We start from the raw sequence: 57005 nt of genomic DNA, 5'->3' as shown, positions 1-57005 counted from the left end.
GAAAGAGCAGCACCGACGTCTGCCTGGGTCATGCCCAGTGCGGCGATTTTTTCCCGGTCAACCACCAGCCTGGCTTGTGGCTTGTCCAGTTTCAAATCCATGTCGGAGAACCAGAACAGCTGTTGTTTCTGCGCCTCGGCCATTACCGCTTGAGCGACTTCGTTGAGGTTTTCCACCGAATCGGTGGTAGTGATCACAAATTGCACCGGCAAACCCTGAGCGCCCGGCAGTGATGGCAGCGGGAAGGCCGCGATGGTTGCGCCCGGCACCTGATTCCACTTCTGCTGCAGATCTTTCACCACATCGGCTTGTGAACGCGTGCGCTGGCTCCAGGGCTTGAGCAGCACCCCACCCAGCCCCTGGTTGAGTGCGGGCAGCCCGGTCAACTGGAACATCTGGGCATATTCGGGTTCTTTGTTGGCTATCTGGAAAGCCTGGTCGGCAATGCGCTCCATCTGTTGGGGCGATGCCGTCGGCGGGCCTTTGATTTGCATGAATACCAGGCCTTGGTCCTCGGTCGGGGACAGCTCGCTTTTAGCGGTCATGCCGCTGGCGGCGACCAGCAGGAACAACACGAAGCCGAATGTCACCAGCACCGGCCAGACATCCAGACCGGCTGACAGCACGCGACGGTAGCGCCCCCGCAGCCAATCAAAGTACTGATCGAGCCGGCGGGCGAAGCGACCTTCTTCCTGCCCGGACTTGAACAGGCGTGAGGTCATCATCGGCGAGAGGGTCAACGCCACCACGGCCGATACGGTCACGGCACCGGCCAGGGAGAAACAGAACTCCTTGAACAGAGCTCCCGTGAGACCGCTGCGCAACCCGATGGGCACGTACGCGGCAATCAGCACCACAGTCATCGCAACAATCGGACCACCCAGTTCCCGCGCCGCGATCAGCGCGGCTTCCATCACACCTTTTCCTTCCTCCTTGATATGGCGGTCGACGTTTTCAACCACAATAATCGCGTCGTCCACCACCAAGCCTATTGCGAGCACCAGGGCGAGCAAGGTCAGCAGGTTGATGGAGTAACCCAGCAGGTACATGACGAAGAATGTCCCGACCAGGGACAGCGGTATCGCCACCAAGGGCACAATCACCGCCCGGAACGAGCCGAGGAACAGGTAGATGACCACCGACACAATGATCATCGCTTCTGCCAGGGTCTTCACCACCTCAACAATCGAGGTGTTGATGAACTCCGTGGAGTCATAAACGATTTCACCGCGCACCCCTGCGGGTAACTGCGATTGCAGCTCGGGGAATGCGTTGCGCACACTGGTGGCGACGGTCAGGATGTTCGCATTGGGTGCCGCTTTGATACCGATAAACACCGAGCGCTTGCCGGAAAACGCCACGCTGCTGTCGTAGCTTTCTGCGCCCAGGGTGACGTTCGCCACATCCTCCAGGTAGACCAGTGCATCGCCTTTTTGCTTGATCACCAGTCGCTTGAATTCATCCACCGTGTGCAAGTCGGTCCCGGCCGTCAGATCAATCGTGACCATTTGACCTCGGGTCGAGCCCACGGCAGACAAGTAGTTATTGTTTGCCAGAGCTGTGGACACGTCCTGCGCCGTCACGTTATGCGCTGCCAGTTTGTCCGGGTCCAGCCAGGCGCGCAGGGCAAACTGACGCCCGCCAAGAATTTCTGCGGTCTGCACGCCCTGGATCGAGTCCAGCTTGGGCTTGACCACCCGCACCAGGTAATCGGTGATGTTATTGGTGGGCAGTGTGTCGCTGTAGAAACCCAGGTACATGGCGTCCGTGGTCTGTCCGACTGCGACCGACAGCACTGGTTCCTGGGCCTGTGCCGGTAGCTGGTTCTTCACCGAGTTGACCTGGGTATTGATTTCGGTGAGTGCCTTGCTGGCGTCGTAGTTGAGCCGCAGCGTTGCGGTAATGGTCGATACGCCGGTGATACTCGACGAGGACAGGTAGTCGATGCCCTGGGCTTGTGCGATGGCCGATTCAAGCGGCTGGGTAATAAAGCCCGCAACCGTGGCAGCGTCAGCACCGTAGTAAGCGGTAGTGATGGTGACGACGGTATTTTCAGTCCGTGGCCATTGGTTTACCGGCAATTCAAAGATCGAGCGCAGCCCCAGGATCAAGATGAACAGCGAGACGACCACGGCCCAGACCGGTCGCTGAATAAAGGTATCGGTAAATTTCATGGGACACCTTTAGTGTTCTTGTGGGGTCGGTGCGGGGTCGTTCAGCGGGGCGGCGTTGTTATTGATCTGCACCGGCGAGCCGTTTTTGAGCTTCATCTGGCCGCTGGTGATCAACAGGTCGCCTTCCTTCACGCCGGACAGGATGGCGACCTGGTCGCCACGGGTAGGCCCGGTCTTGATGAAGGCTTGTTGCGCCGTCAGCTCTTCTTCACCCTTGTCGTTGGTGTGCGGTGTGGCGATAAAAACCGTGGTGCCGTAAGGGTTGTAGGTGACCGACGTCTGCGGAGCGGTGAGGTAGCGCTGTGGCGTGCCGGACTCGACGATGGCCCGGGCAAACATTCCGGGCACCAGGCTTTGTTTGGGATTCTCGACGGTCGCTTCTACGGTGACGTTGCGCGTGGTTGAGTCGAACTGAGTGTCGATGGTGCTGATTCGCCCCGTGAAGGTTTGATTGGAGAGGCCATCAGCGGTCACCGCGACATTTTGGCCAATGGCAATTTCCTCCAGCTGGGTCTGTGGCACGGTGAAGTCGATGTAGATCGGATCAAAGGTTTGCAGCGTGGCTATTTTGTCGCCGGGGTTAAGGTATTGACCGGGGTTGACGCTGGTAATCCCGATACGTCCGGCAAACGGTGCGCGAATGGTTTTTTTCGCTACTAACGCCCGTTGTTGTTCCGCAGCGGCGAGCTTGGCCTTCAGGTCGGCGCTGTCAGTGTCAACTAGGGCTTGCGACACGGCGTTCACCGCGAGTTGGGCCTTGTCGCGCTTGAGGACGATGACTGCCAGGTCGGCAGTGGCCTCAAGCGAGTGCAGTAGCGCGATGTCCGAGTCGGCGTTCAACTGCACGAGCAGCGTCTGTGCCGCAACCTCTTGTCCGGGCTTGAAGCCGATGGTGCGCACAATGCCGCCCACTTCGGTGGTTACATCAACCCCTCTTACTGCCTTCATCGATCCCACGGCAGAGACACTGGGTTGCCAGTCGTCGAACGGCACGTGCATGGCCGTCACCACGGAGGCGGGCAAGGGCACCTTCGACTGTGCGATCAGCGCTGAAATCTGGGTGAATTTGACCCCGGCAATGATCGCCACAATCACCAGTACCACTCCGACCATGATCAGCATCGGCCGCCACAACCGACGTTTACGTGGCCCGCCCGGTGCACTGGGCTCGGGTGGCAGGGGAGAGGCAGTCTTGACGTCAGCCATGGGGGGTTCTCACTGTTTCAATCGTTCAATTCAGTCCAGCCGCGCCGCATTGGCAGGTGCAGCCTTTTTGTTGGCAGGCGGCATGATCTCTTGCCAAGACGGCAGGCCGAAGCGATCGGGACTGCCAGCCGTGGCAGGGTCCACGTCAGCGCGATTCCACCAGCCGCCACCCAGTGCCTGGAACAGGGCGGTGGTATCGCTGTATCGAGCAGCCTGGGCCTTGACGCGCGCAAGCACGGTGTTCTGGTAGGTTTGTTGGGCCGTGAGCAGGTTGATGTAAGCCACTGCCCCGAGTCGGAACTGTGCTTGTACCAGGCCGAGGTTAGCTTGCGCTGAACGTTCAGCCACCACCTGCTGGTTGAGCGCATCAGCGTCGGCTTCCAGCGCTCGCAGTGCATTGGCCACATCCTGGAATGCGGCAATCACCGTGCCGCGGTACTGGGCCGCCGACTCGTCATAGGCGGCCACGGCTGCGCGTTTACGATGCTCGAGTGCACCGGCATCAAATATTGGCTGGGCAATCGACCCGGCGAGGCTCCAGACGCCACTGCCTGCCGAGAACAACCTGGTTCCGCTGGCCACGGTAGAGCCCAATGATCCGGTGATACTGAACTGTGGCAGCTGGTTGGCGATAGCCACGCCAATATTGGCGCTGGCCTGATGCAGTTGAGCTTGCGCAGAACGCACATCCGGCCGCTGGCCGACGATTGCCGAGGGGAGACTGAGTGGCAGTTGTTCCGGCAAGTGCAAAGAAGCCAGGTTGAAACGCTCGTCCTGATCCTGATTGGGAAACCGCCCAAGGTAGGCCATCAACTGATTGCGGGTCTGCGCCAATTGCTTTTGCAGGGGCGGCAAGGTGGCGCGTGTTTGTGCCAGCGCGGTCTCCTGCGTGAGGACGTCAGTATCGCCAATCGCGCCCAGTCGCCGCTGCGCGTGCAGAAGGTCGAGCTGGTCGCTCTGCAGCCGGATGATTTCTTCGGTGGCTGCCACCTGATCGCGTACAGACGCCAGGCTGACCGCGGTATTGACCACATTGGAGGTCAATGTGAGGTACGTCGCCTCCAGTTGGAAACGCTCGTACTCGGCTTGCGCCGTAGAAGATTCGATTTGCCGTCGGGTGCCGCCAAACACGTCCGGGGCATAGGAAATGCTCAGCGACGCAGAGTTCAGCGTGAGAATGGATGACGACGGTGCCCCTGTCGTGACCCCCGATATTTTCTCGCGGGTTTTCGACACATTGCCGGTTATGGAAGGGAACAGCGACGCTTGGTCGGCATAAACCAGTTCGTTAGCCTGGCGCAATGCCGCTTGTGCGGCGCTGACATTCGGGTTGGCGTGCATCGCTTCTGCCACCAGGGCATTGAGTGCCGGTGAGCGGAACAACGTCCACCACTGTCCGGGGATATCCATCCCGGCAATCAGCTGTTGTGCCGCGCCGCCAGCGTCGACATCAGCCTGGGCGGTGGTGGTGAGCTGCTTTCGGGAATAGTCGGCATTTGCGGCCACATCAGGGCGAACAAAGTCGGGCCCCACGGTACAACCCGCTAGGGCAATGCACAGCAGACTCAACGGCGCCAGAAAATGTGACTGTCGAAAAATCGCGCAGATGTGCATCACCTGTCGCGAACCCGATGCACACTGGCGAGGCAGCTCTTTCATAATCACTCTGATAATCAGTGGGTTAACTACTTTGATGAGCGATGCGCGCGCGTGCACCAAGCCGCCCCCTGAAACAGCAGCGGATGACTGGATCCAAGTCACGATGAACAGATGGGATAAACGTTAATTCAAGAGTGGCGCAACCGCCAATAGAGGAAATCTTTATCGAACGATATTGAACGAGGTTTCTTGCTATGTTGCAGAGGAACAACTCAGTGTCGAAACAGCGCCCAGGTTATCGATGTGGCGGCCTGTGCAGCAGGCATGGGGCCTATCATGATAATCACGTTTTTCGGCGTTGCACGTATTCAAAAACCGGTGGTCGTACATAGTCAGTGCAATGCAGTACATCCAGCATAAGCCCAAGGCAGATCGCGTTGCCAAAGGCCAAACCGCAGCAATGAGGGCTATGACATGAAAGTTCTGATGGTTCTAACGTCCCACGATCAACTGGGGGACACGGGCTTGAAAACAGGATTCTGGCTTGAAGAGTTCGCAGCGCCTTACTACGTCTTCAAGGATGCCGGGGCCGAGGTGGTGTTGGCGTCGCCAGCAGGTGGTCAGCCACCGCTGGACCCAAAGAGTGAACTGCCGGATTTCCAGACTGACATGACCCATCGATTTAACGCTGATCCTGCCGCACAGCAGGCCTTGGCGACCACCGTCAAGCTGGATACGGTGAGCGCTAAAGACTTTGACGCCGTGTTCTACCCGGGTGGGCATGGCCCTCTGTGGGATCTGGCCGAGTCGAAGACGTCTATCCACCTGATCGAATCCTTCGAACGCTCTGGCAAGCCCATTGGTTTTGTCTGCCACGCACCGGGAGCGCTACGTCATGTGAAGGCCGCGGACGGCGCACCGCTGGTTAAAGGGCGCCGGGTCACCGGTTTCACCAATGGTGAGGAAGCGGCAGTAGAACTGACCGATGTCGTGCCATTTTTGATCGAGGATGAGTTCCAGAGCCTGGGTGGGCATTATGAAAAAGGGCCGGATTGGGCCCCCTTCGTGATTGAAGATGGCAAGCTGATCACCGGTCAGAACCCGGCGAGTTCTGAAGGTGTTGCCAAAGCACTGGTCGCCCAACTGAAGTAACCACTGACAGCGTCCGGGCTTGTAGAGCAGTCCGGGCGCCGCGGGTGTCCCCCTCATTAAAGAGAGCCGTCATGATCACACTTCACCACCTCAACGCGTCCCGATCGCTGCGTATACTTTGGTTGCTTGAAGAAATTGGCGAGCCTTACACCCTGATCCGCTATCAGCGCGATCCGGTCACTCGTCTCGCGCCTGCCTCGCTGAAGAATATTCATCCGCTGGGCAAGTCACCGGTGATTGAATTTGACGGGCAGGTGCTCGTTGAATCAGGCGCCATTGTCGAATACCTGATCCGCCGGTTCGCGCCCCAGCTGGAGCCCGCGTTCAATTCACCGGATTATATTCAGTACCTGCAATGGATTCACTTTGCGGAAAGTTCGGCGATGGTGCCGGTGCTACTCAAGCTATTTACCCAGTTTGAGATCAACGCCGGGACTCAATTGAAATTCCTCGACGGCTACACCCAGACCGAGTTTGAGAAGGTCCTGGGGTTTCTGGACAGTACGCTTGCGAACAGAACCTTTATCGTGGGGGATACATTGTCAGGGGCTGATTTCATGCTGGCTTTTGTCGCCATCACGGTGATCGAGCAGATGAGGGCAGGGGTGCAATATCCTCATGTGCAGGCTTACCTGCAACGTCTGGCTGGACTGGACAGCTGGAAGCGAGCATTAAAGCTGGAGAACTCGCCGCAAGCATAGTTGAGCCATACGCACCCCGGTGAGATGAGCTCCATAGCCTGGGTAGAATTGCCGCTAACAACGCGGCAATTTCCCGGTCAACTTATCTGTAGCGTTCAAGCCAGTGAGCGTAGGGCGCAGGGAGCGTCCAGGAAGCCTTTTCAACCCCCAACTCTTTGGCTGCAAAGTACGGCCAGTGCGGATCAGCCAAGTGAGCCCGGCCCACTGACACCAGGTCCAGCTGGCGAGATTCGATAGCGGCTTGTGCCAGTTGCGGAGTACCAAAGCCCCATGCAGAAGTCACCGGCAGGCCCGACTCGCGACGCACGCGCTCGGCGATAGGGCCCAGAAAGGCGGGACCCCAAGGAATATTGGTCTGCGCGATAGTGAAGCCTACACTGACGCTCAACAGGTCAAGCCCGCCGTCCTTGAAGCGCCGCGCCAATTCAATCGATTCAACCAGCGTTTGCTCATCACGCCCGTCATACTCGATCACCCCGAAACGAGCCGTCAGTGGCAGGTTCTCTGGCCAAACTTCACGCACGGCTGCCAACGTCTCAAGCAGGAACCGACTACGGTTTTCAAAGCTGCCGCCATACTCGTCGGTGCGCTGATTGGAGTGTTCCGAGAAGAAGCTTTGACCCAGATACCCGTGTGCGAAGTGCAGCTCGATCCATTCAAAACCGGCGTCACGGGCCCGGCGTGCAGCATCGACGAAGTCCTGGCGCACCCGGGCAATGTCTTCCAGGGTCATTTCCTGGGGGACTTTCGGCAGATTGCCGCCGAACGCGATGGGAGAGGGGGCGATGGTCTTCCAGCCATTTGGATTGCCATCCGCGAAGTGATCATCGCCTTCCCAAGGACGGTTAGCGCTGGCCTTGCGTCCGGCATGGGCTATCTGAATGCCAGGCACAGAACCGGCAGCCTTGATCGCTTTTACCATGGGCACGAACGCCTGGGCATGGGCATCGCTCCAGATGCCGGCGCAGCCTGGCGTGATACGCCCTTCGGGAGATACGGCTGTTGCCTCGACTACAACCAGACCGGCGCCGCCCCTTGCCAAACTGGCCAGGTGGACCAAGTGCCAATCGTTGACCATGCCGTCATCGGCCATGTACTGACACATCGGCGGAATGGCGATACGGTTTCTTAAGGTGACGTCCTTCAACGTGTACGGTTCGAATAGTGCAGACATGTCATGGCTCCTGGAAAGTTTGTTTCGCTTGTTCGATAGTATTCGAAATATGGCATTCATTGAAAGCGTTCGTTATCATCGCCACATGCGCACCTTCAAACATCCAGTTCCATCCGATTTCATCCTCGAGCGTTTGCTTTACGCCCTGAGCGACCCTGTTCGTTTCGAGATTGTCCGGTATCTTGCGGGCGTCGCTGAAGCATCGTGCGGCGAGCTGGACGGCGGTCGCCCCAAGTCCAGCATGTCCCATCACTTTCGAGTCTTGCGCGACGCCGGGCTTGTTCACACGCGAAATATCGGTACTACGCACATGAACTCGCTGCGGTCGGAGGAGCTCAATCTGCGTTTCCCGGGCTTGCTGGATTGCATTCTTTCCCAGGCCTGAGTTACTGACGACGCATCATCAGCAGTGCAACGATGACAGCGAGTGCGGCGATCAGGGTGGCGATAATGCCGATCGAGCCCAGACCATAGTGACCGATGCCGACCCCACCAAGGATTGCGCCCAGGCCGATGCCGGCGTTGGCTGCCGATATATTCAGGGTCGCAGCCAAGGCCTGAGATTGCTCACCGGCCTGCATCACTCGCACCTGACACACCACGAATAGCGCGGTGTAACCGATACCCCACGCCACCAACGCAACGGTCAACCAAAGGTGATGAGGTGCAAGCGGTACGGCCGCCAGCATCCCGGCACCGGCCAGCACCAGAAACACCACCATGGCAGCCAGCGGTTTGCGGTCTACCATACTGCCGCCCAAGTGGTTACCAACCATGCCGATCGCGCCGAAGCCCATCAGCCACCAGCCCACCTGGCCAGCAGGAATGCCGCCGAGTCGTTCAAGGATGTCTGCAAGGTAGGTATAGGCGGTGAACAGAGCGGTAAAGCTCAGGACCGACAGCAGCAAGTGAGCCAGAAAACGTGGTTGGCGCAAGATTGCCGTCTGTTTCTGGTCAGGGTGCGATTTTTCGGTGACCGGCAGCTTTGGCATCACCAGATGCATCAGGATGCCAATCAGCAGGGAGACGGCTGCCAGGATCCAGAAGCTGCCGCGCCAGCCCACCGTGTCAGCTGCCAAGGTACCCAGCGGCACACCAAACACCAGTGCGGCGGTAATGCCCAAGTAAACGCGGCCTACAGCTTTACCCGACTGCCCAGGCCCTGCGAGTTGGCCTGCAGTCTCGCTGGCCGTGCCCCAGAAAACCGGTAACGCCAGGGCAGGGATAAATCGAGCCACAGCCAGCACCCAGATATTGCTGGACACCGCTGCCAGAACGTTGGATGCCGCGAACACCATGAGAATGATGGTGAACAGCTTTTTGCGCTCGACATGCGCCAGCCTGGCCGTGAGTACGGGCCCGAATAACATTACGGTAAAGGCAAACAGCGTAACGACCTGACCAGCCAGGGCGATAGAGATATTCAGGTCTCGTGACAGGGCTGGTAGCAGGCCGACGATCAGGAACTCGGTGGTCACGATAATAAAGGCTGCGACCGCCATAATCAGAATCTGAAGTCCTGAACGTGATGTTTCGGCAGGGGCCAATGTGGCACTTGCCGCAGATGAGGACTGCATGTCGCTTAACTCCAGAATAGGTTTTGATATAGCCTATTGGAGAAACTGAGCTTGATCTTTGCTGAATTCTACTGAGTGAGTGGAATTTAATTCATCAATTGGAGTGGTGATGTTTTCGTCTGAACGCCTTAAGGGTATTGATGTTTTTGTTATCGTTGCCGATCTGGGCAGCTTTACGGCGGCCGCTGGCCGCCTGAACCTGACCAACTCTGCCGTCAGCAAGAGCATTGCCCGACTCGAAGGGCGGCTCGGCACCCGTTTGTTTCAGCGCACCACGCGTCGCTTGTCACTGACCGACGCGGGAGAAACCTTCTACCGTACGTGTACGGCGGTGCTTTCGGATCTGGAAGAGGTTGAAATAGCGCTGACCTCGACCCAGACCGAACCTCAGGGCAAGGTGCGTATTGACCTGCCAGCTTCTTATGGAAGGCTTCATGTCCTGCCGCTAATTCTGGATTTCATGAAGCTGCACCCACGGCTGTCACCGCATGTGTCGTTCTCGGATCGTTACGTCGACCCGGTCCACGAAGGTATTGATATTGTTGTCAGGATCGGCGGCTCGGATGCGTGGCCTGCCTCTATAGGGCACCGTTTTTTCGGCACGCCGAAGCTGGTTTTTTGCGCATCACCCGATTATCTGCTCCGCTACGGGCAACCCCAGTCGGAGTCGGACCTGGATGCACACCTTTGCGTGGGTTATGGGCAGAACGACGGGATGGCGATCCCCTGGTATTTCAAAGGCCGTCAGCAGGGTGATAAGGAGCGCAGGATCATGCACCCCCATATTGCCGTGGGGGACGGTGAAGGAGAGGTGATGGCAGTATTGGCCGGGCTTGGCATCGCCCAACTGCCTACCTGGCTGGTGCAAGCGCATTTGAACACGGGAGCGCTGGTGGAGGTTTTGCCTCATCTGGCCACGGAAGGTCTTCCGATGAATTTGGTATGGCTAAAGAGCCGCGAAGCGCTGCCAAAAGTCAGTGCTTTAATCGAATATCTGGGGGCTAATCTTACTCCAGCAGGGCGTCGCTGAGAGAAAGAGCGGGTTTAAGGTTAAAGTGCTCGCCGATGTCTGTTCATAAGGACCTTGCACTCGATTCGCGTAGTCGCACCAAGCGGTTCCAGCAAACGAACAGGGCAAAAAAACGCAAAACAATCGATATTTGAAGAATGAATCGTCCGCTGTTTGTTTCTCTAGATGGGCCCAAAGGAACCGGCAAAACCACACTGTTGGAGGCCGTTACGAAAGCACTGAGGGCCGATAACAAAAAAGTGATCCGGCTTTGCGAGAAAAAAAGCGACCCCGGCAGGGCTGAAACGATGACCCTCGTTAACGCATTCGCCAGAAATCCCACCCGGGATTTAGAGTTAAGGGTGTGTGAACGCTTTGCTGATAGCCGTGCCTGGATTTCCCGGCACGTGCTGACTAAACAACCCCCCGATAGCATCATCCTGATCGATCGCTGGTATCCGTCTGATGCCGCTTTTCGCCGGATACTCCCGTTCGCAGAAATTCTGCAATTGAACATTGAACGAAATGTGCGAGTGCCCGACCTGCATGTCGGGGTTGTCACCGCACCTGAACTTTCATGGGCGAGGGCGGCAGCGCGGCGACGGGGGCTAAGCAGTACGGTGATCCATAAGCTGGAAGAACATGTCGCCTGTACCCAGGCGTTCGAGCAAGCGAGTGCAGATCACGGCTGGGTTGTATGCCGTAATGAAGGGACCATCGAAGACGCGACGATGCAGGTTGTTTCCGAGATTTACAGGGCCCTGCGTTGAGCCCCGGGAGTTGGCTTCCACGCGAGGTGTTTATCACGAGATTGGTCACGCGACACTAGCCTGGTTGCCTCAGCTGTTCTGTCTTCGCCCCCTCGCGGCACTTATATAAAGCTCTCCCGGAGTGACAATTTCAGGCTGTATCCGGATGGTTGAGCGTGCCCCGCTAAACTTTAAATAAACAGTTGTTTGATTTTCTAACCCCTCTGGCACGGTCCTCTCAGGATAGTCCTGAGGGTTTATTCTAGCTTGCATAGAGATCATACCATCATCACAGTATACAATTGGAAAGGGTCGTGTTAGAAATTTGCCTAAGCCATCGCTTGATCACGAGCCAGGCCTAAGGTCGGATCGCTGCTTTATAGCGACCATAATAAGAAATCACCTCATCACACCAGTCGTGACGCACTTCATGACCGTAGATGAGTCGGAGAAACGACATGTCCATTGTCTGCGCATCACTTAGCGCCGAAAAATCGGCCATCCGCAAAATATCGCTGCGCCTGGTGCCTTTTGTGGGCCTCATGTTCTTCATCAACTTTCTTGATCGCACGGCGATTTCTTTCGCCGGTCCTAATGGCATGACACAGGACTTGGGCCTGACCATTGCGCAGTTCGGGCTGGCATCCGGGATTTTCTTTATCGGTTATATCCTGCTGGAAATTCCGAGCAATCTCGCTTTGCACCGCTTCGGAGCCCGCAAGTGGCTGGCGCGGATCATGGTGTCCTGGGGAGTGGTGTCCTTGCTCTTCACCTGGGTTAGCAGTGTCGAAGGGTTGTACGGGCTGCGCTTGTTGCTCGGGATCGCCGAAGCTGGCTTCTTTCCCGGCGCCATCCTGTTCCTCAGCCTGTGGGTCCCTTCGCGCTACCGCAGCAAGATCCTCGCGCTGTTTTATCTGGCTCAGCCGTTGACAGTGGTCATTGGTGCGCCGCTGGCAGCCTGGTTGATCGGACATGACGGCCTGTTCGGACTGGCTGGCTGGCGCGTGATGTTTCTCGGCGTGTCACTGCCGGCGATTCTTGTCGGATTCATTGCCTGGTATTACCTGGTCGATCGTCCATCGGAAGCCAAATGGCTGAACGCCGAAGAGAAAGCCTGGTTGGTCGGTGAGCTTGAACGCGAGCATGGCGAGACTCAATCTAGTGCGGGCCATCCGGGTGTCGGACGCGCCATGCTTAATGGCCGGGTGTGGATGCTGTGCCTGATCTACTTCGGCTTCATCTACGGCCTCTACGCTTTGTCATTCTTCCTGCCGACTATCATTGGCGGCTTCCAGGCCCAGTTCGGCACCACTTTCACGGTGTTCGAAAAAGGCCTGATCACCGCGATTCCTTATTTGCCTGCCGCGGTCGCGCTGTATCTATGGTCGCGAGATGCCACCCGCAGAGGCTGTCGCACTTGGCACATTGCGCTACCGGCGCTGACCGGTGCCGTGAGTATCCCGCTCGCCCTGGCTATGGCTTCGCCGGCGGCCACGGTGGCGGTGGTAACGATTACCGCTTGTTCGATCTTCGCTGCACTGCCGAACTTCTGGACCTTGCCAACTCGATTCCTCACCGGTGCTTCAGCGGCTGCCGCGGTGGCGTTGATCAATACAGTGGGCAACGTGGCAGGTTTTTCTGCTGGCTTCGTCACCGGAATGCTCAAGGAAAGTACTGGCGATTACACCGTGCCGATGTTCGTTGTCGGCGGGCTGATGCTGATGTCGGCCGTGCTTATGGTTGCTTTGGGCAGCGAGCGCCGGGCAGTTTCCGTGACGCCGCCCACCCCCACCCGTCAAGCGCTACAGGGAGAGTAAGTAATGACTCGTTTGTTTAATAAACCTTCGGCGTTTGCCAGCGAGCTGGTGCAAGGTTTCGTCGCGGTGCATGGCGATAAAGTTCGTCAGGTTCCCGGTGGCGTCGTACGTAGTACCCGCAGTGAGCCGGGCTCCGTGGCGGTGGTAATCGGCGGCGGTTCCGGTCATTACCCGGCCTTCGCCGGCTTGGTCGGCCAAGGCCTGGCCCATGCGGCGGTCATGGGCAATTTGTTTGCTTCACCGTCCGCGCAGCAGATCTACAACGTTGCGCGTGTCGCCCATAAGGGCGGCGGCGTGTTGCTGGGCTACGGCAACTACGCAGGTGACGTGCTGCACTTCGGTCTGGCCAGGGACCGTCTGCTGGCCGAGGGCATTCAGTGTGAAGTGATAGCCGTGACGGATGACATTTCCAGCGCCGGCAGCGACGAACTGCACAAGCGACGCGGTATCGCTGGCGATCTGGTGGTGTTCAAGGCCGCCTCGGCCGCGGCCGAAAGCGGATATGAGTTTTCTGAGGTGGTGCGCGTAGCGCGGCATGCGAATGCCCGAACCCGCTCACTGGGCGTGGCATTTGCGGGCTGTACGTTGCCGGGGGCGCAACACCCTTTGTTCGATGTGCCACCGGGAAAGATGGCTCTGGGCATGGGCATCCATGGCGAGCCGGGCATTGATGAACGTCCGGTTCCCAGCGCTGATGAGCTGGCCGAATTGATGGTGGCGGCGTTGCTCAAGGACTTGCCCGAGGATATTTTTTTGGTAAATGGCCAGCGCGTGGCGGTGATCCTCAACGGTTTGGGCAGTGTGAAATACGAAGAGCTGTTCGTGGTGTACCGGTGCGTCTCTCAATTGTTGAGTGAGGCCGGCCTGCGTGTGGTCGAGCCAGAAGTCGGTGAGCTGGTGACCAGCTTTGACATGGCCGGTGTCTCACTGACGCTGTGCTGGCTGGACGAGGAACTCGAGCGATTCTGGTGCGCTCCGGTATCGACCCCGGCGTATCGAAAAGGCGCAGTGGTGTTGGCTGAAACCTTGGGCGAGTTGGCGTTTCAAGTAATCGAACAGGTGGTCATTCCGGCAGCCAGCGTCAAGTCCAGACGGTCCGCGCAGTGCGTGTTGCAGGCGCTGGAAATGGCCGAGCGCACCGTGCTGCAGCATGCCGATGAACTGGGACGGATCGATGCCATTGCGGGTGACGGTGACCACGGGATTGGCATGCAGCGCGGGGTGATGGCCGCCGTTGCCAGGGCGCGCGAGGTACAGGCACTCAAGTGTGGAGCAGGCACCTTGCTGCGTTTAGCCGCCGATGCCTGGGCTGACCAGGCGGGGGGCACATCCGGTGCCCTCTGGGGGGTGGCATTGACGGCATTGGGCACCACTCTTGGGGATCACCTGGATCCCGATACCGCGCTGGTTGCCGAAGGGGTTCGTCGGGCTAGCCAGGGGATAATGCATTTTGGCAAGGCACAGGTGGGCGACAAGACCATGGTCGATGTGCTGGTTCCATTCAGCCAGTCGCTGTGCGAATCAGCGCAGTCTGCACTGGAGCTCGGAGAGGCCTGGGGCATCGCCGCCAAAGTCGCGCAAAGAGCCGCTGCCGACACCGCTCAATTACGGCCGCGCATTGGCCGTGCACGGCCGCTCGCCGAGAAAAGCCTCGGCACACCCGACGCAGGTGCGGTTTCCCTTTCCCTGATTATCAATGCGATCGAGCCGTTGCTACGCGTCGGCCTTCGAGCGCCAAACCTTGCCGAGGAGACAGTCCATGGGTGAAAAATTACGCATTGTAATTGGTTGCGATGACGCCGGTTACGAATACAAGGAAGCCCTCAAGCGCGATCTGATGGCGAACCCGGCCGTAGCGTCGGTCGACGATATTGGCGTAGACAGCCAGAGCCATACGGCTTATCCCCTGATAGCAATAGCGGCAGCCGAAAAAGTCGCGGCAGGGCAGGCCGACCGAGCATTGCTGATTTGTGGTACTGGTCTGGGGGTGGCGATCGCCGCCAACAAAGTCCCAGGCATTCGTGCGGTAACCGCTCACGACAGTTTCTCGGTGGAGCGCGCGATCCTCAGCAACAACGCTCAGGTCCTGACATTCGGTCAACGGGTGATAGGCCTGGAACTGGCACGTCGCCTGCTTAAGGAGTGGCTGACCTATCGCTTTGACGAAAGCTCGGCATCCGCGCTCAAGGTCCAGACCCTGAATGACTATGAACGGGTCAGTGCGCGATGAATCGCCCGGCGGTAACACTCGGGGTCAGCCTGAAGATGTATTTCGGCTACCAGCGAACGCTGCAATGGTGTGCGGCGGTGGCCGAGCAGATCAAACAGCATCCTCAGGTGCGCAGTGGCGCGATTGAAGTGTTGGTGATCCCCAGTTTTCCGATGCTGGCGCCGGCGCTGGAGATTTTCCACGGCATCGCCAAGGTCGGCGCACAAGACGTATTTTGGGAGGACGAGGGGGCCTATACCGGCGAAGTCAGCCCGGCAGTGCTCAAGGAAATGGGTTGTAGCCTGGTGGAAATCGGGCATGCCGAGCGCCGGCGCTATTTCGCTGAAACACCCCGGAGCATTGCCGACAAGACGGCCGCAGCCTGGCGTAACGGTTTGACTCCGATGTTGTGTCTTGGGGAGGAGCACCACGGACGCGTCGAAGAGGCCGTTGAAGTGTGCCTGGAGCAGCTCGAGGCTTCATTGGCCAGTGCGGTGGATGCCGGGCTGCAAGGGGATTTGATTCTGGCGTATGAACCACAGTGGGCCATCGGTGCCAGCCAGCCAGCTTCTTTGGCCTACATCGGCGAGGTTTGCGCAGCTCTCGGCAAGCGGGTCGCCGAGAACGGGCTTGCCGGAACCCGGGTTATCTATGGCGGCAGCGCCGGGCCCGGCTTGCTGACCGCACTTGGCGGTAAGGTTGATGGGTTGTTCCTTGGCCGCTTTGCCCATGACCCGCTGAACTTCGCATCGATTCTCGAAGAAGCGGCGCGACAGTGCGCTGACACAGTCATCGCCAAGGAGGAGGGCAACGTATGGCAATCGGCTTGAGTACCTACTCGTTTTTCTGGCGTGCATCCGAGCGTGTGCCACGCCCCCTGGATCTGCCGATGATGCTGCAGCAGACCGCAGAGCTGGGCGCGGGGGTGTTCCAGATCTGTGATTACAAAGGTCTCGAAGCGCTCTCGCCGCGGGCCTTGCTTGAGCTCAAACACCAAGCAGATGACCTGGGCCTTATTCTCGAACTGGGTACGCGCGGGCTGGAAACCGCGCACTTACGGAAATATCTGGATATCGCCCGAACTCTTGATGTGCGCCTCCTGCGAAGCATGTTCAACAGCAACACGCACCAACCCACCCTTGACGAGGCCGTCTGGCTGTTGGAAACGGTGATGCCGAGCTTTGTCGAGCAGGACGTCAAGCTGGCATTGGAGACTTATGAGCAGGTGCCGACCAGCAGGATTATGCAGGCGATCGAACGTATCGACAGCCCTTGGTTAGGCATCTGTCTGGACCCTGGCAACTGTGTTGCAGCGCTCGAGCATCCCAAGGATGTGATCGACATGACCGCCAGCCGTGTGCTGAACCTGCACGTCAAGGACTTCAGCTTTTCCCGACGCGACGGTTGGGTGGGGTTCACCTTTGCTGGCTGCCCGATGGGCGAAGGCCTGCTGGATTACGACTACATGCGCGGCAAGGTCCAGCCCGACCACAAGCACATCAACCAGATCATCGAACACTGGCTTCCCTGGCAACTCGACGCGGCGTCTACCTGCGCCATGGAAGACCAATGGACGCGACACAACCTGAACTACCTGAATGCCAAGCAAAGCGAGGAATAACCCATGACATACGAACTGAAAAAAATTGCCATTGTGGGCGCCGGCGGGAAGATGGGCATGCGCATTTCCAACAACCTGCAGCACAGCCGTTACAACGTGGCGTACTGCGAAAACTCGCCCCGGGCGCGTGAACAAATCATCGCCGCCGGTCGTGAGCTGGCGGTCACCGATGAGGTGGTGGCTCACGCCGATGTGGTGATTCTTGCGGTGCCCGACGTGGCACTGGAAACTGTCTCCGGGCTTGTAGTGCCGCAGATGAAAAACGGTGCGATTCTGCTGACCCTCGATCCTGCTGCCTCTTACGCCGGGCTGCTGGCGCAGCGTGACGGCATTCACCAGGCAGTCGCTCACCCCTGTCACCCGTCTGTGTTTCTTGAGCGAACCACCAAGGAAGAGTACGCCGATGCTTTCGGTGGCAACGCAGCTATTCAAGATGTTTGCGCCGCTTTTGAGAGCGGTAACGACAAGCAGCGTTCAGAACTGGCCGAGATCATTGGCGTGATGTACGGCCCGGTGGGGGAGGTGCACTGGGTCACTGTCAAACAACTGGCCTATCTGGAACCGACGTTGGTGGAAACCGTGGCCTGCATGGTCGGCAGCTTCATGAAAGAAGCGCTGGATGAAACCATCAACCGCATCGGTGTGCCTGAAGCGGCAGCCAAGGCGATGCTTTACGGTCATATCCAGATTGCCCTGGCAGTGGCATTCCGCAGTACCAACCCGTTCTCCGATGCTTGCCTGATTGCTATCGACTATGGTCGTGAGCAAATCATAAAACCGGATTGGAAGAAAATTTTCGATGAGAAGGAGCTGGACCTGATCATTGCCCGCATGCTCAAGATCGATGCGGTGCGTAAAGCCGACGCTGCCTGATTCAAGCGCATACTCAGCGACGTTCAGCGCTCGGCGGTTAATACCCCGGGCGTTTTTTTTGACCGGTCCGATATCAACAGAGGTATCTATGCAGGACTGCACACCATTGCGCGGGGCTTTGATTGGCTGTGGTTTTTTTGCCCTCAATCAACTGCGTGCTTGGCAGGCGCAGCAGGGCGTTGCGATCGTCGCGCTGTGTGACAGCGATCCCCGGCGGCTGACCGCTTTTGCCGAGTATCAGCCAGATGCAGCGCTGTTCACTGACGCGCAAATAATGCTCGATGAACTGCAACTTGATTTCGTTGACATTGCCACGCCCACTGTAGCCCATAAACCGCTGGTGTTGATGGCGGCGCAGGCCGGGCTTCAGGTGATCTGTCAGAAGCCCTTTGCGGCGACTCTGGAGGACGCCCGACTAATGATTGATGCCTGTGCAGAGCGTGGGGTGAGTTTGACCGTGCATGAAAATTTTCGCTGGCAAGCCGCCATCCGGGCGACCATCGAACAGCTGCGCACGGGCAGCATCGGCACGCCCTTTTTCGGACGTGTCAGTTTTCGCAGCGGCTTCGATGTGTATCGTTTACAGCCCTACCTGGCCAAGACCCCGCGTTTTATCATCGATGACTTGGGCGTGCACGTGCTCGATGTGGCCCGGGCATTATTTGGCGATGTCAGTCGCTTGACGTGTGAAACCCGGCGGGTGAACCCGGCAATCCTTGGCGAAGATGTCGCCACGGTGATGCTGGCCCATGATTCGGGGGTTACCAGCGTGGTGGATTTCAGCTACGCCACCCGGTTGCACAAGGACCCGTTTCCACAAACCTTGCTGGAGATCGATGGGGATGCTGGATCGTTACGGTTGCTGGCCGATTTTCGATTGCAGGTGCATGACATGCAGGGGGGGCTGAGGGAGGTTGACGTGTCCCCGCAGGTACCGGCCTGGAGCGAGGCGCCATGGTCGGCTATTCAGCAGAGTGTATTGAGTCTGCAGAACCAATGGCTGGACCATCAACGCGCAGGCACGGCATGCGAGACCAGCGGTACGGACAATTACAATACTCAGGCGCTGGTCGAGGCGGCTTACCAATCAGCTGAAACCGGCACCACCGTCAAACCCCGACGCTGGAAATGACGCCGTGAGCGCCGTGGGCGGGTAAACCTCACGGCGTATTCACATCGGCGACAGACGTTACTGCATACCGAAACCACCCTCGCGTACCTGATGGCTGTTGTCCTTGGACACCAGCACACAATCTACGGATTGTTTTTCCGGTTTGTCGGTTTTCCCGGTCCGTAGATATTGGTCGGCCTGCTCCATGGCCATTGCTGCCATTTTTGTTGCTTGCTGCAAGCCGGTGGCGGCGATCGGACCTGCGCCTGCAATCTGCCGCACCACGTCGGGGTTGCCGTCGATACCGACCACAATCACCTTGTTGTTGCCCGCGTTTTTCAAGGCTGCGGCTGCGCCAAGGGCCATGGTGTCGTTGCCAGCAAGTACTCCCACAATGTTCGGGTTGGCCTGAATGATCGACTGCATCACGTTATAGCCCTGGGTCTGGTCCCAGTTGGCCGATTGTTGCGCGACCATCTTCATATCGGGAATCTGGTCCAGCACCCGATGAAAACCTTCGGAGCGCACGTGGGCGTTGACGTCGGAGGTGCGCCCGGTCAATTCGACGTACTCGCCTTTAAAACCGACCTGCTCGGCGAAAAACTCAGCCACGGAGGTTGCACACTGAGAGTTGTTGGAGACGATTTGTGCCGTTGCGATGCCATTGGCGTTGACTTCGCGGTCGATCAGAAAGGTAGGTATTCCTGCTTCTTTAGCCCGTTTCACCGCAGCGATGGACGAATCCGAGCCGGCATTGTCGAGGATGATGGCGCTGGCGTTATCACCGATCGCGGTCTGTACCAGGCGTAATTGAATGTCAGGGTCGTCCTGATGCACCAGTGCGTTGGTGCGGTAACCGAGCTTCTTGGCTGCGGCTTGTGCGGTGTCGGACTCGGCCTTGTAAAAGGCGTTGCTGTGCGACGGCGTGATAATCACGATCAAATGATCGGAAGGTTTGAATTCAACCGCCATGGCACTGGTTGCATAGAGGGCCGCCGACAGTGCGGCCAGCGAGAACAGATGCTCAGAGAAGCTCTTTTTCATTGTTGTTGCCATCCCTTGAAAATCAAGCATTAGAGACTGTTGAACCCTGTGTTTCCTGGGCCTTGGCCTCGCGTTCGGCGCTGGATTTCTCGACGCGCCGCTGCAATTGGTCAACCACTACCGCCAGCACGATGACCGCACCGGTGATCACCGTTTGCCAGAAATCGGAAATACCCACCAGCACCATGCCGTTGCTCAGAACCCCAAGCACAAAGGCGCCAATAATGGTGCCGCCGATGGTGCCCACACCACCGAACAACGACGCTCCGCCAAGCACCACCACGGCGATAGCATTCAGTTCGTAAGACGTCGCAATTGCCGGGTTGGCGGCCCCCAAGCGTGAGGCGATGATCAGCCCGGCCAAGGCAGCACAGAATCCGGAAATAGCGTAGGTCCCCAGCTTCACCCGATTGACACGAACGCCCGACAGCTCGGCTGCGCGCTCATTGCCGCCAATGGCGTACACCTGACGGCCGAACACTGTCTTGCGGCAGATATAGACTGCCACCAGCGTCAGGATGATCATCAGCCAGATGGACACCGGGACCGAGAGTATGCGTGCGGTTCCCAGCAGCAGAAAACCTGTGTTGTTGAGTTCGGCTTGCCCGCCCAGATCACCATAAGTTGCGCCTCCGGATACCAGTTGAGCTGCGCCGCGAGCCATGTACAGCATGCCCAGCGTCATGATGAACGGGGTAACCTTGAGGCGCGTGATAAACCAGCCGTTAATGGCTCCGACCAAAGTCCCCACGGCCAATGTCACCATGCAGATTACCGGGATGCTGCCAAACACCGAGACTCCCAGCCAGGGCAACTGCAGGCCTTCGGCAATCAGGTAGCCGGCAATCATGGCGGCTAGGCCTGCGATGGCACCCACTGACAGGTCTATCCCCGCAGCCAGAATCACGAAGGTCATGCCGATTCCGAGAATCGCGAACACCGCGACTTGTTCCGCGACAATGACGAGGTTGCGTGCCGAGAGAAATGAAGGCGCGATGCTGGAAAAGAGAATGACCAGCAGCATCAGGGCGAGATAGGCCCGCATTTTCAACAGCAATAGCGGCAAGCTGCGTGCGTTTATGGACGGGGTCTTGCGGGCGGGCAATGACATTGATTCAGCCATCATGCGTGTTCCTTGTGAAGGTGCGTGGCCCCGTGCGGGTCTTTGCGAATGACTTGCGAGCAAGCCACCAGGCTGGCCTCGGACAGTTGCTGGCGCGGCAGATTGGCGGTAATCCGGCCCTGACACATCACCAGCACCCGATCGGCACCGCCGAGAATTTCCTTGAGATCACTGGAGGCGTACAAAATGGTCAGTCCATTGCGGGCGAGGCGATCGAGCACCTCGAATAATTCGCGTCGGGCCTTGATGTCGATGCCGCGAGTCGGCTCATCCAGGAGCAATATGTGCGGATCCGTCAGCAGGTTTTTGCCCACCACGACTTTTTGCTGGTTACCACCGGACAGTGACGAGATGGCGACGCCTGCATGTTCAGTCTTGATATGCAGCTCGCGGATGATTCGTGATACGTCGGCGTCCATGGCGGGTGTCGCGAGGCCATACAGACGCTGGTAACGGTTGAGGTTAGGCAGCAGCAAGTTGTCGCGAACCGATGCCCCGGTAACTAGCCCAAGCTTTTGCCGGTCTTCGGGCACCAGGGCGATCCCGGCCTGGATACGTGCGGCGATGTCCTGACGCAAGGGTACTTGCTGTCCGTTGATGTGTATTTCGCCGCCAATGGCTTTACGTAGGCCAATGAGTGTCTCGAACAACTCGGTTCGGCCGGCACCCATCAGCCCATAGAAAGCCACTATTTCTCCGCGCTTGACGCTAAAAGAGACTTTGTTCAGCAACAGCGAACCGCGCTCGCTGGCCACGTCGAGGTCGACGACCCTGAGCGCCTGCGGTGCGTTTTCGTGCACAGAGGGTTCGGCACCGGCGCGCAGCTCAGTGGTCATCTGCTGGCCAATCATCTGTTCCACCAGCCAGCCCACTGTCACGGTGCCTTTAAGGCCGGTGCCGACCAGGTTGCCGTCACGCAGAACGGTGAAGTAGTCGCCGATTTCGATCAGCTCTTCAAGCCGATGCGAGATGTATATGATCGACACCCCTTGCTGCTTCAATTCAGCGATCAGCAAAAAGAGGATTTCCACTTCCGCTTCGCTCAATGAAGAGGTGGGCTCATCAAGGATCAGCACGCGTACGTCACTGACCAGCACTTTGGCGATTTCGACAATTTGCCGTTTACCGATACTCAGGTCCTGTACCAGTGTGTCGACATCGATCTCCTGGCCCATTCGCAACAGCGTGGTGCGGGCCAGTTCGCGCTGTTGGTGGTGGCGTACGTTGCCGAAGCGGCCGCGCAGTTCCTTGCCGATGAACATATTCTCGGCAACGCTGAGGTTTGGGCACAGGTTCAGCTCCTGATGGACGATGCCAATGCCCAAAGCCATGGCTTGCCGGGGGGTGCTTAGGGTCAGCTCGTCGTCGCCGCTGAACAGCTGGCCGGAGGTGGGCTGCTCGATACCCGCAAGAATCTTCATCAGCGTCGATTTGCCTGCGCCGTTTTCGCCGATCAGGACATTGACGCTGGCGTGCACCACATCGAAGTCCACGCCCTTGAGGGCCGTAGTGCCCTGGTACACCTTGCTGATATTGCGCGCCCGCATTGACAACGGTGCGCGGGCAGGGGGGAGTGGCCCAGCCGCTTGCAGATCGTTGGTCATGCCTTACTCCTCCACCGTCAGGCTGATTGGCAGAATTCGGATGGTGGCGGGTGATTGCAGGTTAAACACCCCAGTGAACTCGATGGTCTTGCCTTTCAGTTCCGCTGCCGGCGCAGCGGCGTAAGCCTGAGCCAACGCTTTTCGGTTCAGGGCGGCGGCCACATCGGCGTACTGGGTCTGATTGGTGAAGTTGTTCAGAGACATGTTGGTTGCCACATCGCGTAGCGTGGTGCTGATGACCAGAGGTCCTGCGAGTAGCTGGATTTTTACGGATGCAGGCACCGACCCGGCGGGCAGTTCCAGCTCCAGAAGTCCCATGGGAGACTTGACGTTGACTTCACTGACCTTGGCGCGGGCGCTGACGATAAAGTTCTTTGCCTGACCGTCGTGGGGCACCGAGTAGTCCAAGGCCGCCTGGGCGGGGTTCTGGTTGATGGCGGTAAGCAATTGGGTGAGGTCAACGGTACGTTCAGCCACGACCGTTTCGACATCTCCCGCCCATTGTTGAGTGACAAACTGGTTGGCGTCGAAGCTGGAGAGGGCGAATGTCTGGTTCTGTCCCTCGGCGTTGGCCGCGCGAACGTTGTTCAGAGCGACCTTGCCCGTCACCGGGTCGAGTTTACGGATGCTTATCAACGGACCGTTGAGCGCCGATAACCCAAGTAGGACGGCACAGATTCCTCCTGTAAGAAAGAGGGCTGGCTGGCCGCGCGAAGAAAGGGGCTGACTTTTTCCAGACGACACTAAGCTCATGCAGATCTCCTCGCCTCGGGGCGATTTTTTTGTACTTGTCAGGAGGTTCTATGGTCACTATATATCATCATCATACCAATGGTGATAGCCTCTTTTCATCACCCAAGGTCATTCGGTAAAGCTCGCCGTTTACCAGGTGCCCATCCAATAAAAACACCGGAGCGCGTGTTTATGACGGCAGAAATCTCCCTTCCCCAGCGCCTTTATGGGACCGATCAGGCTGTTACTGCTGCGTTATCGGTGACCGTCGGGTCACTGGCGTTTCGCGTGGAAGGGCAGCAGCTACGCACGCTTCGGGTCAGTGGCTTCGAGGTCTTGCGCAGTGTTGGACTGGTAATCCGCGATGAATTTTGGGGGACTTACTCACTGCAGCAGCACTCATGTGAGATCCAGGCAGATGACCGGCTCTGGCGACAAGTGAGCGAGGGGGTGGTGACCCCTGAAGGCCAAGAGCCTGTGCTGGACTGGTCGCTGGACATGCGCGTGGCCGAACGAGAAGTGTCAGTCAGTGTGCGGCTGCAGGCTCGCAGCGCGTTCACCACTTGCAGGGCGGGTTTGATGGTATTGCATCCGCTCAAGGGCGCGGTGGCGATGCCGGTCCATGTGACCCACAGTGACGGGCAGACCCAGCAGGGTGCGTTTCCCGATCTGATAGCCCCGATCCAACCTTTCTTCGACATCAAGCGTCTGGTTCACTCGCCAATGCCGGGCTTGAGCCTTGAATGGAGCTTTAGTGGTGATGTGTTCGAAATGGAAGATCAGCGCAACTGGTCCGATGCTTCATTCAAAACCTACAACCGCCCGCTGGCATGGCCTTGCCCTTATATCCTGGACGCGGGGGAAACGGTGGAGCAGTGCATCAGTGTGAAGTTGATCGGGCAAGCGCAGGTGCATTCATGAACACAGTAAGCATCCAATACGCCGGGCCAGCGTTGCTTGGGTTTCCAGCTTTGGGCCAAGGGCTTTGGGTGGATCGTTTAAATGACGGCGCCGAAGCTTTGGAAATCATTGATTGGTTGCAGAGCGCACACCTGGAGTTGCTGGTGGACCTGCGCAACGACGGTGCGTTCGATCGACTGGAGCAGGCGCTGCGCGTGTGTGCAAGCAGCGAAACCGACATTTGGCTTCTGGTGGTGGTTGATGACGCGCAACCTCACGCTCAGCTTCGACAATTGGCGGGGCTAATCAATGAGCGGTTTGTTATACGCGGAGTATTGGTTACACCCGCCGCGTATTTGGAAAGCTATCAGCCCGACGGCATATGGCCTTGCGGTATGACGCCTGTAGAGGTCGCGCAACTGGCTCGCGAATATGTGCCGCAGGTGATGATCGGTGCAGGAGTGCCCACGTTTTTCACCGAACTCAATCGATGCCGACCCACCCCAGGCAGCTTCGATTACTTGACACACGCCACGTCGCCGATTGTGCATGCGGCCGACGACGCGTCTATCGTCGAGTCGCTGCAAGCCTTGCCAGATGTGTTTCGTTCTGGAAGAGCACTGGCTGACGGCAAACCTTATCGCCTCACCACTAGCGCTGTCGGCGCATGGCGCAACCCCTATGGTGGGCAACTCACGCCGAACCCCCAGCGCGAGAGACTGACCCTCAGTGATCAGGACCCGCGTCAACGGGGGTTGCTTGCAGCCGTCTGGACACTGGCGCACTACCACGCGGCCCAATGCAGCGGCGTTGACGCGATCGCTTTGTGGGCGGTAAATGAACCCTTCAGCGTGGCGTCGGCGCAACACTATTGGCCGGTTTTTCATGTGATCAAAGGCTTGTCGCTGGCGCGCGGGAGATCGGCATTGGTATTCGAAACGTCATCGCCGGACATCGTTGCGCTAGGATGGTCCGAGGATGGCGGTGAAAACGTCAGACTGTGGTTGGGCAATCTCAGTTGCGAATTGCAAACCTTCGAGATAATCGGTGCAGAGGTGACAGGTTGCACGGTGCTGGATCAGGATAGTTATGTTACGGCGTTGTCAGACCCGCAGTTCATGCAACCCGCGCGGGAATCGCCGGTGCCTACGCTCAAGGCTTGGGCGGTGGCGGTCATCGACTGCCGCTTGACTGTTGAGCCGGCATTATAATCGCGCTACCTTTGCCGACTTTTTAAGCATCCTACGGAGACATATTCGTTAATGTCAGAGATCAAGAAACGCCTGATTCAACGTAAGAAGCTTTCTGACATTGTCTTTGAGCAACTGATCGACCTCATTGAGGAAGAGGGCCTTCAACCCGGCGACCAGATGCCTGCCGAGCGCGAATTAATGGAAACCTTTGGTGTGGGGCGACCCGTTGTTCGCGAAGCTATGCAGCGTCTGGCGGGCATGGGCATGATCACTATCCAGCACGGTGAGCGGGCCAAGGTCGGACAGGTGGACATGAATTCCATGATCGGCCAGATCGATCTGGCTGCACGTCATCTGCTGTCCAGTTCTGCGAAGAATGTCGACCACCTGCGCCAGGCCCGCACGTTCTTCGAGACCGGCCTGGTCAAGATTGCCGCACAGAAGGCCACAACCGCAGACGTGGCAAGGCTGGAAGTGGTGCTGGAGAAAATGCGCAAAGGTCTCAAAACCGATGAGTTCATCCCGGCCGACATGGAGTTCCACAGCGAGATTGCGCGCATTTCCGGTAATCCAATCTATGTTGCCATCTCACGCGCCATCCTCGAGTGGATGGCCGATTACCGGGAAGACATGCTGCGCTTCAAGGGTCGGGAGATGACCGTCAAGGAGCACGAAGTGATTCTGGGCTTTATTAAGGCCAACGATCCTTCAGGCGCGGAGAAGGCGATGCACGATCATTTGGTCGAGCGGGGCGAGGAGTGAGGCTTCTTTGATCGGGCTTCGCCTTTTAGTCATTGGACTGCAGCGCTCTGATGATTCCGGACAGTCGCTCAGGTTTATTGGCCGGAGTAATTGACTCGGCGGCACTGCGACGCCGCTGATCTCCTGCGGCTCATACATCTTGTGATTCAAGCCGGTAGGCGGAATTGCTTGCGTAAGGTCTTGTCGAAGATCCCTGCGGGGGCAAAGCGGCGCAAAAGACTGATTTGTTGAGCTGTCTTTCCGGCAGTGTAGCGATGGCGAGGGCGGACATCAGTCGCCGCTTTCACTACTACCGCGGCCACCACTTCCGGAGGGTCGGCTTTCGGCATTACCTCGGCTAGCAGGGCCCTGAACCCGAGTCGAGCCTGATCGTATTGCTTCAACTGCGAGTCCGGTTCAATGCCGTTTTGATCGAAGACAGTACGCACGAATGCGGGCTCGATGACCGAGACGCGAATACCGAAGGCACGCACCTCATGATCAAGAGATTCTGAATAGCCTTCTATCGCGTGCTTGACCGCCGAATAATGAGCGGAGTAGGGCGCAGGTACCAACCCTAGAATCGATCCCATATTGATGATGCGTCCCTGACCACGTTGCCGCATCGACGGTAATACCGCGTTAGCCATACGGATTACGCCGAACAAATTGACATCGAACAGTGCCTGCACCTGCGGGATCGAGAACTCCTCAGCTCCGCCAAGCAGGCCAATACCTGCGTTGTTAACCAAGAGGTCGATCCGCCCGGTCTGTGCGAGCACAGATGAAACAAGGGCACTGACCGAGTCTGCATCTGTAACATCGCAAGTGAGCAGGGACACCTGCGATGGACTGTCGCCGGCCTTGCGGCTCGTACCGAACACTGTATATCCCGCCTGCACCAAAGCCTCGGCAGTTGCGCGCCCAATACCGGATGATGCACCGGTCACTATCGCCGTTTTTTCGGAAGCTGCACTCATTTGATACCTCAATGGCCAAGGGCTTGATACAACGGATGGGGTGACATTGATTATGATCATAATCTAAGTTGCGTTCCTCATGCTGCATCAGCGATGAGCGGTATTGGGAGGGGTAGTGTTACAAACCAAATGAGCAGAACCGCGACAGCCAGGACGTTGTCGCGGTCGGTCTGCGTTTTAGCGAATTGCGTCGGCCAGGCCAGCCTCAATGAAGCGCACGGAGCTCTCCATTGCCTGCTGACCTTCTGGGAGCATGGCGGCGTAAAAGTGCCAGGCGTGGAACATCGCAGGCCATACTTCCAGGTTTACGCGAACGCGGTTATCAGCCAGGTGAGTTGCAAGGCGCATTGCATCACTCAACATCAGTTCGTTCTCGCCGATCTGCACCAGGATTGGTGGAAGACCAGTGACGTCCGCGAACACAGGTGAGGCCAGAGGATGATTGGCCAATGTGTCGCCCAGGAACGCTCTAGCCAGGATATCCAGCACGAGCTTGGAGTTCAGAGGGTCCAGCCCCTCACGGTTGCTCATGGAAGCACCGGTGTGTTCAAGGTTCGCCCATGGTGAGATGGAGGAGCCAACCGCAGGCAATGGAAGCCCTTTCGATTTAGCCGCAACCATGACGCTGACAACCATTGCGCCGCCAGCCGACTCGCCAGAGAACGCAATCTTGTTAGCCGGGATTTTCTGCTCAAGCAACCACTCGTAGGCGCGCAATGTGTCGTCAATAGAGGCAGGGAACTTGTACTCAGGGGCAAGACGGTAGTCCGGCATATACACCCGAGCGCCGAGCATTTTAGCGTAGTTGCCGCTGATGCCGTGGTACCCGTCTGGACGGCCAACAATGTACGCCCCGCCGTGGATGTACATCACTACCGCGTCGGTTTTGATTTCGTCTGGAGTGACCAGTGTGCCTGGTACGCCGCCCATGTCTACTGCTTCAAATTTGACGCCGGCAGGCGCTGGGTTTTGCGCGAGCATTTTTGCGTAAGCGTCGCGGATGTCGCTCATTTTTGTGGTGGTATCGGTTCCCTTAAGAACGGGTACCAGATCGCTAAGGCTGTTGGCCCAAGTTTGGACGGCTGCTTGTACTTTAGTGTTCATAATGATCTCAATTGATCGTTGGGCATTGGAGTTTCTAATTGAGATGTTATGCTTGTTATTGGGGAATAGGGTTCCCCATAGCAGGTGCCAAGTCGCCCGAACGTTGAGACTCCAGAGGCCCCATGGAACTCCATAACCTGAACGATATCGCAGCGTTTGTAACCTCGGTAAACGCTGGAAGCTTCACTGCGGCGGCAAAGCAACTTGGCCTTACACGCTCGGCGGTGGGTAAGTCGATAGTCAGACTAGAGGCCCGTTTACAGGTACGCCTCCTCAATCGCACCACCCGGAGTTTGAGCATGACGGATGACGGCCAGGTTCTTTATGAGCGCTGTGTGGGCATTCTTCAGGATCTGGACGATGTTGAGGACGCCCTTGCGTTTCGTCGTTCGACACCCAGTGGACGACTGCGGATGAGCTTACCGGTTGCGTTAGGCCGACTTTATGTTCTCCAGCACATCGAGTGCTGCCTGAAGGATTGGCCATCCTTGAGCGTGGATATCACCTTCTCCGACAGACTGGTCGACTTGATTGATGAGGGATTTGACTTGGCTATACGTATCGGGCCTCCCAAGGAGGACTCTCGGTTGCTCACGCGCACTGTGGCCTACCAGCAAATGATTACCTGCGCTTCACCCAACTATCTGGCTGAGCATGCCCAGCCCAAAACGCCCGAGGATTTGTCCGAGCACCAGTGTCTGCATTTCGTGAGCGGCGGGAGACTGCTTCCTTGGAATTTTCGAGTTAATGGCAGCTCGTTGTCCGTTACTCATGGTGGAAGGCTACAGATGGACAGCGCTGAGTCATTGCACCAGTCAGCTGTCGCTGGCTTGGGTATCGCGACTCTGCCTTCCTACGTGGTTAACGACGATTTGCGGAACGGCAAGCTCGTTCAATTGCTCGCAGAGTATGCAGAGGCCGCAGAGCCTATTCGGGTGATCTACCCTAGCAAGCGTCACCTCTCTCCAAAAATTCGACTCTTCATCGACAAGCTTGTGGAGGCGTGGTCACCTTGCGCACCATGGGAACAGCATTCGGCGCAAGGCATTCGTTCCGTTTGACCCATGAGCGAGGCGCCTGCCTGGGTATCGAGCGATCAACGAGCGACATTCCCCGACAGGCTTCATTTCAACTGCCGTTCATGAGCTTTATGCGATTTCGGCCATGGTCGGATAATCCGTATAACCGCGCTCCTCACCCTGGTAGAAGGTGGTCGGGTCTACGTCATTCAGTGCTGCCCCATGTTTGAATCGCTCTACCAAATCCGGGTTGGCCAGGAACGCTGTGCCAAACGACACTAGATCAGCATTTCCTTCCTGGAGCGACGTTTCTGCGCGCTCTGCGTCATAGCCTCCATTGGCGATGTAGGTACCACCGAAACGGCGCTTTAGCTCTCTGAAATCGAATGACCCTGTACCGACTTCAACTACGTGCATGTAGGCTAATCCGTAGCGGCTGAGCATTTTTGCCGCGTAGTTGAAAGTTGCTTGGGGATCGCTGTCGCTCATGGAGAAGTAATTGAAGATCGGCGACAGACGAACGCCCACGCGGCTCGCCCCGAATACTTCGATAACCGACTCCACAACCTCTTTAAGGAACCGAGCGCGATTTTCTGCAGAACCGCCGTAAGAATCGGTTCTGGCATTGGTGCCATCGCGCAGGAACTGATCGATCAAGTAACCGTTTGCACCGTGGATTTCCACACCGTCGAATCCCGCACGTTTCGCGTTTTCAGCGCCTTGGCGAAAATCTGCGATCACTCCAGGAATTTCATCCAGACTCAGGGCCCGTGGCAACTCGTAAGGCTTCAGGCCTTCAGACGTGTAAGTTTCACCATCCGCCTTGATCGCTGAAGGTGCTACCGGAAGCCGATTATTGAGCTGTACCAGGGAGTGGGACAGACGTCCGACGTGCCAGAGTTGGAGAAATACCCGTCCGCCTTCTGCATGCACTGCGTCGGTCACGTGTTTCCAACCGGAGACTTGCTCGGAGCTGAAGATGCCCGGTGTTCTTATATAGCCTTTGCCCTGAGCCGATATCTGAGAGCCCTCAGTAATGATGAGACCCGCACCGGCACGTTGACGGTAATACTCGACCACCGTGGATGTCGGAACATCACCTTCACCAGCCCGGCTTCGCGTCAGCGGCGCCATTACCATGTGATTTTTCAGGTGGAGGGTGTTGATCTGTGTTGGAGACAAAAGAAGGTTGAGATTGCTCGTGGTCATGATGTGCCTCGGTATGATTTGGAATATTGAGTGGTAATTGTCGAAATGATGTTCGCGCTGGGTTAAGCGGCCTTAATTGAGTCGTCCTTGCTGGCGCAGCCGTGTGCCAATCCGCTGTATTTCCGTTTCGCCCCTAGCTAGAGCAGCCTTGCTCGTGTGAACCGAGTAGTGACCCATCACCAGGTCGTACGGGTGCCTTACCGCCGAGCCCATCACGAAAGAGCAATCGCCTTTCGCCACCAAGTCGATGTGGTGCTCTGACTCTTCAAACACGGCGAGCTCGCCGGCATTGACCACCTCTCCTGCGTCCAGCCTTCCTGAACTAATCGCGAGCCAGGCAATGTTGTGACCAGTCGGTGGGGTGTAACGCCAGTGCTCACCGTCTTTGAGGTTCACGGCGAGATAATTCATGTCGCTCGGTGCCTGAATCAGGCTTTGAGCTGCCCCGTAATGTCCCAAGAGCACCCGCACTGGGCCTGTTTGTGGAACTTGGGACGGCGCAAGGTAGGTACTGATTGCGGGCGCGTTTTCAAGCGACGGCGGCAGTGCTACCCAAAGCTGGAAGCCCTGAATTGAGGAATCGCTCGCTAGCGTCGCGTCGTGCCACACCCCGTTGCCGGCCTGCATCCACTCAACACCACCGGCAAGCAATAAACCTGTCGCCCCAGTGGTGTCCTCATAAGAGACATCGCCTTGGGTCATAAAGGTGACCGTAGCGATCCCTGAGTGCGGATGCATGCCGAAACTCGACTTACCACCACTTGCGCTCAAGCTGAAAATGTCCAGGAAAATAAAGGGCTTCAAAAGCTCGCCTAGATCACCGGGACTAACAAGCCTCGTGATGGGGCCATGTGTGCTGCCTTTTGTGCGATGGGCAATAGCGCGTTGCTGAACTACTACGCTGGCGGTCATATGTTCTCTCTCGGTTTTTTGAGCACCCGTGCCGCCAGACAACGTCTTCGAGCAGCGTTCCGGCTGCCTGGGCTGGATGTGGATGACCTCAGTGATGCCGATCAGCAGTAGCGGTAAGGCTATAGGTCAATCCGGCAACTGAAGGTCAACTGCAGCAATGCCTGAAGGATATGCGCCTATCAATTGCTTTATTAGATGGCATAATTGGATTGAACTAATCCAATTTTCGAAGAGGTGGGCGGGAAGTTGATTGACCTGAATGACGTCGCATTATTTGTACAAGTGGTACGAAACGGCAGTTTCGCTGAGGCAGCGCGGCAGCTTGGAATGCCCTCCAACACCTTGAGTCGGCGCGTTCAACAGCTTGAGGCTCAACTCGGTACGAGGTTGCTGCAGCGGTCAACGCGCAAACTCACGCTTACCTATGCTGGCAAAGTTTTTCACGAGCGATGCTTCGGTGCAGTAGAAGGCCTGATTGACGCCGGACAGCAGTTAATTGCGGGAAACCAGGAACCGAGTGGCACGGTGCGCATTGCGGCAATGGCTGATTTCTTCGACTTTTTTCCAATGGAATGGGTGGCCGATTTTCTGGCCACCCATCCACGCGTACACGTCGACTTCGTACTGAGTGATGCACGCGCCGATTTGATCGCTGATCGCATTGACATTGCGTTTCGAGGTGGGGCGTTGCAGGACTCAGGATACGTCGGTCGCCAACTTCTTGAAGCGGGTAACGAAGGTCTGGTGGCCAGCCCGAATTACCTTGAAAAAAGAGGGGTGCCCACTACGCTCGATGATCTGCTCAATCATGACTGTGTGAGTTTTGGCCATCCTAGCGGAGTCACTACTTGGGTCCTTCACGGGCCAGACGATGCCGCGCAAGAGGTACAGATCACTAGCCGTTTCAATGGAAACACCGCCCAAGCCTTGCGCAAGGCGACGTTGGCTGGGCTAGGCATTGCCTTGCTGCCGCCCGCGATGACCAAGCTTGATCTTCAAGCAGGGCGCCTGGTGTCTGTGCTTGCGCAGTACCATCGCACCGGATACGGCCTGCATGTGCTTTATCCCAGCCGACAACATTTGCCATTGGCGGTATCAGCATTCATTGGATTGGTGATGGAGAAGCTGAAGGAGCAAAAATTCCCTGCATCGGGTCTTTCCTGATCAATACATCGTCGACATATCGACACAAATTGTTAGGTCCGAAAGGAAAGGGGGGGATTTCCAAGGCCTGTTTTAATGCTCTTGTGAAGTGACTTTCGCGAGGAGGAGCCTGGACCTCCATTCCGGCTCCTTGTGCTGCGACCAATCAGCTACATAGAGCAGCAGTTTTCCCGTCAACCTGGCGCCAGATATTCAGCGGGTTGGAATGCTTAAGCGCCCGAGGCAGCAAAACGTCCGGGAAGTTCTGATAGCAGACCGGACGCAGGAAGCGCTCAATTGCTGTCGAGCCTACCGACGTCGTGCGGCTGTCCGAGGTCGCTGGAAAGGCGCCGCCATGCACCATGGAGTCGCAAACCTCAACGCCAGTTGGGAAGCCGTTGATAAGCACGCGCCCGGCCTTTTTCTCCATCGCCTGGACCAGCCCCTGAGCAATCGTCAGATCTTCGTTTTCCAGATGAAGCGTCGCCGTCAATTGCCCCTCGATGGAATGAGCAAAAGCCAGCATCTGTTCGACGTTCTGACAGCGAATCACAATAGCTGCCGGGCCAAACACCTCTTCCAGCATGCCAGCATTGGCCGATATGCTGGCAAAAGTAGTCTGGTAGAGATGCCCTTGTGCTTGAGTCGCCCCGGAGTGAGCCTGCCCCGACGCAACCGCTTCTATTCCTGCTTCGCCCGATATTCTGCGGACCCCCAGTTCGTAGGCTGAGTGAATGCCGGGAGTGAGCATGGTCTGGGCTGCCTTTTCAGCCAGGTGAGCTGCCGCACGGGCCAGGAAAGCGTCCAAATCGGGGCCCTCCACAGCCAATACGACTCCGGGGTTGGTGCAGAACTGGCCAGCGCCCATTACCAAGGCATCCACGAAGGCAGTGGCAATCGCACTGGCCTGATTAGCCAGTGCACCTGGCAGCAGGAATACTGGGTTGATGCTGCTCATTTCCGCGTAGACCGGGATAGGCTCGGGGCGTGCTGCGCAAGTGCGCATTAGAGCCAGACCGCCTGCTCGAGAACCGGTGAAGCCGACCGCTTTGATAGCGGGGTGCGAAACCAGTTGCTGGCCGACGTCACTGCCATCACCTACTACCAGGGAGAATGTCCCTTCCGGCAGTTCAAGGCGCTTCGACGCCTCCTGAATCACCCGGCCAACCAACTCCGAGGTGCCGAGGTGAGCCCGGTGGGCTTTCACCACCACGGGGCAACCCGCAGCAAGAGCAGAGGCGGTATCGCCGCCCGCCACGGAGAACGCCAGAGGGAAGTTGCTTGCACCGAATACAGCAACCGGGCCCAACGGGATTTTGCACATGCGCAGGTCAGGGCGTGGCAAGGGCTGACGCTCAGGCAGCGCTGAATCTAACGTAGCGGTTTGCCACCGGCCTTGGCGGAGCACCGAGGCGAACAGGCGCAGTTGGCCAGCCGTGCGACCACGCTCACCTTCCAGTCGCGCCATTGGCAGGCCGGTCTCGATATGCGCTCGCTCAGTCAGGGTTGAGCCCAACTCAACGATCCCGTCAGCGATGGCTTCAAGGAACTGAGCACGAGTCTCGGGATCGGTAGCGCGGAACGGGTCGAACGCTTGCTCTGCAAGCACGCAGGCTTGATCGACAAGATCCGCGGTCGCGCAGGTGAAGATCGGAGTGCTGATGGCCTGCTGGTCATCAGGATTAATCGCCAGAAGCTCACGGCCTTTGCCGCGAATCACCTGGTAGCCAATTAATTGTTCGCCAGTGAGTTGCATACATTTACTCCGTAAATCTGATTATTTGTCAGTAGAAATGGGCTGCTTTAGTAGCAGTGCGTAGGCCATCGCTGCCACAGATGCCACAACGGCACTGATCAAAAATGCAGAGGCAAAAGAGCCCGTTTGCTGGATGCTGAACCCTGTGACAATTGGCGCGACCGAGCCTGCCAGGTATCCGCCGAAGTTTTGGATGGAGCCAAAAGAAGCGACGCGCCGGCTGTCCACTACGGTGTTCGCGATCATCCAGGCGGTGGAGCTCGCCATGTTCACGCTGAACAGCGCGCAGCACAGCAGGATCACACTCAGGACAATGCCGCTGCCAAACGAAAGCGGAATCGTGAAGGCGGCAGCCGAGAGCAGCGCGGACACCACAACGATCTTGCGACTGCCCAACACGGTGGCGCCGTTCTTCACCAAGCGGTCGCAGATGCGGCCCGCCACAATGGTGCCCAGAGCACCAAACACGTAGGCCAGAGAAACGACCCATGCTGTTTGATAGAGGCTGAGACCATGCTCACGCTCGAAGTAGCCGGGTACGGCAGGGGATATCTGCTTGCGGTGCGGGCATACCAGGCTTAATGGCGAAGACTCACCCGGGTGGTCTGCAAGCAAGACGACGAGCCGTCCTGCGGCCACATCGGCACTGACATCCAGCCAGGATTTGTAGGCGATGCCTTCGCCGGCTAATGCCCAAAGCCGCACCACATCGGCATCGTCGCTGAACAACGGGCCTGAGACTTGGATGGTCTCTTTGCCCAGGCACCATTTGTCGTAGACCCGACCATTTTGCAGGTACAACAAGCAGGCGTGCCGGGTCAGGTCATCCGGGCTTTGCGGACAGCCATGACGCGCTACATAGTCTTTTGAAGCCACCAGTATTTTGCGGTTCCAGGGTGCCAGCGGCAGGGCAACATAGCTGGCATCTTCGTTCAAACCGTAGCGAATGGCGACGTCCACCGGGTCGCGAAACAGGTCGGAAACCTGGTCGGACAAGAAAAACCGCAAGCTGAGTTGCGGATTCTGCTGGCGGAACGCCGAGAGCCAGGGCAGCAAGATATTACGCCCCAAATCGGACGGTGCAGCCACTTGCAGCACGCCCCGAAGACGCGCGTGCTCACCGCGCAGGTTTTCATGCCCCTGTTTGAGGGTCTCCAGTACCGCTTGAGCGGTGGGCAGGTATTGCTCGCCTTCGGCGGTCAAGCGAATGCTGCGGGTGGTGCGTGCAAACAAACGCACGTCCAGCTCTCGCTCCAGGCGCTTGATGGCCGCGGCGACCTGGCCCGGCAACAAGTCAGCCTCCAGCGCGGCGGCCGTGAAGCTACCCAGCGCAGCGCTGCGCACAAACAAACCCAGATCATCAATACGGATCATTTTCACTCCTGCAGTGAAAGTGTTGGCGGATTCTGCAGGTTTTTCTCCGCTGTTGGGAAGGTGAAGATGATCGTCACATTTCTGAGCCACGGCAGCGATGGCTTTGACGCCGGGGTGCTGCCGTCGGTATTGGCATTTGAATGATCGTGATGGAGTGGAGAATTGATGATGAATGTGTCCAGTAAAGTGTTGGTATCAATCGCTGTGCTCAAGGCCAAGGCTGGTCAACAGCAGGTTTTGAAGGAGGCGCTGTTGGCGTTGGTTGAGCCGACACGCGCGGAGCCGGGGAACCTTGACTACGTATTGTTTGAGTTGCGCGATGAACGCGGCACTTTTTACATGCGCGAAGCCTTCGAGGACCAAGCCGCACTCGATACTCACTTTGCCATGCCGTACTTCCAGCGATTTGCAGCCATCGCCGATGACCTGCTCGATGAGCCCTTGCAACTGATTTTTCTTGAGCAAGTGTCGAACCAGGAATTTTAAATCGCTCATTAAAGCTGCCCGCCACGCTTTGTTGGTCGGGCAGTACTCTTCAACCCTTATCAGAAGAATAAACATGGCCCAGCATTCCTTTACTGAGGTTCCACAATGAGCAGCGTCGATCCTTGGTGGTACGGGCTGGCAATGGCCGTGGCGCTAACGGGCTGTGCAAGCCAGCAAAGCAGGCCTGCGACCCTTGAAGTAGCCCTGCAAAGTCATGAGAAGATTTGGAACGCAGTGGCTCACCTTGAAGGCCAAACCTATGTCGCAGGCCCCCGGTGGACCGCAGGCAGCGGACCGCAGTTGAGTATTGTCGATGGACAAGGACGGCGGGCTGCGTACCCGGATTCGGCGTGGAATGCCTGGGCACCGGCAAAGGATGCACGGCAAGCGTTCGTCAACATTAACGCCCTGCGGCGTGAGAAGACCACGCTGTGGGTGGTGGACACCGGCGCTGCTGAGTTTGGTGGCAACCCGATACCGGATGGGGCCAAGCTCGTCGCCATAGACCTGGCTGAAAAACGTGTGGTGCGCACTTATCTCTTTCCCGTCGAGGTCGCCCGGCCAGGCAGCTATATCGATGATGTACGGTTCCAGGGAAATTATGCCTTCCTGACCGATGCGGGAAACGCGGGCATCATCGTTCTGGATCTACTCAGTGGCAGCGCCAGGCGCGTGCTGGACGGGCATCAGTCCGTCAGCGCCGGGAGCGATAGAGACATTGTGCTAAGCGGCCAATCCGTCAAGGCTCCGGGGGGAGTGCGCTGCGTGTGAATGCCGATCCTCTGGAAGTCAGCCCGGACGGGCAATGGTTGTATTACGGCCCCCTGCAGGGCCCATGGTCCAAGGTGCGTATCAGCGACCTGACAGCGCCAGACTTGACGCCCGCGCAACTCGCCAGCCGGGTTGAATCTTTTGCTGATCTGCCGCCAACGGGCGGCACCGTGATGGATGCCAAGGGGAACCTGTACTTCTCGGACCTGGCCCATGATGCGATACGGGTCCGACGACCCGATGGACGTATCGAGACGTTAATCGTCGATACTCGTTTGCATTGGGTGGATGCCCCGTTTCTTGATAGCGAGGGCATGCTCTGGTTGCCTGCGGCGCAAATGGATCGGGTCGGTTTGTTCAATGACGGCACTGCGCGCGTCCAGTGGCCAATGACAGTTTTCCTGCTCCCCACCCGCTGAGTTCTACAGCCCTCCATCTCTGATATCAGCGGCAGGGGGCTTTTCCGTATCGCCCATATAAATTATAAATCTGCCTCTTTTGCAGGAAAAAGCCAGACTGACCAGCGAAAGCGTTGTCAGTATCAAGTGAGCGTTCATTTTTATCTTGAGTCGACAGGTTGGCGTATGGATAACAGCTGGTCGGGTCACTGCCTACACTTTTTACCTTCACAGGAGCACCTTCATGCCTTTCAATTACTCAATAGCCTTCCTGCCGCTCGCACTGCTGGCTGCAGGGTTCGCCACTGCCGTCCAGGCTCAAACTGGACCTTCGTTCAAGTGCAGCCCGACGATGTCCAGTTCCGCTGAAGCGCTGATTTGCCAGAGTGATGAGCTGTCGACCCTGGACCGCACGTTGGCCGGAGTCTATGACACGGCCCTCAAGAAGGCCGCAAGTGCGGCCAATATCCTCAAGGCCGAGCAACGTGGCTGGATCAAGGGCCGAGACGAGTGTTGGAAAGCTGAGGACCAGCAGACATGCCTGCGCGAAAGCTACACCCAGCGTATCGTCGAAATCCAGGCAGGCTATGGACTGGTTGCTTCCAGTGGTCCGGTGAAGTTTGAATGCGGTAGTGACGGCAATGTCGTGGTGACGTTCTTCCAGACGGATCCACCGTCCATCAATGCAACTTATAAGAATCAGCAATCATTAATGGTGGCCGTCCCCTCGGCCAGCGGCGCGCATTACCAAGGTCGAAATGAGAGCTTTTGGGAGCACCAGGGTGAAGCGCGGGTGGCCTGGGGCTACGGTGCCAAGGAGATGACCTGCAAAAAGAGTGGATGAATCATCAGGGTAAGGCTGCAATGCCTCCTCAGGTAGACCAACTCCTTACCCTCTGGGCTTCGGACACGACGTCAAGTTTCTCTCGGCCTGAGCGGGCATCAGCCCGCTCAGGCTCTGGTGTATGCGGTACCGCCAGAGACGCTGGCGAAACTGACGACCACCATCTTGCGACCCCTGATCTCGCGACTTGAATGACGCGGCTCACAACCATCCCGAGGCGAGAGTCCAGGCCCTGGGAATCGAGACTCGTCCGCCACTCCCGCTTGCAAGAAGCTTCACACCCAAACTACCGGGTTGTGGGTAGATGCGACTGCTGAGGCTGAAGCGTCCGTTTTCGTCGAATACCTCAATGGACGAGCGATCGAGGAACACGCGCAGTGCCAGTGACTTTTGTGTCGCGTCTATCGACACGCTGCGCTGACCGGTGACTTGCGCACCCGAGCGGCAGCGGTCAAGCACCAGGCGTTGCAACACCGCATCGTAGTAGAGCAGGGTTTGTTCATGACCATCGTCGCTACAGCGCAGGGCGATTCCCAACTGCCCATCGGTGCAGCCGAGCAAATCCAGATGCACATGGATTTCCAGCATATCGCCACTCACTTCCGGCACCCCTCGGGTTCCCTGCTCATCCCACCAGGGCGTACCCGGCAACGGCGCCTCGCGCAGAGCGGTGAGCTCCCGTGCCGGAAACACGCAGAGGCGATCGGCACAAAGTTCAAGTTCTCGTGGCAAGCTGAGCATGCCGCACCAATGATGAGCCTGGCTTGGCATCGGGCTTTCCCACATGTCGAGCCAGGCCCACACGAGGCGCCGCCCATCAGGGGCCAATAGCGTTTGTGCGGCATAGAAGTCGTGGCCATTATCCAGCTCGATAAACGGCCCGCCGGTGAAGTGCCACTCGTTGTCGAGTCGGCCCACTCGGTAACCCGTCTGGTACTTGTTGAGCCGTTCGTAACCTTCGGATTGCATACCTTGAGGCGAGTACAGCAGCACATCGTGTCCGTTTAGCCGAAACAGATCCGGGCACTCCCACATATAGCCATCGCCCTCGCTGCCGCCTGCCACATAGTCAAGAAACTCCCAGGTGTGCAGATCGGTGGAACGGTACAGCGGGAGCAGCGGTATATCGCCCAGACGTGCGCCAGCAATGAGGTACCAATGGCCATTTTCCTTCCATACCTTGGGGTCGCGAAAGTGCATGATGGTGTCTTGCGGCGGGGTCTCGATGACGGCGCCATGCTTGACGAATTGGATGCCGTCAGTGCTGGTGGCCAGGCACTGAACTTGACGGATCAAGCGTTCATCACCCACTTCTCCCAGCCAGTTGTGGCCGGTGTAGATCAGTGCCAACGTATCTCCACACACCACTGCACTACCGGAAAAACAACCATCACGGTCGAAGTCCTCGCCGGGTGCTAGCGCGATGGGCAGATGCTGCCAATGAACCAGATCGGCACTCTTGGCATGCCCCCAATACATAGGGCCCCATTTCGCATCGAAGGGGTAATGTTGATAGAAAACGTGATATTCGCCACGAAAGTACACGACCCCGTTAGGGTCGTTCATCCAGCCTGCCGGCGGGGCGATATGATAACCGGGTCGATAATCCTGGATGACGCGAGACTGGCCATCAGTCAGTGCACGCTGCGCAAGGTCGAGGCAAGAAGGCATTGGATCACTGAGGTCATTCGACGACATGGTCATAAGCCCTATACTCGGACTGCGTGCAGAGACACATCACTGCGCAGGTTTTCAATGATGTGTGGGGTGCGCTTCAAGGCTGCGCCGTCGTCATCGAACAGGTGCAGTTTGTCGATGTCCAGCTGCAGTTCGACCCGATCGCCAGCCTGCCATCCGGCGCTGACCTCACAACGACAGATCAGTGGCTCGTCCTGTCCTGTTTCGAGGTGCACATAGGTTTCGCTGCCAAGGTATTCAACCCCGGTCACGACGATTCCAGCGGCTGCCTCTGCCACTTTGAGCGAGATGTGCTCGGGGCGAACCCCCATGGTCAGCAGCGCACCCGCCGCCAGGTTCGAGCTATCGAAGGGCAGGGAGGTCATGCCCAGCACTGGGGTGTCGACCAGACTGGTTTCTCCCGGGGCATGCAGGCGCGCCGTCAGAAAATTCATTTTGGGCGAGCCGAGGAAACCGGCGACAAAGCGGCTTGCAGGACGCTCATAGAGTTCGCGCGGTGAGCCGACCTGCTCTACGCGACCGCCGTTGAGCACAACAATCTTATCGGCCAGGGTCATCGCCTCCACTTGATCGTGGGTGACGTAGATCATTGTCGAACCAAGTCGATCATGCAGCCGGGCGATTTCGTTGCGCATCTGCACTCGCAAGGATGCATCCAGATTGGAGAGCGGCTCATCGAACAGCAAAATATCCGGTTCCCGCGCCATGGCCCTACCCATTGCCACGCGCTGGCGCTGTCCGCCAGACAGCTCCTTTGGCTTGCGTTGAAGTAGCTTGTCCAATTGCAGGATTTGCGCGGTTTTCAGCACGCGCTCGCGCAAGCTGATCTTGTCAGTCTTGGCCAGTTTGAGGCCAAAGCTGATGTTGTCGTAGACGCTCATGTGCGGGTACAGAGCATAAGACTGAAACACCATTCCGACGCCACGCTCGCGCGGTTCCAGATCGTTGACCCTTCGCCCATCGATCAACAGGTCGCCGCCGCAGATCGAATCCAGCCCGGCGATCAGTCGCAGCAGGGTCGACTTTCCGCAACCCGAAGGGCCAACGAAGACCACGAATTCACCCGCAGCAATTTCCAGGCTAACGTCGCGAAGAATCCGCGCGCCGCCCAATTGTTTGTTCACGTTGTCTAGCTTCAATTTGATCACGATGCTGTTCCTTGTAGTTTTTGGGCATCAACCCTTTAGGGCACCGGCAGTGAGACCGGAAACGATTCGACGCTGGAAGATCAGCACCAGGATCACCAGTGGGACGGTGACCAGTACCGATGCGGCCATCAACAGCCCCCAGGGCAGCTCATGGGGGCTACCGCCGGAAATCAAGGCGATGGCGACGGGCACCGTGCGTTGTGCATCTGTGAGGGTGAAGGTCAAGGCGAACAGGAACTCGTTCCACGCGGCGATAAAGGCTAACAACCCCGTGGTAACCAGTGCGGGCCATAGCAGTGGCAACAGCACCCGGGTAAGCGTGACCCAGGGCGAAGCGCCATCCATGATTGCCGCTTCTTCCAGCTCATGAGGGAGTTGCCCCATGAACGTGGTCAGCACCCAGACAGTGAAGGGCAGGGTGAAAATGGTGTAGCTCAGGATCAACGCCCAAGACGTGTTGTACAGACCTAGTGCGCGGATCACTTCGAACAGCCCCGACAGTACAGCGACCTGGGGAAACATCGACACGCCGAGAACCATCATCAATACCGTGCCACGCCCACGGAATTTCACTCTTCCCAAGGCATAGGCGGCAGTCACACTGAGGAACAGCGCCAGCGTCACTACGCAAAGCGAGACTATCAGCGAGTTAGCGATAGCCCGCAGGAATGAGGCTTGGTGGAGTACCGTCGCATAATTGGAGAAGTCGGGATTGTGGATCCAGTAACTGACCTCGAACAAGGCGCTGGACGGCTTTAGTGAGGTCACGATGGCGTAATAGAAAGGGAAGACCGCATACAGCAACAAAACCCCGATCAGACACCAGAACCCGAAGCGCAACAGCGTTTTTTTGAGTTGGCGCAGGCTCATGATCGAACCTCCATTTGACGGCGTCCGAGGTAGAGATAAAGCATGGCGATTACCGCAACGACCAGAAACAGCAGAGTTGAGGCTGCGCTGCCGTAGCCAACATCCTGGAACTCCACCAGGTGTTGGCGGGCATAGACCGACATGCTCATGGTGCTGGAAGAGTTTGAGGTCAGCACATAGATGACGTCGAATACCCGCAGGGAATCGAGGATGCGGAAGATTGCCGCCACCAACAATGCGGGCATCAAAAGTGGAAGCGTGACGCGCCAGAACACTTTCAGTGGATGAATACCATCGACCCTGGCAGCTTCGTAACAATCGCTCGGCAACATCTGCAATGCAGCCAGCATCAGTAGCGTGACAAAAGGTACGGTCTTCCAGACGTCGACGATGATGACCGCCCACATCGACAGGTCCGCATCAGCTGTCCAGGCCAGGGGGGCATCAATCAGGCCGACGCTTAGCATCATATGATTGATGATCCCGAACTGGTCGTTGAGCATCCATGACCAGATCTTCGCCGAGACAATGGTAGGAATCGCCCACGGAATCAGAATCAGCGCACGCACCAGGGAGCGGCCTGTGAACTTGATGTTCAGCAGCAACGCCACCAACAGCCCCAGAACGATTTCCAGCCCCACCGACACCACGGTGAAATGCAACGTGTTGCGCACAGCGTTCCACCATTGTGGATCAACCAGGATGCCCGACCAGTTGGACTCGTCATGAAACAGATAATTGCTCAAGCCCACGAAGGATCCGCCACCGCTGTCCGCTAGGTTGGCGTCGGTCAGGCTGAACCAGAATGTCCGCAGTAGCGGCCAGGCCGCGACAAGGGCCAGACACAGCAGCATTGGTGCCAGAAACAGCCAGGCGGCGCGTACTCGGCGACGTTGTATGGGCGTTTCCCTGGTGAGCAGATGCTCATCATGGGCAGCAAGAGTAAGAGAGGCAGGCATGGTTATTATCTTCCTTGTGGCTTACCAGTTTTTGCGTTTGATGCGCGTGAGTTCGCTTTCCAGTTCGGCCAGCGCCTGATCGACAGGTAACTCGCCCGACAGAACGCCATGCACTCGATCGAAGAACGCATTGGAGACCCGTGGATAGCGCTCGGCGGTTATTGAGGCGGGGCGCATGACCCCGTCGTTGAGAATGCTGTGCAGCTGACTGTAGTAAGGCATTGCCGCGAGCAATTCGGGATCTTGATACAGCGACTCGATAACCGGGTTATAGGCGCCTATCAGGGCGCGGTGTCTTTGCTGTTGAGCACTGGTCAGGTAGCTAACTAACTCTGCAGCGAGTTCTGGATGAGCGCTGTATCGCGATACCGCCAGGCCCCAGCCACCGAGAGTGGATGCATGGGTGCCGGTCATCCCGCCGCGGGGCAGGGGAGCGACCCCGACCTTGTCTTTTACGACACTGTCCTGGCCTTGTACCAGGGCCCAGACATAAGGCCAGTTACGCATGAACAGCGCATTTCCTGACTGGAATACGCCACGTCCTTCTTCCTCGGTGTAGTTGAGTACGCCGCGCGGGGAGATGTCGCCTACCCAGCTTTTTGCCAGGGCCAAAGCAGTTCTTGAGGCCTGACTGTTGATCACGATATCTCCGCGTGGATTGACCAAGCCGCCTTCCGGTTGGCTGCTGATCCACTCCAGCGCATTACACGTCAACCCCTCGTAAGCGCGTCCCTGAAAGATATAACCCCACGCATTGGCGTTCCCGGCGTTGCGTTCAGCCTGTTGAACATCCCGGGCGGTAGTGGTCATTTCCTCCCAGGTCTGGGGAACCTGCTTGTTGTATTTCTCGAGCAAGTCCTTGCGGTAGTACAGCAGGCCCGAGTCGGTGAACCACGGCATCGTCACTAGCCGCCCATTCACTGTCGCGTTATCCACCTGCGCCTGGAAATAGCCTTGCGTCGCATCGGCGGGCAGCACTTCGCGCAGATCCAGCAGATGCTTGGCCAGCATGCCGGGCCACACCATGTCGATTTGGATGATGTCGATGTCAGTGGACTGCGCGCTGAGAATTTGCTGGTAGAACGACAACCTCTCGGTCGCCGAGTTAGGCGTGGAAACCACTTGGACGTTGTTGCCGGTCTGTTTCGACCAAGCATCGACCGCCTCTTTGCAGAGTTGCAACTCCGCACCCACAGCTCCGCACGAGATCGTCAAATCGGCGGCACTGGAGACGGATGGAAGTCCGACAAACAGGGTGAATAACGCGGCGGGAAGAAGAGTTTTGAGCTGTTTCATTGAGCACCATTTATTTTTGTTTTTAAAAAAGGTAACGTTAACATTGCAAAATGTAGCAGTGTAATTGCGATTAGGCATCCTTTTTTCGTTCCCTGTGACAATTCGAGGTTGACGAGAAGTGGCCGTCACGAGAGCAAAAAACAATAAAAACAATCTAGGAAGTTCACATGCAGAAAGCATCAAGCTGGCTACTCGCAGGCGTGCTCGGCACTACGACGGCGACCGCCCATGCCGCGACTCTGGAAGAACGCATGGCTGCGTTTGAAGCCCGTGCCAGCGCAGCGGAAAAGCGTGCAGCCGCAGCCGAACAACAAACCCAGGCACTCGCCAGGGAATTGCAGCAGATCAAACTCGCCACACCCACCTTGCAGCCAGCGGTGTCCAATGCGACAGCCATTGCGGCGCCCACTGTGGACACCCGGTTGGCAAAACTCGAAGCCCGCCAGCAAAGCATGGAGAAACAAGGCAGTACCGCAAACCTCACTGACGGGTTCAGTTTCAAGGGCTACGCCCGCTCGGGATTGCTGATTAACGATGGACTTGGTGGTGGCCGTGGCGGCCCATATTCAACGCCTGCCGGTTCAGTCGGTGGGGCAGTTGGGCGGCTCGGAAACGAAGACGACACCTATATGCGCATAGACTTGTCGAAAGAAATCTATGCGCAAAACGGCACCCGTTCAAAATTCACGGTTTCCATCGCTGACGGAGTAGAAAGCTCCAATGACTGGACGGCCGATGAAAGTAGCCTGAACGTGCGTCAGGTATTTTCAGAGCTTGATCATGTTGCTGCATTCAAGGGTAATTCGGTGTTCGAGAACGCCACCTTGTGGGCTGGTAAGCGATTTGATCGAGATAACTACGATATCCACTGGCTGGACTCGGACGTCGTTTTTCTGGCTGGCACCGGGGGTGGTATCTACGATGTGCAGATGAGCAAAAGCTGGCGCTCGAACTACTCCTTGATCGGGCGCGACTACGGTGATTTCAGTGAAGGCGGACTCAACGCCGACGTGGAAAGCTACATCCTGACCTCCAATCAGTTCTTCGATAACGGTCAGTGGCAGTGGATGTTCAATGCCATCGGCGCAAAGAAAAACGATTTCAGTTCCCGTACCAATGAAGCAGGTTTGACGCCTGCGGATTCCGGCTTGCACAGCATGCTGGCCAACCACCAGAAAAACTTTTTTGGCAGGGAAGGTTTCTTCAAAACGGCGCTGCTCTATGGGCAAGGTTTGGGGGCAGAGGTCAAGAACATCGGCTCGGATGGTGAGCTGATTGACGACGCCCGCGCTCTGCGTCTGGCACTTTATGGCGAGACCCCTATTGCGCCTGGTTGGCGCATCGGCCCCAGCTTGTTGGCTGAACAAAGCAAGGATAGATACGTCAAGGGTGACAATTATCGCTGGATGACCCTGAACTTGCGTTTGGCCAATGCAATTAACAGTAATTTTGAGATGGCCTACGAAATGAGCTGGCAAAACATGAACCTCGACCCCAAGGGCTATCTACAACGTAATGCGGTCGACGGTAATTTTTGGAAATTTACTGTCGCCCCAACATTCAAGCCTGACGTTGGAGATTTGCTCACTCGCCCCGAGTTACGAGTGTTCGCAAGCTTCATGAATTGGTCTTCGGATCTGGACAGATACAGTACCTCAGACACCTTTGGCATGACGGACTTCCGTGCTGGGGGGGTATGGCAATACGGTGTGCAAATGGAAACGTGGTTTTAGTATCTGACTGCGTTGGCCAACACGTCTCCAGCGCGCCTGCCGGTTGTCGTTGCAAGCAGGGGCGTTGGTTGGAGAAATCTGCTTTGAGGTTGGCGATGAAAAATTCTCTAACTTCAACAGACACTTTCACGCCGAAAAGGAACAGATACCGAGCGAATATCGTCGCGAAACAGCGATGACGTTGCTCAATCGAATCGGTACTCATCGATTCTTGCCTTTCACCAAAGTGCATTGAGTAAGGGATTACTGGTCGAAGCTGAGCAGACAGCAGTCACCCCTACGACAGAAAAATCAGGAGATTACGATGGTATTGCCTCGCGTAGTAGTATTTGGCGAAGCCCTGACCGACCTTGTCCAAGGCACCCCTGGACAGTGGAAGGGCTACCCAGGTGGTGCTCCCTGGAATGTTGCGCGAGCGCTAAGCCGCTTAGGTGTTAGCAGCGCATTTGCTGGGTCGATAAGCACAGATTCGCTAGGTGACGAGATAGTTTTTCAGTCGCAAGCGGCTGCGTTAAATATGGATTTTATCCAACGGGTAGATCGAGATTCTCTGGTCGCCATCGTTCCATCGAGCCGTCCCCCAAGATACTTTTTTGCTGGGGATGCCGATCTATTTTTTGATCCTGATCTGATGCCCGATGGTTGGATCAACCAAGTAGAGCTGTGCCATTTCAGCTGCATCAGTTTGGCCCGACAGCCACTCGCGGGCAGGCTGATTAAAATTGCTCAACAGGCCAAGGAAGCCGGTAAACGGATTAGCTATGATCCGAACTGGCGCAATTTGATGGACAGCCATTACAGGGAGCAAACCTTCCCTACGATGACCGCCCTTGCTGACATGATTAAACTTTCCGACGAAGACCTTCAGCAAATCTATCCTGGGTTGACCGAGCACCAGGCAATGGATGAGCTTCGGGCTCTTAATCCTCAGGCGCAGATTCTTTTTACCCGAGGGGAGCGTGGGATGATACTCCACACCCCGGACAGTCAACTTAATCAGCCGGCTATTGCCGTGAAAGTGGCAGACACGGTTGGAGCCGGAGACGCTTGTATGGCCGGTTGGCTGGCTGCGGAGTTGCTGGGGATCGCAGATTTGAAAGAGCGCCTGCGATTTTCAGCGGCTTGCGCATCCATATCTTGCTGTCATGCCGGAGCCTATGCGCCTGCACTAGCTGATGTGGAGGGTTTTCTGACGCAGCTAGATACCTGACTATGGTTAGCGGTGCAGTTGATGCAGCGTGTCGAGACACTCATCGAAAAACTGCACCATGAGATCGCCCAACTCAAGCGTTTGAAATTTGCCAAGCGCAGTGAGCAGATGAATCCCGAGCAGGCCAGCCTGCTCGACGACCTCATCGATACCGATATCGCAGCGATTGAAGCAGAGCTTCAAAGCATCAGCTGTAATTACTTGCCGAAACGACTGCAGGTTCAGGCTTGTTTGAGCGGGTCAGCTGATAAGCAATTGCCAACCACACGAACCATCCGGGCATGACCATCAGGGCGATACGAGTGTCAGGTCTCAACCCGAGCAGGCAAAGAACAAAGCCCAGGAATGCTAGGGAAATCCAGGCCATCGGAACGCCGCCAGGCATCTTGAAAGCAGATTGTGCATGCAGCTCAGGCCGCTTTTTACGATAGGCAATGTAAGACGCAAGGATGGTCGACCAGGTGAAGATCACCAAGATCGCCGACACGGTAGAGACGATGGTGAATGCAGTCATGACTTCCGGAACGATAAACAGCACCAGTACGCCAATTAGCATCAACAGTGTGGTGAAAGCCAAGCTTAGAAGAGGCACGCTGTTGCTCGACAATCGCTGGAAAATCCTCGGAGCGTTGTTCTGGCTAGCCAGCCCAAACAGCATACGGCTGGAAGAAAAAACGCCACTATTGGCTGACGATGCGGCGGATGTCAGCACTACAAAGTTGACGATTCCGGCTGCTGCTGGAAACCCTGCAACCAGGAACAGTTCGACAAAAGGGCTTTTGACCGGTGAAACCTGATGCCAGGAAGTCACGGCAATAATGCAGGTCAGCGCTAGTACGTAGAACAGGATAATTCGCAGAGGAATGGAGTTGATGGCTTTAGGCAGAGTCTTCTCTGGGGAGCGGGTTTCCGCCGCCGCTGTGCCGATTAATTCGGTGCCGGCGAACGAGAAGATCGCCATCTGAAAACCAGCGAAGAAGCCGAACAAGCCATTAGGGAATGCCGCCTGTTTATCCACCAAATTATTAAATGATGCAGTGACACCGCTAGGGGAGACGAAGGATGTCGCAATCAGCACCATGCTGACGCCTATTAGGGTCACAACAGCAATGATCTTGATGATCGCGAACCAGAACTCCACCTCACCGAAAATCCTGACAGTCAGTACGTTTAACGCGAACAGTGTTGCGAGCATCCCGATAGCGGGAATCCACGCGGGCACATTCGCAAACCAATACTGAAAGAATCCGCCGACCACGACTGCATCGCCTATCACAGCAACGCTCCAGCTCAGCCAGTATGACCAGCCGAGAAAAAAAGCCGCCCTTGGGCCCAAATAGGCGCCTGCAAAATCCGCAAAGGTTTTGAAATTCAGATTGGAAAGCAGCATTTCGCCCATGGCACGCATGACGAAAAAAACGAACAGTCCGATGATCATATAGATGAGGATGATCGATGTACCGGACAGGGCGATGATTTCCCGGAGCCCATGAAAAGGCCGGTGCCGATGGCGCCACCCATGGCCATTAATTGGATGTGACGATTGCTGAGCGTGCGCTGCAGCGCGGGCTGTTCTGCCCGTTCGGAGGGAGTCGATTTCATTACAAAACCTCTTGATTTTATGTTTTTGAGTTTTGGCAGAAAAGTGGCTGTCTATCTTTCTTGTTGGGGATGCAACGGCTAGGGACGGTAGGTGGCAAGGTTTCGCGTTGCGTGGGGCGGTAAGGGGCCCCAGGCACATTGCTCAGGGGCAACGCCGATAGCCATCAGCTGACCGTGCGCAGACGTGAGGGGACAGCTGGCTGCTGATCAAGCAATTGGTAAAGGTTTTTTATGTTGGTCGGAGTCGGCACCAGGTGGATGCGTTCGCCGATCCGGTGGTTGCGCGCAAGGTCGTGCAAGTAGCGCAGCGAAGAAAAGTCTTCCAGCGCAAAGCCCACCGAATCGAACACAGTGACTTGCGCATCGCTCTCGCGGCCGGGCACTTCGCCCAGCACAATTCGGAAAAACTCGACTACAGGAAAGTCGGCTTCCAGTTGTTGGATGTCGCCTTCAATTCGTGTTTGTGGTTCGAACTCCACGATGACCCGAGCGTTGCGCAGGATGTCGGCGTGCAGCTCGGTTTTACCCGGGCAATCACCACCGACGGCGTTGATATGCATACCCGGCTCGATCATTTCTGGCGTCAATATCGTTGCATAGGTTTTGTCTGCGGTGACCGTGGTAACAATGTCCGCGCCCTTAACCGCTTCATGTACGGAGCTGGCAAGAATCACTTTGATATTCGGGAAGGACTCCAGGTTCTGCTTCAACTTGAGTGACGCGTTGAGATCAATATCGAAAATACGGATTTCGTTGATGCCCAGCATTTCATGGAAAGCGAGTGCCTGAAACTCACTCTGTGAACCATTGCCGATGATTGCCATCGAGCTAGCGCCTGTTCGTGCGAGAGATTGCGCGACCAATGCGGAGGTTGCAGCAGTACGCACTGCGGTTGTTAATGTGAGTTCGCTAAGCAGGGTTGGATAGCCGCTGTGGACTTCAGCCAGGAGACCGAAGGCCATGACTGTCAGCAATTTTCTCTGACCATTGTCAGGGTGGCCATTCACATACTTGAACGAATATTGCTTTCCATCGTCGGTGGGCATCAACTCAATCACTCCGTCTGCTGAGTGATTGGCTGTGCGCGGCGATTTATCAAACTGCGCCCAGCGTGAATAGTCGGCCTCGATGTATGCCGCCATTTCGCGGATTGCCCGGCGAATTCCTATCGTGGTGAATAGGCGTGCGGCATCGTCGACATCAATGAAAAGAGTCATTTTTTTATTCTCCGGTTGTCTAACTGAAATTTTGTAGCGCAAGGGATGGGTCAGGCGCGCTTGCTCTCGAAACCATGCAGCACGTTGACCGCATTGATCCCGATTTCATCGACCATGTAGCCTCCCTCCATCACGAACAGGGTAGGGCAGCCGACGCTTGCGATCAGCTCACCGATGCCAATGAAGTCTTCACTCTCCAGTAGGAAGTGGCTGATGGGGTCGTCCTTGAATGTGTCGACGCCGAGTGAAATAACCAGCACCTCAGGGGCGAATTGCTGCAGTTTTTTGCACGCGTGAAGCAGGGCGTTGCGATAACTTTCCCAGGTGGTGTTTTTAGGCAGGGGGTAATTGAGGTTGTAACCTTCACCCTGGCCAGCACCGATTTCGTGGCTGAAACCTGAGTAGTACGGATAGGACACCGCCGGTTCGCCGTGCAGCGAGACAAACATGACGTCATTACGCCCGTAGAAAATGTTCTGGGTGCCATTTCCGTGATGAAAGTCGACGTCCAGTACGGCGACACGTTTGGCACCTTGGGTAATGGCCTGCTGTGCAGCAATGGCGGCGTTGTTGAGATAGCAATATCCGCCCATGTATTCACGCGCTGCGTGATGGCCGGGCGGGCGGCACAGGGCAAAAGCACTGTCATGGCCTTCATCGATCAGTGCCAGGCCAGTGAGGGCAATGTCTGCACTGGTTTTTACCGCTTGCCAAGTGGTAGCGGTAATCGGGGAGCCGGCGTCCATGGCAAAGAAGCCGAGCTTGCCGTCGATGAAAGCCGGGACTTGCTCGTTGGACAGGTCACGAACTGGCCATACCAGCGGTAGGGCATCGTGCGTACGTCCGGTCGCGCACCATTCTGACCAAGCGCTTTCTAGAAAGCTGACGTAGCGCTCGCTGTGCGCGTTGACGTAGCACGAGCGGTCAAATGCCCGCGGCTCGATGATCTGACCAAGGCCAACCTGCTTGACGCGGTTATGGACGGTATCGGCCCGACTGGGTTGTTCGAACGACGGCTTGAGCACGCCGTCTTTCAATTCGGTGCCGTGGTGCAAACGGTGGGAATCACTGAAAACTGTAAACATTCTGCGCATCCGTTATTGTGAGCCAGTGCAAATATTCTGTTCCGGCTTGGATGCGCTTTCTTTGCTTTATTTTCGTGATTATCTAGATTGTTCGGGCTTTTTTACTCTGGGTTGGCTCAATGAAGAAAAAATTATCCAAACGCATCAGTCTCGACGAGACTGACCTGGCGATACTCACGCTGCTGCAAGAAGATGCGAGCATTTCCAACGCCGAGCTCAGTGAACGTCTGTCGTTAAGCCTGACGCCTTGCTGGCGACGGCGAAAGAGAATGGAGGAGGCGGGTGTGATCAAGGGCTATCAGGCGAACCTTGATCGACGAATGCTGGGGTTGGATATCATGGCGTTCGTGCACATCCGTTTTTCAACCCACGCCGATCATGCTCCCGACGCCTTCGAGGCGGTGATTGCTCAATTGCCTGAAGTGTTGTCGTGTCACAAGATCACCGGGGATGCCGATTACGTGCTGCAAGTGTTGGCAGAGGATCTTGATAGCTACAGCGACTTTATCGAGCAGGTGCTCAGACGTCAGGTGGGTATTGCCTCCATTCAGTCCAGTCTAGCTTTACGCGAGGTCAAGACCAGTACCCGTATTGCGATACCCAAATCGAGCAAGGAGTGAATGGGCAGAGGTTAGATCATCTGCCAGCGTTTCTGGCGTTACCGCATGCACCAGAGTATGAGTCGACGGGGTAATTGCTACGTCAAATTCAATTTCGATGGCCGCTCGCTTCCCTTATGCTACTCGACTCACATAAGGATGACTGAACAGGTGTCGCGGTATGGCAGCAGATAAATCTTGCCCTGTGGTTCTGCGAACCCGCGAAACGTTGGAAATCCTGGCGTTTGAGCATCCATTGGCAGGCCTGCAATTAGTGAAAGGCAGTGTCGACCCAGGTGAGTCAACCGACTTGGCTGCTGTGCGAGAGTTGATAGAAGAAGCTGGGATTCAATCCACTGCAAGGCGAGATTTGGGTGAGTGGCATTCCATTGTAACGGGGCACACATGGGCATTTCATGAGTGTCATGTTGCCCAAGACCTTCCTGATACTTGGGTGCATTTTGCGGAAGATGATGGAGGTCATGAATTCAGATTTTTCTGGCATCCTCTGATGAGTGAGCCTTCTGAAAGATGGCATCAGGTTTTCAGGGATGCTTTAAGCTTTCTCCGGACGGCCCTCGCTGAAGCCTAAGTGTGCGTTCAGCTCTTCTTGAGCCAGTCAGCCCGCACCCGCTGGGTCGGCAGAAGTTCTTGAAGGCGGATAACATGGGACGACCTCGAGCCCAACCTTTATGCGGCAGTGTCACCTCATTACTCGGTAAGCTAGGCCTATAGCTTGCTGAGAAGCCTCTCGTAACCACACCTGATGATCAATATGCTCGACTGGGATAGCCTCCGTTTTTTCTTTGCCTTTGTTCATGAGGGCTCCTTAGCCGCAGCGGCACGCTCGCTGGGGGTGGAGCACGCGACTGTGGTTCGCCGAATCGCTGCGCTCGAAGCTTCTTTGAACATGAAGCTTGTAGATCGTAGGGGCCGTGTTTACCAACTGACCGAGGATGGTGTAAAGGTAGGTGAATATGCAGCGCAGATGGAGTCTGCGTCACTTGCGCTCAGGCGATTTGCTGACAGGGAAGAAAGTCGCATTGAGGGCGAGGTAATCTTGTCCGCACCTCCTGCGTACCTCGGAACTTTGGTAGCTCGGCGGCTCGGAGTATTGCGCGAGCGTTATCCCCGGTTACAGCTCAGGCTCGTTGGAGCCAAGTCCACCGCTTCGTTAGCGAGGAAAGAAACGGATATTGCCATTACCTTCAGCAGGCCGGAAGAACAGAGCGTCGTCGCCAAAAGCCTCGGCTCCTTGCGTTTTTACCCTCATGCTAGCAAGGACTACATCGATCAACGTGAACCTGAACAGTTCGAGTTCATAGGCTACGACCGTAGCATGGGCGATTCGATACAGCAGCAATGGCTCCTGGATCGGCTGGGTGGACGGCCGATCTCCGTCACCAGCAATGACCTGCGCATCCAGGCATTAGCTGCCGTAGGTAATGCTGGCATAGTTTTCCTTCCGGATTTTTTAGGCACGGAATATGGGCTGGCGAGGGTTGCCGTTGATGTGGATCACACACCGCTGGAACTGCCCATCTGGCTCGCGTTTCATGAAGATCTCCGCGGTTCTCTAAAAATCCGAGCAGTCTTGGATTTCCTCATGGATGGGCTAATGCTGGCGCGAGATCCGTGAATTTTTTCACATCCCGTTTGTGTTTTTAGCGAATAGGCCGTCACCTGGCATATCTCTACCCTAGTCAGAATTTGAATTTCTGACTGAAGATAGAGGCTATTCACCCATGAGCAGTACCTACCCCAAACAAACCTCAATGGCTGTGTACCGGACAGCGTGGATCGTGACCGCGATCTTTATACTGTCGAATGCTGCTACGCCGCTCTACAGCTCCTGGCAGCAATCCCTTGGCTTCACGTCCGGGGTGCTGACCGTTATATTTGCCTGCTACATCATAGGCCTCCTTCTTGCTCTCACCGTAGCGGGGCAGTTGTCCGACCACTACGGGCGCAAAGCACTCCTACTGCCCTGTGTGGGGCTTGCTATCGTTGCAGCCATTCTTTTCGACCAGGCCAACAGCATTGGCGTCTTGATGCTCGCACGCTTTCTCACAGGCGTTTCGGTTGGCCTCGTTGTGTCTGGGGGGATGGCGAATGTTGTTGAGCATGCTCAGCCGCATCACAAACACTTTGCTTCGCTAATGGCGTCTGTCGCAATGGTGGCCGGAGCAGGCACCGGGCCGCTATTGGCGGGGGTCGTGGCGCAATATTTCCCAAACCCGATCCACACAGTCTTCCGAATAGAGATTGCGATTTTGTGTGTGGCGCTCGTGGCGCTGCTTAATCAGAGGAACCTGAAGCTTGGGATCGGTTCGTTTAAACCGCGTTTGCCTACCGTTGCCAAGCAAAATCTCGGCATCGTGCTGTTAGGGATAGCCTTCTTCGGCCCTGGAATCACATCGACTTCATTCATTCTGTCGCTCGGCCCCAAGCTGATAGCCACATTTCTGGGCGTGAACAGCCCCCTTGTAACAGGTTGTATGGCCTTTTCAATGTTCCTCGTGGCCGTAACCGTACAGTTCGCAGCCAAGGAATTCAGCAGCCGTACCGTATTTTCGCTAAGCGGGATCGCTACTATTTCATCAATGATCTTCGTATGGATCTCGCTTAAAACCGGCTCCGCTCCATGGCTGATCACTTCTGCGCTACTGGCAGGCGCCGGTCAAGGCTTGGGCCAGTTAGGCGGACTGAGCCTTATTGCTGACAATGTGCCAGCGCAGCGAAGAGCCGAAGCCAACGCCGTGTTCAACATGGGGGGATATGTGCCTGCCGGTGCGATTCCGGTGTTAACTGGTTACTTGATCGACTTCTGGGGGGTGAGCATTGGAATCAGTTCACTTGCGCTCAGTATCGCTAGTCTTGCTTCATTGGCGCTTATGCAGCTTTGGAGGCGCGTCCCGAATCAAAGTCAAGTTCGTACAGATGGCGAGGGTTAAATAGCCCACTTATGCGGCAACAGATCGATAATCTGTGAATCGCCCCGGCACCGTAGACATCTCCAGTCCATCTTGCTGACCGCGTTGCGCATTTCAGAATTTGCAGATGTAGCTCATCAAAACCTGCACAAATCTTCTAAACGATCTTTTCAAAGCGTTGTAATTTAGCCATTCCCCACAGTTTCACGTTAAATCATTACCTCTGGAGCGCTCCGTGAATAAACGCAACTGGATTGAACTGTCCCAGGATGCTGATACAGGGATTGAGTCGATTCGCGCCCATTTTCAGGGGCATGCCTACGATCCGCATTGGCATGACAGTTTTCTGGTAGGTGTCACCGAGCAGGGTGTGCAACAGTTCAATTGCCGTCGCGTTCGCCACTTCAGTACTCCGGGCAAGGTATTCATGCTGGAACCTGGAGAAATCCACGATGGACATGCCCCGACCGAGGAGGGTTTTACCTATTCCATGCTCTACCTCGATCCGCACTGGCTGGAACGGGAGTTGCTCGCATTGTTCGAGCAAGCGCCTGTCAACAGTCAGCCGGGCTTTGCCGACACATTGAGTCAGGATCCGGGCTTGGCGACTGCCATTTATAGCGCTTTCCAGGCACTCCATGAAGGTGACTTGCGCATTGTGCGTCAGAACGCCATCGACACTTTGCTGGGGGCGCTTACTTGCCACCTTGATTGGCGCAAGCACAAGGTATTTGACCCCCGCATGCCATTGGTGGCCCAAGTCGCACGTGACTATCTGCATGCCCATGTCTACGAGGACATCGGGCTGGACGATTTGGCCCAGGCCTGTGGTGTTGATCGTTTTCGCCTGACGCGAGCCTTCAAGGCAGCATTTGGGCTGGCGCCCCATGCTTATTTGATTCAGCTTCGGCTGGCCAAAGCTCGGCAATTGCTGGCGCGGGGCGAGTCGCCTGCGCAGGTGGCCAGTACCCTCAGGTTCTCCGATCAAAGCCATATGGGGCGTTGGTTCCGTCGCGCCTACCAGCTCACACCGGCCGATTACCGCAAGCGCTGCTCAAACCTTCCAGACTGAATCCCGTTGACCCGCGACCATAGGCCTCCTATCTGATCAAGGAGTCCATGCCATGTTGTTTTCGTTGTTCTTTTCTGCCCCTTCGATACGCCTTCAGGGAGACTGACTTATGGAGTCCTTGCTGCCTTTCCTGCTGTTTGCGTTCGTTGCTTCGATCACCCCAGGGCCGACCAATATTCTGGTGCTGAGCCATAGTTCGCGCTGGGGACTGGGCGCCACACTGCCCATCATTTTTGGCGCATGCCTGGCGGCGACGCTGATTGTGCTTGCAGTCGGGCTCGGCATGGGTGAAACCCTGCTGCAGTTTCCGCGAGTGCAGAAGATGATCGCTTGGGCCGGGGTGCTCTGGTTGAGTTGGCTGGCATGGCAGATATTTAAAAGCGCGCCGCCCACCCTGGATTCGCCTTCCTCGCGCGAAGATGGTCTCAGCGTGCTCGGTGCCGCCACCTTGCAATTGGTCAACCCTAAGGTCTGGATGATGGCAGTAGCAGTGGTGAGCGTATTTGCCGGTGGCAGCGATAACACCATGCGGCTGATGGTGTTGTCGTTGCTGTTTCTGTTGGTCTCAGTGCTGTGCATGACCCTGTGGGCGTTACTCGGCGCAGGCAGTGCCCGGGCGTTTGGTTCACCACAGGCATTCAAACGCATGAATCATGCTTTGGCTTTCTTGCTGTTAGTGTCGGCCTGGCTGACAGTGCTGGCATAAGTCTTATAGAGCGAGACGGTATTGCAAAATGAGAACGCAGGAAGCCAAAAAGTCAGTCTTGTGTTTACGTCCTTGTTGGAGTGCCGATCGACTCCCGTATCTGTCGTACATCTCGTGCTGGCGGTGTACCGAATTGCCGGAGGTACTCGCGGCTAAACTGTGATGCACTTTCATAGCCTACTGCGTAAGCCACATCAGATGCGCGATGCTCGCCAGCAAGTAAAAGCTGGCGAGCTTCCTGCAGTCTGAGCTGTTTTTGATACTGAACGGGACTGAGGCCTGTCATCGATCGAAAATGGCGATGCAGGCTTGCCCGGCTCATTCCGCTTGCATCGCATAACGCCTCGATACGAAGTCGGACACTGTAATTATCCCTGATCCAGGCAACTGCCCGCCGGATGCTGCCCAGAGCGCCATCGGGTTGGGCTATTTGGCGCAGTAGCCGGCCCTGTGGGCCCTGCAGTAGACGATAAAGTAATTCCCGCTCGACCATCGGGCCGAGAACCGGAATGTCGGCAGGCGTGTCGAGTAATGACAATAAGCGCAGCAATGTGTCGCGCAGCGATCTGGTC

53 protein-coding genes and 3 pseudogenes (2 of these 56 running past the window's edge) are annotated in these 57005 nt (G+C 56.7%); 32 read left to right on the top strand and 24 right to left on the bottom strand.

The window, feature by feature from the left end; translation table 11 throughout:
- The 3 genes in view from N7D90_RS12540 to N7D90_RS12530 are tightly spaced (at most 30 nt apart) and all read right to left on the bottom strand, a layout consistent with a single transcriptional unit that may run on beyond the window.
- A protein-coding gene (locus N7D90_RS12540) for an efflux RND transporter permease subunit (protein WP_261738316.1) crosses the window boundary here: on the bottom strand, positions 1 to 2174 show its 5' portion. 868 nt of this gene lie to the left of the window's left edge; only the first 2174 of its 3042 coding nucleotides appear in the window; the start codon lies at positions 2172 to 2174; its stop codon lies beyond the left edge, outside the window.
- Positions 2175 to 2183: 9 nt separating this feature from the next.
- Positions 2184 to 3380, bottom strand: coding sequence for an efflux RND transporter periplasmic adaptor subunit (locus tag N7D90_RS12535; protein ID WP_261738315.1), 1197 nt, complete (start codon positions 3378 to 3380; stop codon positions 2184 to 2186).
- Between the two features lie 30 nt (positions 3381 to 3410).
- Positions 3411 to 5039, bottom strand: a complete 1629-nt coding sequence (locus tag N7D90_RS12530; RefSeq protein WP_261738314.1) for an efflux transporter outer membrane subunit — start codon at positions 5037 to 5039, stop codon at positions 3411 to 3413.
- A gap of 414 nt (positions 5040 to 5453) precedes the next feature.
- Between N7D90_RS12530 and N7D90_RS12525 the strand changes: the two genes are divergently transcribed.
- Both N7D90_RS12525 and N7D90_RS12520 read left to right on the top strand, forming a co-directional pair.
- Positions 5454 to 6131 carry a type 1 glutamine amidotransferase domain-containing protein gene (locus N7D90_RS12525; RefSeq protein WP_261738313.1) on the top strand — a complete coding sequence of 226 codons (678 nt, stop codon included), beginning with the start codon at positions 5454 to 5456 and terminating at the stop codon, positions 6129 to 6131.
- A 71-nt stretch (positions 6132 to 6202) separates the two neighbouring features.
- Positions 6203 to 6832 carry a glutathione S-transferase family protein gene (locus N7D90_RS12520; protein WP_261738312.1) on the top strand — a complete coding sequence of 210 codons (630 nt, stop codon included), beginning with the start codon at positions 6203 to 6205 and terminating at the stop codon, positions 6830 to 6832.
- 82 nt (positions 6833 to 6914) lie between these two features.
- Here N7D90_RS12520 and N7D90_RS12515 read toward each other — a convergent pair whose 3' ends face one another.
- Positions 6915 to 8006: an NADH:flavin oxidoreductase/NADH oxidase gene (locus N7D90_RS12515; RefSeq protein WP_261738311.1), complete on the bottom strand. Its 1092-nt coding sequence runs from the start codon at positions 8004 to 8006 to the stop codon at positions 6915 to 6917.
- Between the two features lie 49 nt (positions 8007 to 8055).
- Here N7D90_RS12515 and N7D90_RS12510 point away from each other — a divergent pair, with 49 nt between their 5' ends.
- Positions 8056 to 8391: an ArsR/SmtB family transcription factor gene (locus N7D90_RS12510; protein WP_261738310.1), complete on the top strand. Its 336-nt coding sequence runs from the start codon at positions 8056 to 8058 to the stop codon at positions 8389 to 8391.
- Between the two features lies 1 nt (position 8392).
- Here N7D90_RS12510 and N7D90_RS12505 read toward each other — a convergent pair whose 3' ends face one another.
- Entirely contained in the window at positions 8393 to 9583 is a 1191-nt protein-coding gene (locus tag N7D90_RS12505; protein WP_261738309.1) for an MFS transporter, read from the bottom strand.
- A 109-nt stretch (positions 9584 to 9692) separates the two neighbouring features.
- Between N7D90_RS12505 and N7D90_RS12500 the strand changes: the two genes are divergently transcribed.
- The 9 genes from N7D90_RS12500 to N7D90_RS12460 all read left to right on the top strand — a co-directional run bounded on the left by N7D90_RS12500 (position 9693) and on the right by N7D90_RS12460 (position 18993).
- On the top strand, positions 9693 to 10613 hold the full coding sequence (locus tag N7D90_RS12500) for a LysR family transcriptional regulator (protein ID WP_261742431.1): 921 nt from the start codon (positions 9693 to 9695) through the stop codon (positions 10611 to 10613).
- Between the two features lie 137 nt (positions 10614 to 10750).
- Entirely contained in the window at positions 10751 to 11362 is a 612-nt protein-coding gene (locus N7D90_RS12495) for a dTMP kinase (RefSeq protein ID WP_261738308.1), read from the top strand.
- A gap of 437 nt (positions 11363 to 11799) precedes the next feature.
- Entirely contained in the window at positions 11800 to 13158 is a 1359-nt protein-coding gene (locus tag N7D90_RS12490) for an MFS transporter (protein WP_261738307.1), read from the top strand.
- A gap of 3 nt (positions 13159 to 13161) precedes the next feature.
- Complete coding sequence (locus N7D90_RS12485; RefSeq protein ID WP_261738306.1) at positions 13162 to 14925, top strand: dihydroxyacetone kinase family protein; 1764 nt, start codon at positions 13162 to 13164, stop codon at positions 14923 to 14925.
- Complete coding sequence (locus N7D90_RS12480; RefSeq protein WP_261738305.1) at positions 14918 to 15388, top strand: ribose-5-phosphate isomerase; 471 nt, start codon at positions 14918 to 14920, stop codon at positions 15386 to 15388. Before N7D90_RS12485 ends, N7D90_RS12480 begins: the two co-directional genes overlap by 8 nt.
- On the top strand, positions 15385 to 16197 hold the full coding sequence (locus tag N7D90_RS12475; RefSeq protein ID WP_261738304.1) for a triose-phosphate isomerase family protein: 813 nt from the start codon (positions 15385 to 15387) through the stop codon (positions 16195 to 16197). Before N7D90_RS12480 ends, N7D90_RS12475 begins: the two co-directional genes overlap by 4 nt.
- A complete protein-coding gene (locus N7D90_RS12470; protein ID WP_261738303.1) occupies positions 16182 to 16988 on the top strand; it encodes a sugar phosphate isomerase/epimerase family protein in 807 nt (268 codons plus the stop codon). Before N7D90_RS12475 ends, N7D90_RS12470 begins: the two co-directional genes overlap by 16 nt.
- A gap of 3 nt (positions 16989 to 16991) precedes the next feature.
- Positions 16992 to 17861: a phosphogluconate dehydrogenase C-terminal domain-containing protein gene (locus N7D90_RS12465; protein ID WP_261738302.1), complete on the top strand. Its 870-nt coding sequence runs from the start codon at positions 16992 to 16994 to the stop codon at positions 17859 to 17861.
- A gap of 88 nt (positions 17862 to 17949) precedes the next feature.
- Positions 17950 to 18993, top strand: a complete 1044-nt coding sequence (locus tag N7D90_RS12460; RefSeq protein WP_261738301.1) for a Gfo/Idh/MocA family protein — start codon at positions 17950 to 17952, stop codon at positions 18991 to 18993.
- Between the two features lie 57 nt (positions 18994 to 19050).
- Here the strand turns inward: N7D90_RS12460 and N7D90_RS12455 are convergent, their stop codons facing one another.
- Genes N7D90_RS12455 through N7D90_RS12440 form a run of 4 tightly spaced genes read right to left on the bottom strand, consistent with a single transcriptional unit; the run spans position 19051 to position 23496 of the window.
- The gene (locus N7D90_RS12455) at positions 19051 to 20016 is read right to left on the bottom strand and encodes a D-ribose ABC transporter substrate-binding protein (protein WP_261738300.1); all 966 of its coding nucleotides are present in this window, start codon (positions 20014 to 20016) and stop codon (positions 19051 to 19053) included.
- A 22-nt stretch (positions 20017 to 20038) separates the two neighbouring features.
- Positions 20039 to 21142, bottom strand: coding sequence for an ABC transporter permease (locus tag N7D90_RS12450; RefSeq protein ID WP_261738299.1), 1104 nt, complete (start codon positions 21140 to 21142; stop codon positions 20039 to 20041).
- Positions 21139 to 22743, bottom strand: a complete 1605-nt coding sequence (locus N7D90_RS12445; protein WP_261738298.1) for a sugar ABC transporter ATP-binding protein — start codon at positions 22741 to 22743, stop codon at positions 21139 to 21141. Before N7D90_RS12445 ends, N7D90_RS12450 begins: the two co-directional genes overlap by 4 nt.
- A 3-nt stretch (positions 22744 to 22746) precedes the next feature.
- The gene (locus N7D90_RS12440) at positions 22747 to 23496 is read right to left on the bottom strand and encodes a DUF2291 domain-containing protein (protein WP_261738297.1); all 750 of its coding nucleotides are present in this window, start codon (positions 23494 to 23496) and stop codon (positions 22747 to 22749) included.
- A gap of 171 nt (positions 23497 to 23667) precedes the next feature.
- On the opposite strand from N7D90_RS12440, the gene N7D90_RS12435 reads away from it, so the two are divergent.
- From N7D90_RS12435 to nanR, 3 genes are all read left to right on the top strand, one after another.
- Entirely contained in the window at positions 23668 to 24396 is a 729-nt protein-coding gene (locus N7D90_RS12435) for a hypothetical protein (RefSeq protein ID WP_261738296.1), read from the top strand.
- Between the two features lie 68 nt (positions 24397 to 24464).
- Positions 24465 to 25586 carry a hypothetical protein gene (locus tag N7D90_RS12430; RefSeq protein WP_261738295.1) on the top strand — a complete coding sequence of 374 codons (1122 nt, stop codon included), beginning with the start codon at positions 24465 to 24467 and terminating at the stop codon, positions 25584 to 25586.
- A gap of 51 nt (positions 25587 to 25637) precedes the next feature.
- Positions 25638 to 26330: a transcriptional regulator NanR gene (nanR, locus tag N7D90_RS12425; protein WP_261738294.1), complete on the top strand. Its 693-nt coding sequence runs from the start codon at positions 25638 to 25640 to the stop codon at positions 26328 to 26330.
- Positions 26331 to 26476: 146 nt separating this feature from the next.
- On the opposite strand, the gene N7D90_RS12420 is transcribed toward nanR, so the two are convergent.
- Entirely contained in the window at positions 26477 to 27289 is an 813-nt protein-coding gene (locus N7D90_RS12420) for an oxidoreductase (RefSeq protein WP_261738293.1), read from the bottom strand.
- 177 nt (positions 27290 to 27466) lie between these two features.
- Entirely contained in the window at positions 27467 to 28393 is a 927-nt protein-coding gene (locus tag N7D90_RS12415) for an alpha/beta hydrolase (RefSeq protein ID WP_261738292.1), read from the bottom strand.
- Positions 28394 to 28515: 122 nt separating this feature from the next.
- Here N7D90_RS12415 and N7D90_RS12410 point away from each other — a divergent pair, with 122 nt between their 5' ends.
- Complete coding sequence (locus N7D90_RS12410; RefSeq protein WP_261738291.1) at positions 28516 to 29454, top strand: LysR family transcriptional regulator; 939 nt, start codon at positions 28516 to 28518, stop codon at positions 29452 to 29454.
- Between the two features lie 87 nt (positions 29455 to 29541).
- Here the strand turns inward: N7D90_RS12410 and N7D90_RS12405 are convergent, their stop codons facing one another.
- Positions 29542 to 30621 carry an alkene reductase gene (locus N7D90_RS12405; RefSeq protein ID WP_261738290.1) on the bottom strand — a complete coding sequence of 360 codons (1080 nt, stop codon included), beginning with the start codon at positions 30619 to 30621 and terminating at the stop codon, positions 29542 to 29544.
- Between the two features lie 72 nt (positions 30622 to 30693).
- Positions 30694 to 31533 (bottom strand): pirin family protein, encoded by an 840-nt coding sequence (locus N7D90_RS12400; RefSeq protein ID WP_261738289.1) that lies wholly within the window; start codon positions 31531 to 31533, stop codon positions 30694 to 30696.
- Here N7D90_RS12400 and N7D90_RS12395 point away from each other — a divergent pair.
- On the top strand, positions 31471 to 31644 hold the full coding sequence (locus N7D90_RS12395) for a hypothetical protein (RefSeq protein ID WP_261742535.1): 174 nt from the start codon (positions 31471 to 31473) through the stop codon (positions 31642 to 31644). The two genes, N7D90_RS12400 and N7D90_RS12395, sit on opposite strands and share 63 nt — an antisense overlap.
- 135 nt (positions 31645 to 31779) lie before the next feature.
- On the top strand, positions 31780 to 32697 hold the full coding sequence (locus N7D90_RS12390) for a LysR family transcriptional regulator (RefSeq protein WP_261738288.1): 918 nt from the start codon (positions 31780 to 31782) through the stop codon (positions 32695 to 32697).
- A 145-nt stretch (positions 32698 to 32842) separates the two neighbouring features.
- On the opposite strand, the gene N7D90_RS12385 is transcribed toward N7D90_RS12390, so the two are convergent.
- Positions 32843 to 34432 (bottom strand): aldehyde dehydrogenase (NADP(+)), encoded by a 1590-nt coding sequence (locus N7D90_RS12385; protein ID WP_261738287.1) that lies wholly within the window; start codon positions 34430 to 34432, stop codon positions 32843 to 32845.
- 21 nt (positions 34433 to 34453) lie between these two features.
- Complete coding sequence (locus N7D90_RS24705) at positions 34454 to 35806, bottom strand: MFS transporter (RefSeq protein WP_410011761.1); 1353 nt, start codon at positions 35804 to 35806, stop codon at positions 34454 to 34456.
- A 168-nt stretch (positions 35807 to 35974) separates the two neighbouring features.
- Here N7D90_RS24705 and N7D90_RS12370 point away from each other — a divergent pair, with 168 nt between their 5' ends.
- The 4 genes from N7D90_RS12370 to N7D90_RS12355 all read left to right on the top strand — a co-directional run bounded on the left by N7D90_RS12370 (position 35975) and on the right by N7D90_RS12355 (position 38305).
- The gene (locus N7D90_RS12370; protein WP_261738286.1) at positions 35975 to 36292 is read left to right on the top strand and encodes a putative quinol monooxygenase; all 318 of its coding nucleotides are present in this window, start codon (positions 35975 to 35977) and stop codon (positions 36290 to 36292) included.
- Between the two features lie 105 nt (positions 36293 to 36397).
- Positions 36398 to 37063 (top strand): major royal jelly family protein, encoded by a 666-nt coding sequence (locus tag N7D90_RS12365; protein WP_261738285.1) that lies wholly within the window; start codon positions 36398 to 36400, stop codon positions 37061 to 37063.
- Positions 37060 to 37482, top strand: a complete 423-nt coding sequence (locus N7D90_RS12360) for a hypothetical protein (protein WP_261738284.1) — start codon at positions 37060 to 37062, stop codon at positions 37480 to 37482. The genes N7D90_RS12365 and N7D90_RS12360 overlap by 4 nt, the downstream gene beginning before the upstream one ends.
- 223 nt (positions 37483 to 37705) lie before the next feature.
- On the top strand, positions 37706 to 38305 hold the full coding sequence (locus N7D90_RS12355; RefSeq protein ID WP_261738283.1) for an MliC family protein: 600 nt from the start codon (positions 37706 to 37708) through the stop codon (positions 38303 to 38305).
- A 201-nt stretch (positions 38306 to 38506) separates the two neighbouring features.
- On the opposite strand, the gene N7D90_RS12350 is transcribed toward N7D90_RS12355, so the two are convergent.
- Genes N7D90_RS12350 through N7D90_RS12330 form a run of 5 tightly spaced genes read right to left on the bottom strand, consistent with a single transcriptional unit; the run spans position 38507 to position 44276 of the window.
- On the bottom strand, positions 38507 to 39976 hold the full coding sequence (locus tag N7D90_RS12350; protein ID WP_410012297.1) for a glycoside hydrolase family 32 protein: 1470 nt from the start codon (positions 39974 to 39976) through the stop codon (positions 38507 to 38509).
- A gap of 38 nt (positions 39977 to 40014) precedes the next feature.
- A complete protein-coding gene (locus N7D90_RS12345; protein ID WP_261738281.1) occupies positions 40015 to 41151 on the bottom strand; it encodes an ABC transporter ATP-binding protein in 1137 nt (378 codons plus the stop codon).
- A gap of 27 nt (positions 41152 to 41178) precedes the next feature.
- Complete coding sequence (locus N7D90_RS12340) at positions 41179 to 42021, bottom strand: carbohydrate ABC transporter permease (protein ID WP_261738280.1); 843 nt, start codon at positions 42019 to 42021, stop codon at positions 41179 to 41181.
- Positions 42018 to 42980, bottom strand: coding sequence for a carbohydrate ABC transporter permease (locus N7D90_RS12335; RefSeq protein ID WP_261738279.1), 963 nt, complete (start codon positions 42978 to 42980; stop codon positions 42018 to 42020). The genes N7D90_RS12340 and N7D90_RS12335 overlap by 4 nt, the downstream gene beginning before the upstream one ends.
- 21 nt (positions 42981 to 43001) lie before the next feature.
- The gene (locus N7D90_RS12330; RefSeq protein ID WP_261738278.1) at positions 43002 to 44276 is read right to left on the bottom strand and encodes an ABC transporter substrate-binding protein; all 1275 of its coding nucleotides are present in this window, start codon (positions 44274 to 44276) and stop codon (positions 43002 to 43004) included.
- Between the two features lie 167 nt (positions 44277 to 44443).
- Between N7D90_RS12330 and N7D90_RS12325 the strand changes: the two genes are divergently transcribed.
- From N7D90_RS12325 to N7D90_RS12310, 4 genes and pseudogenes are all read left to right on the top strand, one after another.
- Complete coding sequence (locus tag N7D90_RS12325) at positions 44444 to 46009, top strand: carbohydrate porin (protein WP_261738277.1); 1566 nt, start codon at positions 44444 to 44446, stop codon at positions 46007 to 46009.
- A 22-nt stretch (positions 46010 to 46031) separates the two neighbouring features.
- Positions 46032 to 46244, top strand: a pseudogene (locus N7D90_RS12320) (AraC family transcriptional regulator); the annotation flags it as partial.
- 69 nt (positions 46245 to 46313) lie between these two features.
- Positions 46314 to 47219, top strand: a complete 906-nt coding sequence (locus N7D90_RS12315; RefSeq protein ID WP_261738276.1) for a carbohydrate kinase family protein — start codon at positions 46314 to 46316, stop codon at positions 47217 to 47219.
- Positions 47220 to 47231: 12 nt separating this feature from the next.
- Positions 47232 to 47408 (top strand): annotated as a pseudogene (locus N7D90_RS12310) (transposase domain-containing protein); the annotation flags it as partial.
- On the opposite strand, the pseudogene N7D90_RS12305 reads toward N7D90_RS12310, so the two are convergent.
- From N7D90_RS12305 to N7D90_RS12295, 3 genes and pseudogenes are all read right to left on the bottom strand, one after another.
- Positions 47407 to 48821 (bottom strand): annotated as a pseudogene (locus N7D90_RS12305) (amino acid permease). The pseudogenes N7D90_RS12310 and N7D90_RS12305 sit on opposite strands and share 2 nt — an antisense overlap.
- A gap of 164 nt (positions 48822 to 48985) precedes the next feature.
- The gene (locus tag N7D90_RS12300; protein ID WP_261738275.1) at positions 48986 to 50038 is read right to left on the bottom strand and encodes an ornithine cyclodeaminase; all 1053 of its coding nucleotides are present in this window, start codon (positions 50036 to 50038) and stop codon (positions 48986 to 48988) included.
- A gap of 50 nt (positions 50039 to 50088) precedes the next feature.
- Positions 50089 to 51123: a histone deacetylase family protein gene (locus N7D90_RS12295; protein WP_261738274.1), complete on the bottom strand. Its 1035-nt coding sequence runs from the start codon at positions 51121 to 51123 to the stop codon at positions 50089 to 50091.
- A gap of 119 nt (positions 51124 to 51242) precedes the next feature.
- On the opposite strand from N7D90_RS12295, the gene N7D90_RS12290 reads away from it, so the two are divergent.
- The 6 genes from N7D90_RS12290 to N7D90_RS12265 all read left to right on the top strand — a co-directional run bounded on the left by N7D90_RS12290 (position 51243) and on the right by N7D90_RS12265 (position 56433).
- A complete protein-coding gene (locus N7D90_RS12290) occupies positions 51243 to 51743 on the top strand; it encodes an Lrp/AsnC family transcriptional regulator (protein ID WP_261738273.1) in 501 nt (166 codons plus the stop codon).
- Positions 51744 to 51903: 160 nt separating this feature from the next.
- Complete coding sequence (locus tag N7D90_RS12285; protein ID WP_261738272.1) at positions 51904 to 52314, top strand: NUDIX hydrolase; 411 nt, start codon at positions 51904 to 51906, stop codon at positions 52312 to 52314.
- A 183-nt stretch (positions 52315 to 52497) separates the two neighbouring features.
- Positions 52498 to 53361, top strand: coding sequence for a LysR family transcriptional regulator (locus N7D90_RS12280; protein ID WP_261738271.1), 864 nt, complete (start codon positions 52498 to 52500; stop codon positions 53359 to 53361).
- Positions 53362 to 53467: 106 nt separating this feature from the next.
- Positions 53468 to 54676 (top strand): MFS transporter, encoded by a 1209-nt coding sequence (locus N7D90_RS12275; RefSeq protein ID WP_261738270.1) that lies wholly within the window; start codon positions 53468 to 53470, stop codon positions 54674 to 54676.
- 214 nt (positions 54677 to 54890) lie between these two features.
- A complete protein-coding gene (locus N7D90_RS12270) occupies positions 54891 to 55727 on the top strand; it encodes an AraC family transcriptional regulator (protein WP_261738269.1) in 837 nt (278 codons plus the stop codon).
- 109 nt (positions 55728 to 55836) lie between these two features.
- Positions 55837 to 56433: a LysE family translocator gene (locus N7D90_RS12265; RefSeq protein ID WP_261738268.1), complete on the top strand. Its 597-nt coding sequence runs from the start codon at positions 55837 to 55839 to the stop codon at positions 56431 to 56433.
- A 64-nt stretch (positions 56434 to 56497) separates the two neighbouring features.
- Here N7D90_RS12265 and N7D90_RS12260 read toward each other — a convergent pair whose 3' ends face one another.
- Positions 56498 to 57005, bottom strand: partial view of an AraC family transcriptional regulator gene (locus N7D90_RS12260; RefSeq protein WP_261738267.1) — the 3' portion only. 392 nt of this gene lie beyond the right edge of the window; 508 of the gene's 900 nt are visible here — the last part of the coding sequence; its start codon lies beyond the right edge, outside the window; it ends in the stop codon at positions 56498 to 56500.

This window comes from Pseudomonas fragi, from assembly GCF_025426255.1.
GTDB classification, from domain to species: Bacteria; Pseudomonadota; Gammaproteobacteria; order Pseudomonadales; family Pseudomonadaceae; genus Aquipseudomonas; species Aquipseudomonas kulmbachensis.
Note: the sequence above shows the minus strand (reverse complement) of the source record. Positions and strands in the feature narration are given on the sequence as shown.

Bases quoted from the DNA above. Each gene is read 5' to 3' on its own strand.
- N7D90_RS12530 (WP_261738314.1), bottom strand. From the start codon at position 5,039: ATGAAAGAGCTGCCTCGCCAGTGTGCATCGGGTTCGCGACAGGTGATG.
- N7D90_RS12520 (WP_261738312.1), top strand. From the start codon at position 6,203: ATGATCACACTTCACCACCTCAACGCGTCCCGATCGCTGCGTATACTT.
- N7D90_RS12535 (WP_261738315.1), bottom strand. From the start codon at position 3,380: ATGGCTGACGTCAAGACTGCCTCTCCCCTGCCACCCGAGCCCAGTGCA.
- N7D90_RS12515 (WP_261738311.1), bottom strand. From the start codon at position 8,006: ATGTCTGCACTATTCGAACCGTACACGTTGAAGGACGTCACCTTAAGA.
- N7D90_RS12335 (WP_261738279.1), bottom strand. From the start codon at position 42,980: ATGCCTGCCTCTCTTACTCTTGCTGCCCATGATGAGCATCTGCTCACC.
- N7D90_RS12370 (WP_261738286.1), top strand. From the start codon at position 35,975: ATGAATGTGTCCAGTAAAGTGTTGGTATCAATCGCTGTGCTCAAGGCC.
- N7D90_RS12330 (WP_261738278.1), bottom strand. From the start codon at position 44,276: ATGAAACAGCTCAAAACTCTTCTTCCCGCCGCGTTATTCACCCTGTTT.
- N7D90_RS12400 (WP_261738289.1), bottom strand. From the start codon at position 31,533: ATGACCGCCAGCGTAGTAGTTCAGCAACGCGCTATTGCCCATCGCACA.
- N7D90_RS12435 (WP_261738296.1), top strand. From the start codon at position 23,668: ATGACGGCAGAAATCTCCCTTCCCCAGCGCCTTTATGGGACCGATCAG.
- N7D90_RS12350 (WP_410012297.1), bottom strand. From the start codon at position 39,976: ATGCCTTCTTGCCTCGACCTTGCGCAGCGTGCACTGACTGATGGCCAG.
- N7D90_RS12355 (WP_261738283.1), top strand. From the start codon at position 37,706: ATGCCTTTCAATTACTCAATAGCCTTCCTGCCGCTCGCACTGCTGGCT.
- N7D90_RS12340 (WP_261738280.1), bottom strand. From the start codon at position 42,021: ATGAGCCTGCGCCAACTCAAAAAAACGCTGTTGCGCTTCGGGTTCTGG.
- N7D90_RS12265 (WP_261738268.1), top strand. From the start codon at position 55,837: ATGGAGTCCTTGCTGCCTTTCCTGCTGTTTGCGTTCGTTGCTTCGATC.
- N7D90_RS12475 (WP_261738304.1), top strand. From the start codon at position 15,385: ATGAATCGCCCGGCGGTAACACTCGGGGTCAGCCTGAAGATGTATTTC.
- N7D90_RS12525 (WP_261738313.1), top strand. From the start codon at position 5,454: ATGAAAGTTCTGATGGTTCTAACGTCCCACGATCAACTGGGGGACACG.
- N7D90_RS12485 (WP_261738306.1), top strand. From the start codon at position 13,162: ATGACTCGTTTGTTTAATAAACCTTCGGCGTTTGCCAGCGAGCTGGTG.
- N7D90_RS12385 (WP_261738287.1), bottom strand. From the start codon at position 34,432: ATGCAACTCACTGGCGAACAATTAATTGGCTACCAGGTGATTCGCGGC.
- N7D90_RS12465 (WP_261738302.1), top strand. From the start codon at position 16,992: ATGACATACGAACTGAAAAAAATTGCCATTGTGGGCGCCGGCGGGAAG.
- N7D90_RS12440 (WP_261738297.1), bottom strand. From the start codon at position 23,496: ATGAGCTTAGTGTCGTCTGGAAAAAGTCAGCCCCTTTCTTCGCGCGGC.
- N7D90_RS12300 (WP_261738275.1), bottom strand. From the start codon at position 50,038: ATGACTCTTTTCATTGATGTCGACGATGCCGCACGCCTATTCACCACG.
- N7D90_RS12505 (WP_261738309.1), bottom strand. From the start codon at position 9,583: ATGCAGTCCTCATCTGCGGCAAGTGCCACATTGGCCCCTGCCGAAACA.
- N7D90_RS12510 (WP_261738310.1), top strand. From the start codon at position 8,056: ATGGCATTCATTGAAAGCGTTCGTTATCATCGCCACATGCGCACCTTC.
- N7D90_RS12480 (WP_261738305.1), top strand. From the start codon at position 14,918: ATGGGTGAAAAATTACGCATTGTAATTGGTTGCGATGACGCCGGTTAC.
- N7D90_RS12470 (WP_261738303.1), top strand. From the start codon at position 16,182: ATGGCAATCGGCTTGAGTACCTACTCGTTTTTCTGGCGTGCATCCGAG.
- N7D90_RS12365 (WP_261738285.1), top strand. From the start codon at position 36,398: ATGAGCAGCGTCGATCCTTGGTGGTACGGGCTGGCAATGGCCGTGGCG.
- N7D90_RS12410 (WP_261738291.1), top strand. From the start codon at position 28,516: ATGGAACTCCATAACCTGAACGATATCGCAGCGTTTGTAACCTCGGTA.
- N7D90_RS12455 (WP_261738300.1), bottom strand. From the start codon at position 20,016: ATGAAAAAGAGCTTCTCTGAGCATCTGTTCTCGCTGGCCGCACTGTCG.
- N7D90_RS12460 (WP_261738301.1), top strand. From the start codon at position 17,950: ATGCAGGACTGCACACCATTGCGCGGGGCTTTGATTGGCTGTGGTTTT.
- N7D90_RS12495 (WP_261738308.1), top strand. From the start codon at position 10,751: ATGAATCGTCCGCTGTTTGTTTCTCTAGATGGGCCCAAAGGAACCGGC.
- N7D90_RS12325 (WP_261738277.1), top strand. From the start codon at position 44,444: ATGCAGAAAGCATCAAGCTGGCTACTCGCAGGCGTGCTCGGCACTACG.
- N7D90_RS12420 (WP_261738293.1), bottom strand. From the start codon at position 27,289: ATGAGTGCAGCTTCCGAAAAAACGGCGATAGTGACCGGTGCATCATCC.
- N7D90_RS24705 (WP_410011761.1), bottom strand. From the start codon at position 35,806: ATGATCCGTATTGATGATCTGGGTTTGTTTGTGCGCAGCGCTGCGCTG.
- N7D90_RS12415 (WP_261738292.1), bottom strand. From the start codon at position 28,393: ATGAACACTAAAGTACAAGCAGCCGTCCAAACTTGGGCCAACAGCCTT.
- N7D90_RS12285 (WP_261738272.1), top strand. From the start codon at position 51,904: ATGGCAGCAGATAAATCTTGCCCTGTGGTTCTGCGAACCCGCGAAACG.
- N7D90_RS12395 (WP_261742535.1), top strand. From the start codon at position 31,471: ATGTGTGCTGCCTTTTGTGCGATGGGCAATAGCGCGTTGCTGAACTAC.
- N7D90_RS12405 (WP_261738290.1), bottom strand. From the start codon at position 30,621: ATGACCACGAGCAATCTCAACCTTCTTTTGTCTCCAACACAGATCAAC.
- N7D90_RS12500 (WP_261742431.1), top strand. From the start codon at position 9,693: ATGTTTTCGTCTGAACGCCTTAAGGGTATTGATGTTTTTGTTATCGTT.
- N7D90_RS12450 (WP_261738299.1), bottom strand. From the start codon at position 21,142: ATGATGGCTGAATCAATGTCATTGCCCGCCCGCAAGACCCCGTCCATA.
- N7D90_RS12295 (WP_261738274.1), bottom strand. From the start codon at position 51,123: ATGTTTACAGTTTTCAGTGATTCCCACCGTTTGCACCACGGCACCGAA.
- N7D90_RS12290 (WP_261738273.1), top strand. From the start codon at position 51,243: ATGAAGAAAAAATTATCCAAACGCATCAGTCTCGACGAGACTGACCTG.
- N7D90_RS12280 (WP_261738271.1), top strand. From the start codon at position 52,498: ATGCTCGACTGGGATAGCCTCCGTTTTTTCTTTGCCTTTGTTCATGAG.
- N7D90_RS12315 (WP_261738276.1), top strand. From the start codon at position 46,314: ATGGTATTGCCTCGCGTAGTAGTATTTGGCGAAGCCCTGACCGACCTT.
- nanR (WP_261738294.1), top strand. From the start codon at position 25,638: ATGTCAGAGATCAAGAAACGCCTGATTCAACGTAAGAAGCTTTCTGAC.
- N7D90_RS12275 (WP_261738270.1), top strand. From the start codon at position 53,468: ATGAGCAGTACCTACCCCAAACAAACCTCAATGGCTGTGTACCGGACA.
- N7D90_RS12445 (WP_261738298.1), bottom strand. From the start codon at position 22,743: ATGACCAACGATCTGCAAGCGGCTGGGCCACTCCCCCCTGCCCGCGCA.
- N7D90_RS12490 (WP_261738307.1), top strand. From the start codon at position 11,800: ATGTCCATTGTCTGCGCATCACTTAGCGCCGAAAAATCGGCCATCCGC.